Origin of the sequence: Paenibacillus sp. FSL W7-1332 (assembly GCF_037969785.1) — a bacterium.
Classification (GTDB): domain Bacteria; phylum Bacillota; class Bacilli; order Paenibacillales; family Paenibacillaceae; genus Paenibacillus_AQ.
Genome location: NZ_CP150209.1, coordinates 5,794,736 through 5,852,406 on the forward strand (window position 1 = coordinate 5,794,736; position 57,671 = coordinate 5,852,406).

The 57,671-nt window shown below is 50.5% G+C and carries 57 protein-coding genes (1 of these 57 cut by a window edge); 24 read left to right on the forward strand and 33 right to left on the reverse strand.

The features are described 5' to 3' along the window. The 4 genes from accD to MKX98_RS26180 form a co-directional block, all read right to left on the reverse strand. Nucleotides 1–43 carry the 5' portion of an acetyl-CoA carboxylase, carboxyltransferase subunit beta gene (gene accD, locus MKX98_RS26165; RefSeq protein ID WP_071218063.1) on the reverse strand. It extends 851 nt beyond the left edge of the window, so the window shows 43 of its 894 coding nt (coding positions 1–43); its start codon is at nucleotides 41–43; its stop codon lies off the left edge, out of view. A gap of 92 nt (nucleotides 44–135) precedes the next feature. Then, nucleotides 136–324 carry a hypothetical protein gene (locus MKX98_RS26170; RefSeq protein WP_006212044.1) on the reverse strand — a complete coding sequence of 63 codons (189 nt, stop codon included), beginning with the start codon at nucleotides 322–324 and terminating at the stop codon, nucleotides 136–138. A gap of 156 nt (nucleotides 325–480) precedes the next feature. Next, a complete protein-coding gene (locus MKX98_RS26175) occupies nucleotides 481–975 on the reverse strand; it encodes a phosphatidylglycerophosphatase A (protein WP_194544198.1) in 495 nt (164 codons plus the stop codon). A gap of 146 nt (nucleotides 976–1,121) precedes the next feature. Next, entirely contained in the window at nucleotides 1,122–4,847 is a 3,726-nt protein-coding gene (locus tag MKX98_RS26180; protein WP_339219323.1) for a DNA polymerase III subunit alpha, read from the reverse strand. A gap of 178 nt (nucleotides 4,848–5,025) precedes the next feature. Between MKX98_RS26180 and MKX98_RS26185 the strand changes: the two genes are divergently transcribed. The 3 genes from MKX98_RS26185 (at nucleotide 5,026) to MKX98_RS26195 (ending at nucleotide 6,308) form a co-directional block, all read left to right on the forward strand. Next, nucleotides 5,026–5,352 carry a YtrH family sporulation protein gene (locus tag MKX98_RS26185; RefSeq protein WP_119846808.1) on the forward strand — a complete coding sequence of 109 codons (327 nt, stop codon included), beginning with the start codon at nucleotides 5,026–5,028 and terminating at the stop codon, nucleotides 5,350–5,352. 3 nt (nucleotides 5,353–5,355) lie between these two features. After that, nucleotides 5,356–5,859: a hypothetical protein gene (locus tag MKX98_RS26190; RefSeq protein WP_339219324.1), complete on the forward strand. Its 504-nt coding sequence runs from the start codon at nucleotides 5,356–5,358 to the stop codon at nucleotides 5,857–5,859. Between the two features lie 137 nt (nucleotides 5,860–5,996). Beyond that, nucleotides 5,997–6,308, forward strand: coding sequence for a YtpI family protein (locus MKX98_RS26195; RefSeq protein WP_194544200.1), 312 nt, complete (start codon nucleotides 5,997–5,999; stop codon nucleotides 6,306–6,308). Nucleotides 6,309–6,390: 82 nt separating this feature from the next. Here MKX98_RS26195 and MKX98_RS26200 read toward each other — a convergent pair whose 3' ends face one another. The 4 genes from MKX98_RS26200 to MKX98_RS26215 all read right to left on the reverse strand — a co-directional run bounded on the left by MKX98_RS26200 (nucleotide 6,391) and on the right by MKX98_RS26215 (nucleotide 9,917). Continuing rightward, nucleotides 6,391–7,725, reverse strand: coding sequence for a DRTGG domain-containing protein (locus tag MKX98_RS26200; RefSeq protein WP_339219326.1), 1,335 nt, complete (start codon nucleotides 7,723–7,725; stop codon nucleotides 6,391–6,393). A gap of 178 nt (nucleotides 7,726–7,903) precedes the next feature. Next, a complete protein-coding gene (locus MKX98_RS26205; protein ID WP_076324342.1) occupies nucleotides 7,904–8,191 on the reverse strand; it encodes a hypothetical protein in 288 nt (95 codons plus the stop codon). Nucleotides 8,192–8,329: 138 nt separating this feature from the next. Then, entirely contained in the window at nucleotides 8,330–8,677 is a 348-nt protein-coding gene (locus MKX98_RS26210) for a YlbF family regulator (RefSeq protein ID WP_071218055.1), read from the reverse strand. 73 nt (nucleotides 8,678–8,750) lie between these two features. Further along, a complete protein-coding gene (locus tag MKX98_RS26215) occupies nucleotides 8,751–9,917 on the reverse strand; it encodes a DUF445 family protein (RefSeq protein WP_339219329.1) in 1,167 nt (388 codons plus the stop codon). Nucleotides 9,918–10,054: 137 nt separating this feature from the next. Between MKX98_RS26215 and MKX98_RS26220 the strand changes: the two genes are divergently transcribed. The 6 genes from MKX98_RS26220 to MKX98_RS26245 are packed head-to-tail and all read left to right on the forward strand — an operon-like array spanning nucleotide 10,055 to nucleotide 16,763. Further along, a complete protein-coding gene (locus MKX98_RS26220) occupies nucleotides 10,055–11,449 on the forward strand; it encodes a YheC/YheD family protein (RefSeq protein ID WP_194544203.1) in 1,395 nt (464 codons plus the stop codon). Between the two features lie 14 nt (nucleotides 11,450–11,463). Further along, nucleotides 11,464–12,600 carry a YheC/YheD family protein gene (locus tag MKX98_RS26225; RefSeq protein ID WP_339219331.1) on the forward strand — a complete coding sequence of 379 codons (1,137 nt, stop codon included), beginning with the start codon at nucleotides 11,464–11,466 and terminating at the stop codon, nucleotides 12,598–12,600. Beyond that, complete coding sequence (locus MKX98_RS26230; protein ID WP_071218051.1) at nucleotides 12,597–13,970, forward strand: YheC/YheD family protein; 1,374 nt, start codon at nucleotides 12,597–12,599, stop codon at nucleotides 13,968–13,970. The genes MKX98_RS26225 and MKX98_RS26230 overlap by 4 nt, the downstream gene beginning before the upstream one ends. Continuing rightward, a complete protein-coding gene (locus MKX98_RS26235; RefSeq protein ID WP_194544205.1) occupies nucleotides 13,967–15,073 on the forward strand; it encodes a YheC/YheD family protein in 1,107 nt (368 codons plus the stop codon). Before MKX98_RS26230 ends, MKX98_RS26235 begins: the two co-directional genes overlap by 4 nt. 53 nt (nucleotides 15,074–15,126) lie before the next feature. Further along, nucleotides 15,127–15,666 (forward strand): GNAT family N-acetyltransferase, encoded by a 540-nt coding sequence (locus tag MKX98_RS26240; protein WP_220684120.1) that lies wholly within the window; start codon nucleotides 15,127–15,129, stop codon nucleotides 15,664–15,666. Next, nucleotides 15,648–16,763, forward strand: a complete 1,116-nt coding sequence (locus MKX98_RS26245; RefSeq protein ID WP_194544207.1) for a YheC/YheD family protein — start codon at nucleotides 15,648–15,650, stop codon at nucleotides 16,761–16,763. The genes MKX98_RS26240 and MKX98_RS26245 overlap by 19 nt, the downstream gene beginning before the upstream one ends. 107 nt (nucleotides 16,764–16,870) lie before the next feature. On the opposite strand, the gene MKX98_RS26250 is transcribed toward MKX98_RS26245, so the two are convergent. Then, nucleotides 16,871–17,557, reverse strand: a complete 687-nt coding sequence (locus MKX98_RS26250) for an HAD family hydrolase (RefSeq protein WP_339219335.1) — start codon at nucleotides 17,555–17,557, stop codon at nucleotides 16,871–16,873. 188 nt (nucleotides 17,558–17,745) lie between these two features. Here MKX98_RS26250 and MKX98_RS26255 point away from each other — a divergent pair, with 188 nt between their 5' ends. After that, on the forward strand, nucleotides 17,746–18,024 hold the full coding sequence (locus MKX98_RS26255) for a hypothetical protein (RefSeq protein ID WP_220684119.1): 279 nt from the start codon (nucleotides 17,746–17,748) through the stop codon (nucleotides 18,022–18,024). Between the two features lie 15 nt (nucleotides 18,025–18,039). On the opposite strand, the gene MKX98_RS26260 is transcribed toward MKX98_RS26255, so the two are convergent. Then, nucleotides 18,040–18,246 (reverse strand): DUF5957 family protein, encoded by a 207-nt coding sequence (locus MKX98_RS26260; protein ID WP_220684118.1) that lies wholly within the window; start codon nucleotides 18,244–18,246, stop codon nucleotides 18,040–18,042. A gap of 7 nt (nucleotides 18,247–18,253) precedes the next feature. Then, nucleotides 18,254–18,646, reverse strand: coding sequence for a DUF6220 domain-containing protein (locus MKX98_RS26265; RefSeq protein WP_194544210.1), 393 nt, complete (start codon nucleotides 18,644–18,646; stop codon nucleotides 18,254–18,256). A gap of 182 nt (nucleotides 18,647–18,828) precedes the next feature. Here MKX98_RS26265 and MKX98_RS26270 point away from each other — a divergent pair, with 182 nt between their 5' ends. Both MKX98_RS26270 and MKX98_RS26275 read left to right on the forward strand, forming a co-directional pair. Beyond that, nucleotides 18,829–19,515, forward strand: coding sequence for a response regulator transcription factor (locus tag MKX98_RS26270; protein WP_216530503.1), 687 nt, complete (start codon nucleotides 18,829–18,831; stop codon nucleotides 19,513–19,515). Continuing rightward, nucleotides 19,512–20,906 (forward strand): ATP-binding protein, encoded by a 1,395-nt coding sequence (locus tag MKX98_RS26275; RefSeq protein ID WP_220684117.1) that lies wholly within the window; start codon nucleotides 19,512–19,514, stop codon nucleotides 20,904–20,906. The genes MKX98_RS26270 and MKX98_RS26275 overlap by 4 nt, the downstream gene beginning before the upstream one ends. Before the next feature lie 79 nt (nucleotides 20,907–20,985). On the opposite strand, the gene MKX98_RS26280 is transcribed toward MKX98_RS26275, so the two are convergent. The 10 genes from MKX98_RS26280 to MKX98_RS26325 all read right to left on the reverse strand — a co-directional run bounded on the left by MKX98_RS26280 (nucleotide 20,986) and on the right by MKX98_RS26325 (nucleotide 31,814). Further along, nucleotides 20,986–21,555: a manganese catalase family protein gene (locus MKX98_RS26280; RefSeq protein WP_071218042.1), complete on the reverse strand. Its 570-nt coding sequence runs from the start codon at nucleotides 21,553–21,555 to the stop codon at nucleotides 20,986–20,988. Between the two features lie 96 nt (nucleotides 21,556–21,651). Further along, the gene (locus MKX98_RS26285) at nucleotides 21,652–21,927 is read right to left on the reverse strand and encodes a spore coat protein CotJB (protein WP_071218041.1); all 276 of its coding nucleotides are present in this window, start codon (nucleotides 21,925–21,927) and stop codon (nucleotides 21,652–21,654) included. A 6-nt stretch (nucleotides 21,928–21,933) separates the two neighbouring features. Next, nucleotides 21,934–22,155, reverse strand: coding sequence for a spore coat associated protein CotJA (locus tag MKX98_RS26290; protein ID WP_074961779.1), 222 nt, complete (start codon nucleotides 22,153–22,155; stop codon nucleotides 21,934–21,936). A 150-nt stretch (nucleotides 22,156–22,305) separates the two neighbouring features. Further along, nucleotides 22,306–23,337, reverse strand: a complete 1,032-nt coding sequence (gene ytvI / locus MKX98_RS26295; protein ID WP_071218040.1) for a sporulation integral membrane protein YtvI — start codon at nucleotides 23,335–23,337, stop codon at nucleotides 22,306–22,308. A gap of 34 nt (nucleotides 23,338–23,371) precedes the next feature. Further along, nucleotides 23,372–24,697, reverse strand: coding sequence for a hemolysin family protein (locus tag MKX98_RS26300; RefSeq protein ID WP_194544213.1), 1,326 nt, complete (start codon nucleotides 24,695–24,697; stop codon nucleotides 23,372–23,374). Between the two features lie 25 nt (nucleotides 24,698–24,722). Next, entirely contained in the window at nucleotides 24,723–25,862 is a 1,140-nt protein-coding gene (gene yfkAB, locus MKX98_RS26305) for a radical SAM/CxCxxxxC motif protein YfkAB (RefSeq protein ID WP_339219342.1), read from the reverse strand. A gap of 139 nt (nucleotides 25,863–26,001) precedes the next feature. After that, nucleotides 26,002–28,263 carry an MMPL family transporter gene (locus tag MKX98_RS26310; protein WP_194544214.1) on the reverse strand — a complete coding sequence of 754 codons (2,262 nt, stop codon included), beginning with the start codon at nucleotides 28,261–28,263 and terminating at the stop codon, nucleotides 26,002–26,004. Nucleotides 28,264–28,292: 29 nt separating this feature from the next. Next, a complete protein-coding gene (locus tag MKX98_RS26315; RefSeq protein ID WP_194544215.1) occupies nucleotides 28,293–29,378 on the reverse strand; it encodes an HD-GYP domain-containing protein in 1,086 nt (361 codons plus the stop codon). 108 nt (nucleotides 29,379–29,486) lie between these two features. Continuing rightward, complete coding sequence (locus MKX98_RS26320; RefSeq protein WP_071218035.1) at nucleotides 29,487–30,311, reverse strand: undecaprenyl-diphosphate phosphatase; 825 nt, start codon at nucleotides 30,309–30,311, stop codon at nucleotides 29,487–29,489. A gap of 69 nt (nucleotides 30,312–30,380) precedes the next feature. Then, on the reverse strand, nucleotides 30,381–31,814 hold the full coding sequence (locus tag MKX98_RS26325) for a bifunctional UDP-sugar hydrolase/5'-nucleotidase (protein ID WP_339219343.1): 1,434 nt from the start codon (nucleotides 31,812–31,814) through the stop codon (nucleotides 30,381–30,383). A gap of 113 nt (nucleotides 31,815–31,927) precedes the next feature. On the opposite strand from MKX98_RS26325, the gene moaD reads away from it, so the two are divergent. Continuing rightward, a complete protein-coding gene (gene moaD / locus MKX98_RS26330; RefSeq protein ID WP_194544217.1) occupies nucleotides 31,928–32,665 on the forward strand; it encodes a molybdopterin converting factor subunit 1 in 738 nt (245 codons plus the stop codon). A gap of 87 nt (nucleotides 32,666–32,752) precedes the next feature. Next, nucleotides 32,753–33,799: an HD-GYP domain-containing protein gene (locus MKX98_RS26335; RefSeq protein WP_194544218.1), complete on the forward strand. Its 1,047-nt coding sequence runs from the start codon at nucleotides 32,753–32,755 to the stop codon at nucleotides 33,797–33,799. 254 nt (nucleotides 33,800–34,053) lie between these two features. Here MKX98_RS26335 and sufB read toward each other — a convergent pair whose 3' ends face one another. The 6 genes from sufB to MKX98_RS26365 form a co-directional block, all read right to left on the reverse strand. Then, nucleotides 34,054–35,451 carry a Fe-S cluster assembly protein SufB gene (sufB, locus tag MKX98_RS26340; protein ID WP_071218031.1) on the reverse strand — a complete coding sequence of 466 codons (1,398 nt, stop codon included), beginning with the start codon at nucleotides 35,449–35,451 and terminating at the stop codon, nucleotides 34,054–34,056. A 33-nt stretch (nucleotides 35,452–35,484) separates the two neighbouring features. Continuing rightward, nucleotides 35,485–35,904: a Fe-S cluster assembly sulfur transfer protein SufU gene (gene sufU / locus MKX98_RS26345; protein ID WP_071218030.1), complete on the reverse strand. Its 420-nt coding sequence runs from the start codon at nucleotides 35,902–35,904 to the stop codon at nucleotides 35,485–35,487. Further along, a complete protein-coding gene (locus MKX98_RS26350) occupies nucleotides 35,894–37,114 on the reverse strand; it encodes a cysteine desulfurase (protein WP_339219346.1) in 1,221 nt (406 codons plus the stop codon). Before MKX98_RS26350 ends, sufU begins: the two co-directional genes overlap by 11 nt. After that, the gene (gene sufD, locus MKX98_RS26355) at nucleotides 37,111–38,415 is read right to left on the reverse strand and encodes a Fe-S cluster assembly protein SufD (RefSeq protein WP_194544220.1); all 1,305 of its coding nucleotides are present in this window, start codon (nucleotides 38,413–38,415) and stop codon (nucleotides 37,111–37,113) included. The genes MKX98_RS26350 and sufD overlap by 4 nt, the downstream gene beginning before the upstream one ends. Nucleotides 38,416–38,437: 22 nt before the next feature. Beyond that, a complete protein-coding gene (sufC, locus tag MKX98_RS26360) occupies nucleotides 38,438–39,220 on the reverse strand; it encodes a Fe-S cluster assembly ATPase SufC (RefSeq protein ID WP_339219348.1) in 783 nt (260 codons plus the stop codon). A gap of 444 nt (nucleotides 39,221–39,664) precedes the next feature. Next, on the reverse strand, nucleotides 39,665–40,141 hold the full coding sequence (locus tag MKX98_RS26365) for a Dps family protein (RefSeq protein WP_071218026.1): 477 nt from the start codon (nucleotides 40,139–40,141) through the stop codon (nucleotides 39,665–39,667). 297 nt (nucleotides 40,142–40,438) lie between these two features. On the opposite strand from MKX98_RS26365, the gene mtnK reads away from it, so the two are divergent. Together mtnK and mtnA are read left to right on the forward strand one after the other, a co-directional pair. Then, the gene (gene mtnK / locus MKX98_RS26370) at nucleotides 40,439–41,662 is read left to right on the forward strand and encodes an S-methyl-5-thioribose kinase (protein WP_339219351.1); all 1,224 of its coding nucleotides are present in this window, start codon (nucleotides 40,439–40,441) and stop codon (nucleotides 41,660–41,662) included. Next, on the forward strand, nucleotides 41,659–42,738 hold the full coding sequence (gene mtnA / locus MKX98_RS26375) for an S-methyl-5-thioribose-1-phosphate isomerase (RefSeq protein ID WP_339219353.1): 1,080 nt from the start codon (nucleotides 41,659–41,661) through the stop codon (nucleotides 42,736–42,738). The genes mtnK and mtnA overlap by 4 nt, the downstream gene beginning before the upstream one ends. 173 nt (nucleotides 42,739–42,911) lie before the next feature. Here the strand turns inward: mtnA and MKX98_RS26380 are convergent, their stop codons facing one another. Continuing rightward, nucleotides 42,912–43,214, reverse strand: a complete 303-nt coding sequence (locus tag MKX98_RS26380) for a DUF1805 domain-containing protein (protein ID WP_113057527.1) — start codon at nucleotides 43,212–43,214, stop codon at nucleotides 42,912–42,914. Between the two features lie 233 nt (nucleotides 43,215–43,447). On the opposite strand from MKX98_RS26380, the gene MKX98_RS26385 reads away from it, so the two are divergent. After that, on the forward strand, nucleotides 43,448–43,987 hold the full coding sequence (locus MKX98_RS26385; protein WP_233355058.1) for a hypothetical protein: 540 nt from the start codon (nucleotides 43,448–43,450) through the stop codon (nucleotides 43,985–43,987). Between the two features lie 85 nt (nucleotides 43,988–44,072). On the opposite strand, the gene MKX98_RS26390 is transcribed toward MKX98_RS26385, so the two are convergent. Further along, nucleotides 44,073–44,453 carry a DUF423 domain-containing protein gene (locus tag MKX98_RS26390; protein ID WP_339219354.1) on the reverse strand — a complete coding sequence of 127 codons (381 nt, stop codon included), beginning with the start codon at nucleotides 44,451–44,453 and terminating at the stop codon, nucleotides 44,073–44,075. A 211-nt stretch (nucleotides 44,454–44,664) separates the two neighbouring features. Between MKX98_RS26390 and MKX98_RS26395 the strand changes: the two genes are divergently transcribed. From MKX98_RS26395 to MKX98_RS26415, 5 genes are all read left to right on the forward strand, one after another. Then, entirely contained in the window at nucleotides 44,665–45,087 is a 423-nt protein-coding gene (locus MKX98_RS26395; RefSeq protein WP_233355059.1) for a hypothetical protein, read from the forward strand. Nucleotides 45,088–45,254: 167 nt separating this feature from the next. Beyond that, nucleotides 45,255–46,415, forward strand: coding sequence for a sporulation protein YhbH (yhbH, locus tag MKX98_RS26400; RefSeq protein WP_113057531.1), 1,161 nt, complete (start codon nucleotides 45,255–45,257; stop codon nucleotides 46,413–46,415). Between the two features lie 345 nt (nucleotides 46,416–46,760). After that, nucleotides 46,761–46,889 (forward strand): hypothetical protein, encoded by a 129-nt coding sequence (locus tag MKX98_RS26405; RefSeq protein WP_259445169.1) that lies wholly within the window; start codon nucleotides 46,761–46,763, stop codon nucleotides 46,887–46,889. Continuing rightward, complete coding sequence (locus tag MKX98_RS26410; RefSeq protein WP_339219356.1) at nucleotides 46,873–49,086, forward strand: acyltransferase family protein; 2,214 nt, start codon at nucleotides 46,873–46,875, stop codon at nucleotides 49,084–49,086. The genes MKX98_RS26405 and MKX98_RS26410 overlap by 17 nt, the downstream gene beginning before the upstream one ends. A gap of 169 nt (nucleotides 49,087–49,255) precedes the next feature. After that, a complete protein-coding gene (locus tag MKX98_RS26415) occupies nucleotides 49,256–50,101 on the forward strand; it encodes a sulfurtransferase (protein ID WP_339219357.1) in 846 nt (281 codons plus the stop codon). Nucleotides 50,102–50,324: 223 nt separating this feature from the next. On the opposite strand, the gene MKX98_RS26420 is transcribed toward MKX98_RS26415, so the two are convergent. Further along, nucleotides 50,325–52,316 (reverse strand): serine hydrolase, encoded by a 1,992-nt coding sequence (locus tag MKX98_RS26420; protein WP_339219358.1) that lies wholly within the window; start codon nucleotides 52,314–52,316, stop codon nucleotides 50,325–50,327. A 420-nt stretch (nucleotides 52,317–52,736) separates the two neighbouring features. Next, entirely contained in the window at nucleotides 52,737–53,918 is a 1,182-nt protein-coding gene (locus tag MKX98_RS26425; RefSeq protein ID WP_339219359.1) for a multidrug effflux MFS transporter, read from the reverse strand. A 342-nt stretch (nucleotides 53,919–54,260) separates the two neighbouring features. Here MKX98_RS26425 and MKX98_RS26430 point away from each other — a divergent pair, with 342 nt between their 5' ends. Next, nucleotides 54,261–54,599, forward strand: a complete 339-nt coding sequence (locus MKX98_RS26430; protein WP_071217945.1) for a VOC family protein — start codon at nucleotides 54,261–54,263, stop codon at nucleotides 54,597–54,599. 175 nt (nucleotides 54,600–54,774) lie between these two features. Here the strand turns inward: MKX98_RS26430 and MKX98_RS26435 are convergent, their stop codons facing one another. Together MKX98_RS26435 and MKX98_RS26440 are read right to left on the reverse strand one after the other, a co-directional pair. Then, complete coding sequence (locus tag MKX98_RS26435) at nucleotides 54,775–55,311, reverse strand: SMI1/KNR4 family protein (protein ID WP_194544233.1); 537 nt, start codon at nucleotides 55,309–55,311, stop codon at nucleotides 54,775–54,777. Nucleotides 55,312–55,445: 134 nt separating this feature from the next. Beyond that, nucleotides 55,446–56,210, reverse strand: coding sequence for an SDR family oxidoreductase (locus tag MKX98_RS26440; protein WP_339219364.1), 765 nt, complete (start codon nucleotides 56,208–56,210; stop codon nucleotides 55,446–55,448). 321 nt (nucleotides 56,211–56,531) lie between these two features. On the opposite strand from MKX98_RS26440, the gene MKX98_RS26445 reads away from it, so the two are divergent. After that, complete coding sequence (locus tag MKX98_RS26445) at nucleotides 56,532–57,368, forward strand: YitT family protein (protein WP_339219366.1); 837 nt, start codon at nucleotides 56,532–56,534, stop codon at nucleotides 57,366–57,368. The last annotated feature ends 303 nt before the right edge of the window (nucleotides 57,369–57,671 follow it).

Consider the following 57,671-nt stretch of genomic DNA (forward strand, 5'->3'; position numbering starts at 1 on the left):
TCGTTGCGTATTTCCTTTTTTTCTGAAACAAGTCTTTAAACACAACTACACCTCTCCAGCCGTAAATTTGAATGGCCGCCGCAATAGCACATCGCCGATCCGTACGCTAAGCTTCGCTATGTAACCCAGATGAAACTAGGGGTGCAATATCGAATTCAACACTTCCTGTACTTCCTCAAGCTCTCCGGAGGGTACCAAAATCTCAAACTGCTGTTTGGAAAGATTCACAGGACGGCTTTGAACCAAAAAACCTTCTTCCGTTAGCCTGGTCTTGATCATTTCCGCCACCTTTGCAGTTGGCGCAATATAGATTACCGTCCACATGCCTTTCAGATCCCCCTAATCTCGTCCCACAGGCATATCCTGAGCCGATATAATGGATAATGATAACATACTTCAGTTTTTACCTCAACAAAGAGAGCAGGGGGCTGAAAGCCAAATCTATACCCTCAGGCAGCCATTCGACACCGCTCGCGCAAATCAGTCAGAACCCGCGGTATAATGCGCCGCATCAGGATTGTTATGCGCGATGCGCGAGGAAGCGGCAGCGGCGATGCCTGCAACGAGATCATCCAGAAACACATGGATCCCGTCCGACTTTTCATTTAATATCTCGATTACACCCATTTTTTCCTTGTCCAGGTAACCGAAACTGGTCAGTCCTATCATGCCATAAATGCTCGTGACGCCAAGCGCCATGGTCTCATCCACTCCGTAAAGCGGTTCGTCTTGCTCCATAATCGATTGCAGCGGCTCCGGCAGCAGCTTCTTCTCGGCCAACTCATCCAGCGCAATGCCTGTATACAGCGTATACTGCACTTCGCGCTTGCCGAGAACGGCCCGGACGCTTTCTTCACACTGCTCGATGGTTAACTTCGGATGATAACGCTGTTGAAGCTTCAACACAATATCCGCGATGGAGCTTACGCTGACTCCTCTGCGGCTGAGCATGCTCTCTGCCAAGTCCATTGACATCACAAATCCCCCCCGCGTCTTTGGCCGCGCTCTTTCAATCCTTCTCTATCATGAAAGAGCCTTCTTCATGCGAGTACTCGGCCAACATTACCTGTAGTGTCCTAATTGTATGCGGGAGGGATGCGAAACGTTCTTAAATTTTCATGTTACTTCACTTTAACGGTGTCCTTGCCCAGCATGCTTTCCATTTCGGCAAAAAGCTCTGTGGAAGGCTTGATTCGATAGGCTTCGCTAAGCGCAAGCACCTTCTGGCTTCGCTCATAAAACAGCACCGTTTGCACATGCCCCGGATGCTGCTGCAGGAGCTCTTTCAGCTTCACCAGCAGCTCCGATTGCTCCGCATCGGCCGTTATTTTCACAAACACACGCTGCTCAGCCTTATGATTCGATACGACGGTACGAGATTCCTTCTCGGGCGATAGGCTGCCACCCGACGCCTCGTTTCGGATAGAGGTCGAATCCTGTCCACTCCGGGCGGCAAGCCGCTCCGGAGTCTGGACTGCCGATGGATTACCGGCCGAAACCGGCTGGATGCCGGCGCCCGATTTACCACTACGGCCGTTATTCTCTCCGCCGGATCTTCCTCTGCCGCCCGCTGCTCCCCGAACCTTGCTCCGGTGAACCAGTTGACTCAAGGTTTGCGGCTCAAGCGGCGCGATTTCTTCGGCCAGCAGCTTAAAGCCTTCGTCCTGCAGCTGAACCTTCGCGCGGATCGCCAGCAGCGCGCCTTTTTCAATCAAATGCGCGCTTCGCTTCCACACTTCAGGAAAGAGAACGACCTCACAGCGCTCAATTTGATCCTCGCACTCCATGAAGGCCATCGCCTTTCCCTGTTTCGTCGTAATAGTCTTCAGTGTAACCACCATACCGGCAACCGTAGCCATCGATTCATCTTCCGCTTCATGGAGATCCATTAACCGATCAGCTCCGGACTCCGCCAGCGCATCTTCGAAGCCGTCCAGCGGATGGCCGGACAAATACATGCCCAGCAGCTCGCGTTCGAATTCGAGCTGCTGACTTGTGGTATATGGCGGGATGTCCGGATATTCGATGTCCCAATTCGTGGTTTCCACGAAGTCGAAGAGCTGAATCTGGAGATCATCCCGTTCCTTTCTCCACTTCACGGCCGCTTCGACCGTTTCGTCCAGCATGGCAACCAGCTGGGAACGGTGTCCCTGCAAGGAATCAAAAGCCCCTGCCTGGATAAGCGACTCGATCACGCGCTTGTTGCATACGCGGAGGTCTACCCGGCGGCAAAAATCGAGCAGGCTTTCAAACGGCTTTTCACGCCTGATCTCGACGATATTCTCCACTGCCTGCGTGCCTACGTTCTTGATCGCGGCTAGCCCGAATCGGATTCCGCCTCCGGCCGGACGTTGGCCTTCATCATCACCGCCCTCGGCAGCAGAACCGCTCATGACCGGGGTAAAATACGTTCCGCTTTCGTTGACGTCCGGCGGCATGACCTCGATGTCGAGGCGCCGTGCCTCCAGCACGTATTCGGCCACCTTCCGGTGGCTGCCCATAACGGCCGTCAGCATGGAAGCCATGAACGGAACCGGATAGTGCGCCTTAAGATAAGCCGTCTGGAAGGCCAGCACGCCGTAAGCGGCGGCATGCGCACGGGGAAATCCGTAGTTCGCGAACCGGACGATCATATCGTACACGCGGTTGGCCTCATCCTCGCTATAACCGAGCTTGAGACTGCCTGAAACGAAATGGCTCCGCTCCCGGTCCAGCACTTCGCGCTTCTTCTTCGACACCGCTCTTCGCAGCAAATCCGCTTCCCCGAGCGAGAAGCCGGCCATCGTCGAAGCGATCTGCATGATCTGCTCCTGATAGACGATAATGCCGTACGTATCGCCTAATATCGGGATCAGGTCCGAATGGGGATACTCCGGCTCAATCCGGCCGTGCTTGGCTTGAATGAACTTCGGAATAAACTCCATGGGACCCGGACGGTACAAGGCATTCACGGATACGATATCCTCAAACACCGAAGGTTTCAGATCCTTCAGCACCCGCCGGATGCCCGCGGATTCAAGCTGAAATACGCCCGTGGTATCGCCGCGTCCCAGCATCTCATACGTCAGATGATCGTCATCCGGCACTTGTTCGAAATCGAGTGTTCTGCCGGTCAATTCTTGAATCCATCTCAGGGTACGCTCTATGATGGACAACGTCCGCAGACCCAAAAAATCCATCTTGAGCAGGCCCACGCTCTCCAGATTCTCCATGGAATACTGCGTCAGCGCCGTCTTCTCGCTCCCTTCCTGCAGCGGAACCGCATCCGTCAGCGGATCGCGGGAAATGACAATGCCTGCTGCATGCGTCGAAGCATGACGGGGCATGCCCTCAACCTTCATCGCCATATCGATCAGCTCGCGCACCTTCGGCTTCGTCTCGTACTGCTCCTTCAGCTGCGGGCTTTGCTCCATCGCTCCCGCGATGCTGATGCCCAGATGGTTAGGGATCAGCTTGGCCGCCTTGTCCACATCCCCGAACGGCACATTCAGCGCACGTCCAACATCTCGGACGGCCGCCCTTGCCGCCATCGTACCGAACGTAATAATCTGGGCGACATGCTCTTTCCCGTATTTATCCACCACATAATCAATGACCTCTTCCCGCCGCTCGTCACTGAAGTCGATATCAATATCCGGCATCGTTATCCGCTCCGGATTCAGGAAGCGTTCAAATAACAATTTATATTTCATCGGGTCCACATTCGTAATCTGAAGGGTGTAGGCCACCAGGCTGCCCGCCGATGAACCCCGGCCCGGTCCAACCGCGATGCCTTGCCGGTGGGCATAGGCGATAAAGTCCCATACGATCAGGAAATAATCGCTGAAGCCCATGTTCTCGATGACGCCGAGCTCATAGTTCAGTCGCTGCTCCAGCTCGCTGCGCTCTGCTTCATCCTGCCACCGCTCCGTATTCCCGTAACGTTCTTGCAGACCGTTCAAGCAGAGCTCCCGCAGGTATTCGGCTGCATTCTTCCCTTCCGGGAGCGAGCTGTATTTCGGCAAAATCGACTTGCCGAATTCCAGCTCCAGGTTGCATTGGTCCGCAATCTTAGCCGTATTCAATATAGCTTCAGGCACATGGGGGTATAATCGCTCCATGTCGCTGCCGCTCTTCAAATAGAGCTGATTCGTCTGGATCTGCAGCCTGTCTTCATCTTCGACCGTCTTTCCCGTGCCGATGCAGATTAGGACGTCCTGTACCTCGGCATCGCTCTCGGTCAGATAATGCACATCGTTGGTCGCTACCAGCGGAATGCCCGTCTCGCGGCTAAGCTGAATCAGCTGGGGATTCACGCGCTTCTGCTCCGGAATTCCGTGATCCTGCAGCTCCAGATAGTAGTCTTCTCCAAAAATCGCCTGATAACGAAGCGCGGCAGCTTTCGCTTCCGCTTCGCGTCCATGAAGCAGATGCTGGGGAACCTCGCCGCCCAAGCAAGCGCTGAGACATATGATGCCTTCATGATGGGCGGCCAGCGCCTCCATATCGATTCGGGGTCTGTAATGGTACCCCTCCAAATGCCCGATCGAGCACAGCTTCATCAAATTGCGATAGCCGGTCTCATTCTTGGCAAGCAGAATCAAATGATAGATCGGCTGATCCTTGCGGCTTCCCCGCTCCTTGCGGGAGCCTGCCGTGATATAGGCCTCGCAGCCGATAATCGGTTTGATGCCTTGGGCCAGGCAGGCTTTATAGAACGGAATGACACCATACATCACGCCATGATCCGTCAGGGCCAGCGATTTCATGCCAAGCGCCGCCGCTTCCCGCACCAGGTCACCGATACGTGCCGCTCCATCGAGCAAACTGTATTCACTATGCACGTGCAAATGCACGAAAGAGCTCATCGTAACGCCTTCCTTTCGCCGGTACATGTATATTTGAAATCCATCCAGAAATATCTGAAAAAGTCTTTATACCATTTTATCATAATCCCGCTAGGCCCGCCCATAGAATGAAACTAGGGAGTACGTGGACAGGCGTTTGCCATAACATCCACCGAGAGTAGAAAGGAGACATGAGGGCATGAGCGTTTTTTTATCGAGAGCAATTCTGGACTTTTTTATAGCCTTCGGCATCGTGCTGGGGGGAGCCATGGTGGGAGGCGTGGGCGCCGTGCTGTCCCTGCAGCCCCCCACCCAGACGATGCTTGAGGTTGCGGATCGGATTAAGATATGGGCGCTTGCCGCTGCCATCGGGGGCACCATTGATCCGATGCGGGTCATTGAAAGCAACGTGGCCGTCGGCAATTTATCCCCTGCCATCAAGCAGGTTTTATATCTGGGTTTTGCATTTCTCGGAGCACATATGGGCAGCGAGCTGGTCAAATGGGTGTGCTCCAGCCGGAGCTGATCGATGCGCGTACCTCCAGCCCACCGCTTCCGCCCCTTCTATCAGGTCGCATCCATCTTCGTGCTGGGAATGGTTGTCGGCAGCATCGTCTACAACTCGGTCTATCATGCAGCCTACAATAAACTATGGGAAACGAATCAAGACCAGCAGATCAAAATTGCACAATATGAAGAAGACATCGATTCGTTAAAAAAATACAATAAACAATCCACGGTCATCAAAGAAATCAAGATCCGCAGCGAGCAAAACGACAGGGAGCCACTGGATCCCGTCATCATCAAAGAACTCGTCAGGCTCGTTGGCGACGATCTGGCAGCCCTTCGCGGCCGCAACGTGTTTGATATCGACGCGGACAGCAAGCTGACGCGCTCACTCCTCAGCGACAAAATCTATACGGTCCGCGAGAAAGATTACAAGGTCCAAATCAAGACCATGCTCGTCATGGAGGGCGTGCTGCAAATCTGGGTTAGCGTTGTTCATGTGGATGCAAAGTCAACCGGATCATGATACAATACATACTATTGTAAATGATCGAATCTAACATGCTTTTAGAGTTTGTTCAAAAAGTCATCTTTTGATCACGAAGCAGCACATGAACACCACATTGCGAGCATGTTACCGAATATGAAGGAGCCTTCCATTCCATGATAACCGTCATCCACTATATCCTGTATATTATCCTCGTCCTGTCCGTCGTAGCTGCCGCGCTCTATAGCATTCGCGCACGCCGAGTAGCGGATCCCGCGGACCGCGGCATCTATATGTCCATGATGAACCTCTGTATGGGCATTATGCTGGTTTCCCTTTCGCTGGTCTGCATGTTTCTGTTCAGCGGCTCCACGCCGGCTGTCATTGTAGAAGCCGTGTTCTTGGTGCTTGGCGCATTTAATATATTTGCCGGCATAAGAAGCCGCACCTATTACAGCAGACTGAAAAATTCGCGGACGGCCAGCTAAGTCAAATTGAACGGAACAGGGGCATCCCGCAAGGTCCATGAAGACCTGCGGGATGCCCCTTTATTTTGTCCGGAGTTTAACGTTAGCCGTGATCGATCGCCTGCATCGTCATGACCGCTTTTGCAATCAGGTTTGTCTGATGCTGGATCTCGATCTCCATCTTGCAGGTACGGCGGCTGATCTCCAGCAATTTTGGCATAATGACGATCGGATCCTCGATCTGCACGGGCCGGATGAAATACGTCGACAGATGGTCCAGCACATGATCCCAGCCGCTAATATCCTTGGCCGCTTTAACCGCAGCTTGGCTCATGACGGTCGTGAGCACCCCTTGCGAAATCGTTCCAAGTTCTGAAGCCATTTGGGGCGTGATAAAACCGTGAAAGAACAAACGCCCTTCCTCATCCCGATCCTCTGCAATCCCATTCCAGATCAGCTGATCAAACGTCTCGCCAAGCTGAGGCTGGTTTCGCGCATCCCGCAGTGCTCCTAACACTTCTTTACGAGTAACCGTTGCAAGCAGCTTGCGGTTCCGATCCACAATCGGAAGAAAATCGATCCCTTCCCACATCATAATCTGCGCCGCAGATGCGAGCGACGTTTTCATGCTTGCCGTTACCGGATTGCGGGTCATCGCTTTCTCGATCGGCTGAGTTTCGACGAGCCCTTCCACATCCCGAACCCCGACGATGCCGATGACCCGGTTCCATTCGTCTGTTACCGGATACCGGATTTGCCCGGTCGCCTGTGAAATCCGTTTGAATTCCTGAACGGTGACGGAGTTTTTCAACTGGTGATTCTTCGGCTTATCATGAGCGATATCCTCCACCAGCATAATTTTCTTCTTGATTAATCGGTCAAAAATGGCGCGGTTAATCATGGAGGCGACGGTAAATGTGTCATGCCTGGACGATATAATGGGCAGATGCAGTTGGTCTGCCAGCTGTTTCACTTCCCGGCTGGTTCCGAAACCGCCCGTAATCAACACGCCCGCCCCCTGCTCGAGTGCCAGGGAATGGGCATCTTCGCGGTTACCGACAATCATGAGGCTTCCGGCATCGATATATCGAATCATCGCCTCCACCTTCATGGCGCCAATCACGTATTTATGCAAGCTTTTATTAAGCCCTTCCGCACCGCCGAGCACATGCCCTTCCACAATTTCAACGACATCGGCAAACGTAAGCTGCTCGGATATGTTACGCGGCTTCCGTTCCACACGAACCGTGCCGATCCTTTCCTTCGTGACCACGATGCCCAGGCTTTCCGCTTCCTTTACCGCCCGATAAGCGGTTCCCTCGCTGACGCCCATCTCTTTGGCCAACCGTCGTACCGAGATTTTGCTTCCAACCTTCAAACTTTCAATATGTTGAACCAATTGCTCGTGTTTGGTAATCGTATCATCTCGAACGTCCAACTGTTACACCCCCAGAACACTATCTGTACCATACTGTATCTATTATATCACGTCCTATGAAGCTCCCATACCCGTCAGACACAAAAAAACCTCCCCTGAAGGTTAACGGATGGGCGATCCAACCGTACCCCTTAAAGGGAGGTTTTTGTTCGTCACAGCTCTCGCTGTGATCCAACGCTTAATTGGCTTCTTGGCTCTTCTGTTCCTCCGGCCATTTCAATTCCCATTGACGCAATTTCTCCTTGCGGATCTCATCGAGCGCTTTCTGTTTCGCTTCATCTACACCGATAAGGTAATAGAGATGCGAACCGATCACAAGCAGGGCAAATCCTGCCCAGACTGCACCGAACAGCGAAACCCATGAGAACCCGCCAGAGAAAGAAATGCTGGGAAGGGCGTATATCAACATGCCGAGTGCAACCAATAAGTAAGCGGTGTGTTTAAACTTGTTCTTCTTTTTTTTCATTGTAAACGCAGCTCCTCTACTCTCTGAAATCTATATTTCTACTCTATGAGGAGCTTGCGCAATTTATGAGACAAGTTTTTAAAAATGTACCGAATTTGTGTTGAAGTTTATTGTCCGCAGCCTTAAAAAAGGGAACGTCTAGGGTTGGGCTGGACCATACAGATGCTGAAGACTATCCGATATAATCTTGTTCACGTCTTCGATGATGACACTCAGACGGCGCTCAGCGTCGAACAAGCGGCGGATGTTCAGGTTCAGGCTCAGCACCTCAAACTGCTTCTCCATCTTCTCCATTTCGTCCTGTGCCGGCATATCGCCGGACATCATGCGCTGTTGAAGTTCCATCTGGCGCTGTCGGAAGTCATCCAGCATGCGTCTGCTCTCCGGATCTGCATCCACGAGTTTCATAGCAGAGGTAATTTCTTCTACCTCCTTGCTTTCCTTCATCGCTTTTGCCAAATCATGTGCCTTGTCATAAATGTTCATTCGTAATTCCTCCAATATATTCGGCTTAAACGCCGTATTTGAATTCGCCTCTTGCCTTAATCCATCAAAATTGTTATCTCCACAGTATGGTCAGCATGGATTGGAACAATCCGATCACTCCGCCCAGCAGCACCCCAAGCCAGGTGATGGCCCTGAATTCGCGGCCGGACACACTCAGGATGATCTCTTCCAGCCGCTCAATCGGGAACTTCTCCACCTGCTCCTGAACGAGCTGCGGTAAGTTTACAGCCTTCATGGCCGCCGGGATGCTTCGCTCAAGGAAGCCCAGTCCCTTATCGAGCAGTCCAGGCAGAGCTGCTTCGATGGCAGGCATTCGCGGTCCAATCAGCTCGCCTACGCGAAGAGACTCGATTTGCTTCATCCACTTGGACCAAGGAAGCTTGTCATCCAATGTGCGGGAGATCCAAGCGAGGCCCGGCTCACCAGCGGCATGTTCGATGAAATTCCCCAGCGGCATCTCACCGTAATACGACAGCTTTCCTGAGATAATATCCGTGATGGTCTTGCGGATCTTCTCACCCTCCAACTGCTGAATCAGCATGGGCGTCAGCTTCTGGACCAGTTTATCCTCATCCACAAAGATCGAAGCCATCGTCCCCAGAAATCCGCCTGCCTTATCGATGAGTGAAGAAGCCACATCCGATAGCATAAGCTGCCCCTTCGCGGACAACAGCGTGCTCCTCAGCTCCTTCAGCACAATATCGGCGGCAGCCCCGCTCCAGCCCTGGATCGTTTCCTCGGACCAACCGGGAACAAGCTCCTTCAGCGGCTTTGCCTCCAATCCGTATCCGTGCCATACTGCTGCGGCACCCCGGGCTGTGAGCTGGCGGGCCGATTGTTCGGCACGGACCTTCAATTGCTCCCACTGTTCGGAACTCCATACCTTATGCGCCAAGTCTCCGAAGCTCAGCTCCGACTGGCTCCATTCCTCCAGCTTCCGATAGAGGCTATCCTCTATCTTACCCCGAAACACCGGCTTTCGAATAAGCTCCTGCAAGCCCTCGCTTGTCACCAGGTAATCCGAGACCACACGTCCCAACGACTCGGCTATTTCGTCCTTGCGCTTTGGAATGAGCCCTGGCGTGAAGGGTACGCGGCGGCCCAGGATGATTTTTTCTTCACGGGGATGAAACAGCATTTTTATTGCAAAGTGGTTCGTGATGCCGCCAACAAAAGCAGCAACGCACACGTTCACCAAAATAAACAGCCAGTTCTGCATTTTCAGCACTCCTTTTTCCCGAGCAGTACAATCACCAAGGGATATATGTCCTCATATGATGCATTACATGCAATGATCAGATGAAGTCTTTTGTCTGTTCACTTAAGTATCCAGTTGTTGTCGGAAGGAGATCCATCATGCGCAAATCCAAGATCAAATCCAACACCAAATCCAAGATATCGACTCAATTAATCCGCTCAGCCCAGCTTTCGGATAACGATATCAAGCTTGGTGACCGGCTCATCAGACAGCTCCGTATCCCGACAGATTCGAAGGTACAGCTTGCCTTTGGCTCCTTCAAGCAGGAAGTCCGCGTTATCTCAGGAGGAAAATCGAATTCGCTGGCCCTAAGCCCTTCGGTATTCAGCCATTCGGGACTTCTTCCTCGTACCGTCATGAATGTCAAATATTATCCAACGGAAAGAACGCTGAAGCTCGGTCCGCTTATCGGGATCATGGTCAGCCGATATCAACCGGATGAACCTGATAAACCTTTCGGATCAATCTCAGCTTTCTGCCTGGAAATGGTCAACGCGGCCAAAAAACAGGGCGCATATGTATATTTTTTCACACCTGACATGATCGGTTCGAACCCGTCGACACTTGAAGCCATTGCTTATGACGCGGGATGGAAAAAGCTCAGCGTTCCAGCTCCGGACGTCATTAATAACCGGCTGTCTACCCGCAAACTGGAGAATAGTCCTAGCGTACAGCATTTTATGAGAGAAGTAAAATCGCGATTCGGCACCCAAATCTTTAACGAGAAATTTCTCGATAAATCGGATGTCTTCGAGGCACTCGGGCCTGATGTGAAACTGCAGAAATATTTGCCCGAATCCTATTTGCTCAGCGGTTATCCGACGCTCAAAAAAATGTGCGCCACTTATCGGACGGTCTTCCTGAAACCGGTGCGGGGTAGTCTGGGGAAAGGGATCATCCGGATATCCCGCCAAGAGAACGGCAAATATCAAACGATGACCACCTCTCTTGAAGGAAGCAAGAAGAATACCTACTCCTCACTTCCAAAGCTGTTCAGCAGCTTATCTGGGAAAATAAAAAAAACGCGTTATCAAATTCAGCAAGGGCTGGATTTGATCCGCATCAACCGGCGAAACGTTGATTTTCGCGCGCTTGTTCATAAAGACAAAAACGGCAAGTGGGCAGTGACTTCGGTCGTGGCCCGTATTGCCGGCGGAAACCATTTTGTTTCCAATCTTGCCAGAGGCGGTACGCTATCTTCCGTCAAGGACGCACTTGCCATGAGCAGTATTCCGTTAAGCTCCAAACAAACGGCCCCCGCCCGAATGAATCAAGCGGCGCTCGATATTGCTCATGGACTGGAGGCTGCCATTCCCTATCATTTCGGGGAGCTCGGCATTGACTTGGCAATTGATACGGCTGGCCGCATTTGGCTCCTGGAGGTCAACTCCAAGCCGTCCAAAGGTGAAAATGCACCGCTGAATGCCGACTCCAAAGTAAGACCGTCAGCCGTCCGGCTCGTTCAGTACTGTCAATACTTGACGGGGTTCTAAAAAAGGAGAACATTATGTCGTCAAACAAGATAGGCACCCTGGGTGTCATGGTATGCCGCAAACCGGGCTTCCCTCCCTTCGCAGAGAAGGAATTCCTCCGTGAACTTAGCTCGAAGGCCAAGGGACTCGGCATGCAGGTATTTGTTTTTTGTCCGGATGATGCCTCTCCTGCTTCTGGTGTTGTAAGCTCCATAGACAGGATACAAGGATATCAATTCAATCCTGGAAAAGGCTGGAGTTTCGGCACCTTTCCTCCTCCAGACGTCATCTATGACCGATGTCTGCACCGAAACGGTGAGGAAACGGCTGCCGCCGGTGCGTATCTGAACCGAATGCTGCAGCAGGGCGTAAGACTGTGGGCACGCGGTCTGCCCGGCAAGCAGAAAGTGCATCAACTATTAAAGCGCTCCTCCGCCTTAAGGCCATATCTGCCGGCAACCTTAAGTTATACCGGAGCGGAATCACTGAGCAGGGCACTGCTGGCTTTTGGCAGCGGACTTTTCATGAAGCCTAGCGGAGGCTCTCAGGGTCGTCATACTTTGTACCTCGCTTTGACAGATCAACAGCGTGTCAGACTGCAAGGAAGGGACCGGAGCAATCGCATGTTCCAGCAGACTATTCCCGCACAAGAGATGAACGAATGGGTGAGTCGATTTACCGGTCGACGCCGGTTTATCATTCAACCCTATCTGGAGCTTCATAACCGCAACGGAGATCCGTTTGATATTCGGTCATTGGTTCAAAAGAATGACCGCGGCAGATGGTCCATCACAGGAATCGCTGCACGGCAAGGCGTAAGCCAAGGACTGACCTCGAACCTTCACGGGGGAGGCACCGCATTTCCGGCCCTTCCCTATCTAACGGCCGATTTCGGAGAAGAAAAGGCCATGAAGATCATTCAGACCATCCGAGATCTGTCCGCTCAGCTTCCATCTCTGCTCGAAGAAGGATTCGGCCGACTTGGCGAGCTGGGAATCGATTTTGGCGTGGATACAAAGGGACGGGTCTGGATCCTGGAGGTTAACTCCAAACCGGGCCGCCGCGCATTTACACTAACGGGAGATGGTCACGCAGCCCGGCTGTCCGTCGAACATCCGATTCAATACGCCCGTTATTTATTGCTTCGACAACTTAGGAGGGTAAATACATGAGTTTGAATTTCGGAAATATTCATTTCTCGCAGCAGCCCGAAAAAGTCGTCTTTTTATCCGGTTCGCTTCTAAAGAGCCTGGGGCTATCAAGCAGGAAATCGATTAAGCTACGCATCGGGACCAACACGGTGTCCGCTGCTGTAAAACCGATCGATCGATCGGGGAAACACATCTATTTAAGCAACGGTGTCCGCAACGGTATCCACGTTCCCAGACAGGGCCCTGTCTATATCCATTCCCCCCGTGAAGGAGAAATCGAGCTGGGGCCCGTGGTTGGGGTTCTCTCCGACGGACCGCATAATCCATCCAGCCCCTTTGGAGCCCGAACCTCGTATATTCGTCAGCTTCTTCGTGAGGGCAACAAAAAAATGTTCGTTTATGCCTTTGCCCCCCGGGATATCAACTGGCAGCGCGAAACGGTGCATGCCTATATGCTCGGTTCCGGCGGCGGTTTTGTCCGCAAAACCGTTCCGCTCCCTAATGTCGTCTATAATCGCCTGCCTAGCCGAAAAACCGACTTCTCCCCTTTTACCAATCAACTGAGAGATCGGTTTCTGAAGCGCAACATTAAATTTTTCAACTGGGCCTTCTTCAATAAATCCGATGTGTACTCCCAGCTGGACGGCGACGTGCAGGCAGGCAAATATTTGCCGGAAACGCATAACAATCCTAGTCCCGAGCGGATTAAGGATATGATGGAGCGCCATAACTTTGTATATTATAAGCCCTCAGCCGGAAGCTTAGGCCTCGGGATTTACCGGTTAACCTATCTTCCCAAAAAAGGATACTTTGCGCGATATCACGGAAACGGGGGTAACACCCTTCTCAAGTTCCCAAGCTTTAACAGTCTGATGCGTATGCTACAGGCCAAGCATGGCTCCAAGCTGCGTAACTATGTTATCCAGCAAGGAATCCGCCTCATTGAAATCGATGGCTGCCCTATCGACTTCAGATTTCATATGCATAAGAACAGCAAAAACCGGTGGTCCGTGGTTGGTATCGGCGCCAAAAAAGCCGGTCGGGGCAGCGTCACAACGCATATCAAGAACGGGGGCTCCTTGATGACGCCGGAGCAGGCGCTCAGCCGGGCCTTCGGCTCCAAAGCTCGGGATGTGCTGGAGCGTGCCAAGGACGCCGCCATCGCGATGTCGGAGGCCATCGAGAATCATCATCCGCATCTGTTAGGAGAAATCGGGTTCGATATAGGAATAGATGATAACGAGAGGATATGGATGTTTGAAGCGAATTCGAAGCCGGGCCGATCGATATTCAACCACCCTTCTCTTAAAGGGGAAGGAAAAGCATCGGTGGAGCATATATTTGAACACAGTATGTATCTCAGCGGCTTCCACAGGGGGAATGACTCGTGAATAACCGAGTGGAGAGTGATGGAAGACCGGTTGTAGCCATCCTGACCATGCACGACTCGCATACGATGTTCAGAGGCAACCGGCAAAACTTTCAGGAAATCATCAAAACGGGAAAGGATATGGGCTTTATCGTCTATGTGGTCACCGTACGTGATCTGAAGCTTGATACGGGTACTGTCAAAGGCTATATCCTGAACAGCGACCATTCCTGGGAGCAGAGGCTATGCCCTCTGCCCCAGGTTATATATAACCGGATCCCTTACCGAGAGGATGAAGCCCTTCCCTGGGTCCGACGCAAAATCAAGGAATGCCAAAAACATCCCCATATCGATATCTATAACCCACACTTCTTCAATAAGTGGCGTCTCTTTGCTTGGCTGAACAAATCACGGTTAACCAAAAAGTGGGCACCCTTGACAAAGCGATTGAAGGGTTACCCTACTTTATATGAAATGATCAAGCGGAAGCCCTACCTGTATCTTAAACCAGAGGACGGCAAGGCCGGGCAAGGAATCATGAGGGTGCGGTATCAGAAAAACAAATCGCTCCCCTACCGCATACAGATACAGAACAACAAAAACAGCACCACCTACAAAGCAGCCTCCTTAGAGCGGCTTTGGAACCGTGTTTATCAGGAGACTAAAGGAAGCTCATACCTGATCCAGCAAGGAATCGAGCTGGCCCAGGTCCACGGTCGCGCCTTCGACCTCCGCATACTTGTGCAAAAGAACGAGTACGGCTCCTGGGCAGTTACAGGCATTGGAGCTCGAATGGCAGGCGCCAAAAGCATCACCACACATGTTCCTCGCGGAGGAACGATTGAGGATCCGGAGAAGCTGCTGCCGATCGTGTTCGGTCAGGAACGGTCTGACGCCATCCTTAGCGAAGTTAAAAAAGCAGCCGTGCATATGGCACGGCAGATTGAGAAGAGCTCTGGTCAGATCCATGGCGAAATGTCCATGGACCTCGGAATTGATAGCGAAGGCGTTCTCTGGTTCTTCGAAGCCAATTCAAGACCCATGAAATTTGACGAACCCGCGATCCGGAAAAAGTCACTGGAGCGGATTTTTCAATATTCCGAATACCTGATCAATCAAAGGTAGGCCCTGCATCAGCCAGAGCAACGGTTAAGAAAGACATGAAAGGAGGGGATCGTGTGGAAATCTCATGTCTATCTCTCTCAAGCCCGGAAGAATGGCCGCATGCCAGACAGCAGTGCAGCGAATTCTTCCGGCGGTACAGCAACAAACGTCTAACCCGCGAAGGTTACCAGCGCCTTGCCTTGCTATCCTATGACGAGCTGCTGCAGCCCGGTACCTCGATCATGGCCGCTACGGTTCGAAGCGATGTCGGCCGCATACCTGTGGGGATGTGCTTTGCGGTGGATTATGGGGAAGGTGCCTGCATGGTTGCTGTACACCCTCTATACCGCAACCGGCATATCGGTTCTTCCCTGATCCGCTCACAAATATCCAAATTCGGGCGGCTGCGATGCAAAGTAGCCGCCGATCATTCGGCAAGTTTGCAAATGTGCTTTCATGCAGGGCTACAGGCCATAGCGCTTGAGCAAGGTCCGACGGGCAAACCTACGCTCGTTATGAGCGGAACCCTTCCCCTGCACCCATTCCACAGTTCTTCAGCATCTCGTGCTGACTCTGTTCAAGAAGGTGAACTTCTGTGTCAAAACCCGTCTTAGGTATTATGACGTTATACTTGGATGAACGGAAAACGCTGGAGGAGCGGCATATCTACGAGCATATGATCAGGGAAGGAAAAGCGATGGGCCTTGACGTTTACGTCTTCACCCCCGCTGACGTTAACAGTGCGCAAGGCCTGATCAACGCCATGGAATACGATCCGGATCGCCGGAGATGGGGCCGCAGATGGCGCTCGTTTCCCAATATGATCTTTGATCGCTGCCGCATTCAAAAGAGCCCTCGCTTTCAACAGCTGCTGCGCTTTCGTTCACGCTATCGGCATTTACTGTTTCTGAACAGACCTTTACGCAACAAATGGACGATTCATCAAGTATTATCCACCAAGAAACGCTTCCGTCCCCATCTGCCGGATACTCGGATCGTGACCAGCACAAGCGACATCCACCGGATGCTCAACGTTCATCCTACCGTCTATTTTAAACCGATAAACGGAACGGGCGGACGCGGAATTCTGCGGATTACGAAGGTACCTGGTGTTGCGGGCACGTATGAAATCCGGGGACGCAATTCCAACCGGAGCATCATCAGACCGAAGCGAATGCCTTCAGGCCATTTGGCGCAATATCTGTCGGGCTGGGGCAATAGAGATCGATATCTGGTTCAAGAGGGGATCCAGCTGGAGCTGCCGGATGGAAGAGTGCATGATTACCGGATGCTCGTACAGAAAAATGGATCCGGTCAATGGCAGGTGACCGGCTGCGTGGGACGCGTCGGAGCGCCGAAAAGCGTGACCTCCAACCTGCATGGCGGCGGGCGTGCGACCATGATGGAAGAATTGTTAAGCAAATGGATCGCAGATCCGGCAAAGCGCGCCAGTATCCGCGAGGAAGCCGACTCCCTCGGTGTGGATGTGGCCCAATTTCTTGACGGACAGTATGGAGGCTTGTGCGAGATTGCCCTGGATCTGGCCGTGGATAAAACCGGAAGAGTTCTTCTTCTCGAGGTGAATCCGAAGCCATCAAGGGAAGTCTTCTCTCAAATCGGCGATATGGCTGCATACCGTGAATCGATGGTAAGGCCTTTAGAATATGCACTGTGGGTGTACAGCCAGAAAAAATCCGCGAAAAATGCTTAAGTTAATTCGTAGAAAACCGTAATTAAAGAATCCAAAAAACGCGCAAAGGCTGTTTCCAAGAGGGTTGCTTGCTACCCTTGGAAACAGCCTTTGTGACTCCTATCTATCTATTCGGCTTGATCGTGAAGCCTCAGCAGGTGTGAAAAAGAATGAATAACGACATCTGATCCCTTAAGCTCCTGCTCCCCGCCAAAGCCTGCATAGCGGCAGCCAATGACGGTTTGTCCGTTCTCTTTGCCCGCCTCCACATCCGATGACCGGTCCCCTACCATCCAGGCGTCCCGGATATCGTGTTCATCCAGCAGCAGCCTAACCAAATCCACCTTGGAAGCCGTTCCATGCTCTCCGGCACTGTAGACTCCTTCAAAGAGCGACATGATCCCTCTCGCTTCAGCTATGCCTTTCACATAATGCTCCAGGCCGTTGCTGGCAACAAACAATCGGACGCCCCGACGATGAAGCTCCTCCAGCGTCTCCTTCACCTCAGGATACAATACGGCTGCTTCATTGCTTAAGCCTTCGAGCTCAAGCTGCAGCAGCAGCTCGTCTGCACGTCGATGGGCTGCCGGCGTTCCATTCGGTATGACAATCTTCCAAATGTCTTCGAGCAGCATTCCCAGACATCCAAGCATGAGCTCCTCATTCGGCGTTTCTCCTTCATAGTGCCCCTCTTCACGCAAAATGTCGAACAATTTGTGATAGGCGGGCAGCAGCAGGGTCTCCGTCTGAAACAGCGTTCCATCCATGTCAAATATCATCGCTTCCGGCTTGATCAACGTTGCTGTATTTTCCAATTTGGTCCTTCCCTTCGCTCCATATAATCTGATTCTAGTCTAATCTTTCCTCATCATATAGGAACCATATCACATCTGCAAACCCCAATTCCTCATTACTTTTGATCTTCTGTACATAAAATATGCATAACCGAGGGAGCTTTATCGTTGTTATACATATAACGCGTACTAACGAGAGGAGGATTTACATGCCTGGCACAAGGGAGTCTGAACCTGCACCGCCAATCGGGCAGCTGGAAGTCGAGCTGATCGCAGATCTGAGCCGCTATGAGCCCCATGAACAAGCTGCGATTCTCAAGCGGATGGTGTACCGCCTCAAGAAGGGGCGATATGTCCGCAGCCCGATCATAACTGTTAAGGATATGATCCGGACGCCGCTTGTATGGCTGCTGCTGTCCATGGGAGTGATGATTCCCATTCTATTCTATATCCTGTTCGTTTGGGTATCGCTGGCGGTTGAAGGGTAAAGGCGGAACGAAGCGCTATGGTTTATATTCCGGGCGCCGCCAGATCATTAAAGTAGCGGCGTACCATGCCGAGGTAACAAACGGCAGGTACTTGAGACCCTTCAACCCGCTCTCGTCTCCTCCATATATGATGTGCGACATAACGGCAATCGCTGCATTCAGAACGACCCCGCCCGCAAAACCTCCAATTAAAGCCATAACCGCCGCGGCAAGGCTTCTCATGTTCGTGCTACCCCTTCTGTTCCCGTCGATCGGACGGCAGGACACCACGCGCCGTATCCACCGCAAGCCAGAACAATCCGATGGCGATGACCGGATGCAAGGCCCCGGCGCCAGGCAGGTTGGCGGTGAGGTATTGGCTGAAGACCAATAACAACAGAACCAGCGATTTCCATTTGTACGGGGCGGGCAGTTTGCCTGCAATACCAAATATCAGCATGAGGACCGGCACGATTTCAAAAAAATGGACAAACAGGGTATGGCTTCTCCACATCGATCCATCGTCAAACAGCGCCATGCCGGCAAACAGCGTCTGAATGGCAATACATACAACAAATATCCATGCCAGCCCTAACGATATCCATACGACCAGCGGTGTTTTTCCTACAGCTTGTTGCGTCATGTCGACATCCCTCTCTTAATTCAAATATCTTTACGAAATCATCCTATCACCGAAATGTTGCGATCTTGTGATGATGGCTTGCGGATTCCGTGAAATTTTCCAATTGCGGCTGGAAACCGTATATAATGGGGTGGATTTACGGCTGAACCTAACGAATCAAAATGGAAAGGCAGGATCCTTGCATGGCACATACCTTGCTTCTTGTGGACGATGAACGAAAAGTCATTGAGTTTATGGAGCCGTTCCTCCGGCAGGAGGGATTTCACATCATTACCGCTGCGACAGGCACGGAGGCTTTGGCCAAAGTGAGGGACTTTAAACCGTCGCTGGTCGTATTGGATTGGATGCTGCCGGAATTAAGCGGCATTGAAGTATGCCGGGAGCTCAGAAAATCAAGCCGTGTCGGCATCATTATGGTTACCGCCCGGGTTGAGGAAACCGATAAGCTGATCGGGCTGGAGGTAGGGGCAGACGATTACATGACCAAGCCTTTCTCCCTCCGGGAGCTCGCCGCGCGTATCCGGTCGGTCCTTCGCAGAATAGAAGGCGAAACGGTTACCGAAGAAATGCTGAAGCGCGGCGAGTTGATGATCTCGGAAAACCAATGCCGGGTATGGAAACGCGGCCGGGAGATCCAGCTTACGCCTACCGAATTCAAACTACTCCTGACCCTTGCTTCAAGGCCTGGCGTGGTTTACAGCCGCCTGCAGCTGCTTCAGGCGGCCATGGAGGATGATATCCACAATGATGAACGGACCGCAGACGCCCATATCAGCCGAATCCGCAAAAAAATCGAAGATGACCCGGCCGAGCCCGTTTTTGTCAAAACGGTGTATGGATTCGGTTACCGGTTTGAGCAGCAGCCATGAGCGTGGGCCGCAAAATATTCATCGTCCTCTCATCGTTCATTATCGGTTTCAGCACCGTCTTCGTTCTTCTTACTTATGTCGTCATCCGCGATTCCATGGATGCCATGCTGCAAACCTCGCGCGAAGAAGAGCTGGATCAGCTACAGGAGCGGCTGCTCGGTTACTACGTGAAGAATGGGCATACTTTCCGCGCCGTTCAGGATCAGGCGTGGTTAGCTGACAGTCCCCGTTCAGCCGACCGCCTGGAAAGCATCCTTCTGACATCCGGGGAACAAAAGACCCTCTTGCATGAGGGGGAGGCTGTGGAGAAGCAGATCAAACGCCTCGGTGTAAAGCGGACGTTGCATGTTGAAGGCAAACCGGTCGCGGAGCTGTATTATTATGATACGGATGTGGCAAACCTGACCAAGCTTCGGATCGGCACGCCCACATCGATCATCATTTTGCTGGGAGGAGGCACCGTCCTCTTCGTCCTGCTTTCCCTCGGGGCGGCCTACTGGATATCTCGGAGGCTCACTGCGCCCCTGCGCAAACTCGTCCCGGCTATCGAACGACTCGGTCAAGGCGAGTACGGTGTTCAGGCTCCCGTTACCTCGGAGGATGAATACGGGAGGGTCGCGGTTGCTTTCAACGGCATGTCTTCCAGGCTCGAGCAGTCCGAGATGGTCCGCCGCAATCTGGTGGCTGATGTCGCCCATGAGCTTCGAACACCGCTGACGATCGTAAGAGGCAAGCTGGATCTGCTTCAACAGAGCAGGCAGCCGATCCAACCGGAACTATTGCTTCCCATCCAGGATGAGTTGATTCGCTTAACCCGTCTTGTGGGCGATCTTCATCAACTATCTTTGGCCGAAGCGAAACAGCTGCCGCTGGTTCGGAAACCCACGGACATGCTGGATCTTCTGGGTCAAATACAGGAGCGCATCGAGCCAGATGCCGATGCCAAGAACTTGACCCTGCGTTTGACGAGCGCTACGGAACACACTTCCGTTCCTGTGGATCCAAGCCGAATCACACAGGTATTTCTGAATCTCTTCATCAACGCGGTTCGGTATACACCCCAAGGCGGGCTTGTCCATACCACGATCCGAGAAGAGCCGGCTTCCGGCATGCTTCGGATTGATATTCGGGATACAGGCCCAGGGATTGAGGAGGAGCATCTTCCCTATCTCTTTGACCGCTTCTACCGTACGGACGGAGCACGTGCGCGGCATCAAGGCGGTATGGGACTGGGTCTGGCGATTGCCAAGGAATTTATCGTATCGCATGGCGGCACGATTCAGGCACAGAGCCTGCAGGGCCAAGGAACTACATTTACGGTCCGGCTGCCCTATCATGATCATGACTCGGAGAGCAGCACGGGGTATACGGCCCCCATAAATCCTATCTAACATAAACAGACAGGCCCGGACAGATATCGACCGGCCTGTCATTGTTTATCCATTTGGATGTCGAAACGATACCCTCTCCCTAGAATATTTTTTTCGTTGCCCGATCTTCCTTGATGATCTCGACGGCTTCCCTGAAGCGGATGGAATGGATAATTTCACGTTCCCGCAAAAATTTGAGACTGTCCTGCAAGTCCACATCATCCGTCATGTCGATGAGCCATTGATATGTAGCGCGTGCCTTCTCTTCTGCCGCAATGTCCTCATACAAATCCGCAATCGGATCACCCTTGGCTTGAATATAGGTTGCTGTCCAAGGGACCCCGGCCGCATTCTCATAATACAGCGCATTGTCATGGTTGGCGTAGTGCGCTCCCAACCCGGCAGCCTCCAGCTCTGCCACGCTGGCATCCTTCGTCAATTTATACACCATCGCGGCAATCATTTCGAGGTGTGCAAATTCCTCGGTTCCGATATCGTTGAGCAATCCGATCACTTTATCTGGAATCGTATACCGCTGGTTCAAATAACGCAGTGCAGCAGCCAGTTCGCCGTCAGCGCCTCCATACTGTTCCATCAGAAATCTTGCCATTCTCGGATCACATTTACTGACGCGCACCGGATACTGAAGTTTTTTTTCATATACCCACATGGGCTCTTCCGCCTCCTTGTTCTCGCTTTTCCTCTTCATGAGGGCTGCATGCATGAGGTAAAAAAAAGCCGCAGCCCCCTTGCCATACCGTCATTGTTAAACCTGCCAAGGCCAAGGACCCTCGGCCCATTCAAACGGATACTTGGAATAAGCACGGCCAAAATTTTGCAGCGGCCCATACAGCTCTTGAAATTGCTTCGCTAGCACCGTTCTCTCCTGGGTCAGTTTATTGAACTGCTCGATGCTCTTGAGATCATTCGGATGAGTGTCCAAGAACAGGTTCAGCTCCACCAGGACAAAATCCAATGCCTGAAGCTGCTCCAGCATTTCGTAATACTTCAGATCTCCAACCTGGGGTCTGGCTTCATTCACCGCATATCACTCTCCTTTAAATTTTCGCGAAGTATACGGGCTATACAAGGATGGCCATAACGTTCCGTGCCTTAGCGCCTCAGCAGGGCTAAACTGGGGCAGACCCGGCGGTTGAAACACGACATACTGGTTAACAGGTACCACATACGATCTGTAAAGCTTGGGCGGGCATGGATCAAATGGCGAATGAAATACCGGGTATACGCGCACCTCTGGATTTTCCTTCAAAGGGATTTCCTCCTTATCGTTACGATCCGTCGTTATCAAGGACTCTTCGTATTTAACATATGTCTTCCGCCCAGAAAATGAACTCCAAAATGACAAAAAAACCCTCTCCCCTGGAATATTTCCGGGAAAAGGGTCTTCATGGAGTTGTCCTCAAAATTTGATTTTGATTTGGAACAAGCCCGCTTTACGCATAGCGGAATAGATAATGACGACCAGGGGGCCGATAAAAAATCCGATCACGCCAACCAGTTTAAATCCGATATACATGCTGACCAGGGCAGGCAATGCGCCGATGCCGACAGCATCCCCGATGACCTTCGGCTCCAGCACGCGGCGGATCACCGTAATCAGAATGAACATGAAGATCAAGCCGACTCCTGTAAAAATATCGCCTACCGCGAGCAGGTAGATGGACCATGGTATCAAAACGGAACCTACGCCCAGAATCGGCAGAATATCGACAATGGTGACAAGCAAAGCGATGGCAAGCGGATAGTTAACGCCTAATACCAGCAAGCCGAGCAGCGTAATCACGTACGTAAACAGGCTGAGGATCAGCTGTGCCCGCAAAAAGCCGAAAATTGATTTTTTCAGGCTGATCAGCACTTCGTTCACCTGCGACTGTGATGTCTCATCAAACAGCGACAACACTTTCTCACGCATCGTATCGAGGCTGAAAGCGAACAAGTACACCGCTACGCAGAATACAATGAACGTGACGAACAGGTTCGGCAGCGTTTTGGCAAAGGACAAAAATGTTGAGGATACTGAATTGACAAGCGACCGTATATAGGAAGAAATATTCGACATGAATTCGGTAAGACTGTCGGCAAGACCCGGCGAAATGCCGTTCAGCATGTCTTGCGCTTGTATAATCGTATGCTGAAGGAATTCGTTGGCCCCTTCAAAATATTGCGGAGCCCGGCTCCAATATTCGACCAGCTGGTTAAACACCTGCAGACCGATCAAATAAGCCAGGAGCAGCATCAAAAGGAGGAATAGCGTGCTTGTTACCGTTGCGGCCGCAATGCGGTTCATGCGAAGTCTTTTCATTAAGAGCCGATTTAACGGCTCCAATGCAATAGCAATCACGATGGCCAGCAAGAACGGAGCTCCAACCGTAAACATTCCGTACAGCAACAGGAGACTGAGACCGATAAAGATCAGCTGCTTAATCGACATAATCCACTTCCTAACAAATAGAGTCTTGCTAGTTCTAAATGAAGCTGCTCTCGAGCTTCTGATGAATCATGACGCGAGTTACACGCAACCGTGTAGACTCTTCTACCTCAAAGATCACCCCGTCAAAGGTGGTTTTCTTCCCGACCACCGGGTTCCCTTCAAGCTCTTTGAACAACCAACCGCCGATGGAATCCACGTTATGCTCTTCAATCATCAAACCGGTCAAATCATTCACTTCTTCAATGAGCATCCGCCCATCCACTGAAAAGTACTCATCATACACTTCAATTTCAGGCCGCTCATCTTCAAATTCATCGTACAGGTCCCCAACAATCTCCTCCAAAATCTTCTCGGCTGTGAGAATGCCTGCCGTCCCCCCATATTCGTCCACCACGAGCGCAAGCTGCTCATGTCTTGCCTGCATCTTCCGCAGCACCTCGCTGATTTCCGTTGATTCCGATACGTCCATAATCGGTCTCATCAAGGAAGCCAGATCACGCTGCTTCTCAGGCTCCGCCAGCAAGAGATCGGTAATGTGGACAAATCCGATGATGCGGTCTTTGTTGTCCGTTGCGACCGGGTAGCGGGAGTGCTTCGTCTCATTGACGATCCGAAGATTCTCTTCCAAGGTATAATTGGTGAAAAGAACGTCCATGTCCGTCCTTGGCAGCATAATTTCTCTGGCTCTCAAGTCAGAAAAATCGAACAGGTTGTCCATTAATTTCATCTCGTTCTCGTCAATGACACCGCTCTTTGCGCTCTCGTTCATCAGAATCCGAATCTCTTCCTCGGAGTGGGCCGCTTCGGCCTCGCTTGCCGGCTCGATGCCAACCATCTTCAGAATCCGATTAGCGGAAGCATTCAGGACCCAGATCACCGGCAGAAAAATGCGGTAAAACCAAAGCAGCGGCGCCGACAGGATCAAAGCCGTGCCCTCCGTCCGCTGAATAGCCAACGATTTCGGTGCAAGCTCCCCTAACACAATATGCAGGAAAGTGATAATACAGAAGCCCACCGCCACCGATATTGTGCCGATCAATCGCTCATCCGTAAATCCAATGCTATGCATAATGGGGGCCACCAGCAATTCTGAAATGGCAGGCTCCCCTATCCAGCCAAGACCCAGGGAAGTTAATGTGATTCCAAGCTGGGTTGCGGATAAATAGGCATCCAGCTTCTGGTTTACTTTCAGAGCAATGCCTGCAAGCCGGTTCCCTTCGCTAACGAGCTGGGTCAATCGGGATTGGCGCATTTTTACCAGTGAAAATTCAGCCGCTACAAACACGCCGTTCAACAAAACGAGCAGGAAAACCAAGAGCAAATTCAAAATCAGTTTCCCGACCTCAAATTCCTCCGCCATGATGACACGCCTTCTTTCTAGGGTTCTAGTTTGTCTTTGCTTGCCTTGACTTGAAATCCACACCCCGGTAGTACATATCGGCCACCAACAGGTTCGGCCCACAGCAGCTCACTGCATCGCAGTGACAGTTAACCGTTTGGTTCAGCGGGTGTCCTGTTGTCCATTCGTTAAAAATATCGTCAAGCTTCTGTTCCTTAATATTACCAAAAGCCGGGATATCAGCAAAATCCGTTACATATACGTCGCCCGAGAATAAATTCACATTCACCCGGTTACGGCCATCCGGATCATTCCGGACCGTTACGTTCGGTTCTTGCCGCAGGCGGCGAATGATCTCCTGGTCATCATCATCGGAGCTGCAGGCATAGAAGGGCAGCGTTCCGAACAGCATCCACATGTCCCGATCCCGGACATCCAGCAAATGGTGGATGGCAGCTTTCGTGTCGTCCAAGGACAATACGGGCAGAGCGGAAGCAAAGTTTGAGGCATACATCGGGTGAACCTCGTGCCGCTTGCAGCCCATATCCTTGATCAGCTTGTGGATGCCGCTGAGTTTCGTATGCGTCCGGTAGTTAATCATCGATTCAGCGGATATGTACATCCCTGCTGCACTCAGTTTCTCCGAATTGACCAGCATTGTATCGTACATTTTGTATGCCGTTTCCTTGGAGACGGGACGCGCACTATTCGCAAACCCGACTTCATAGAGGTCGTCCCCGTTCAAATAATTGAATGAGATATGCATAACGTCCAGATAAGGCAGCATTTTCTCATACCGACTTATATCAAGCGTCAGATTGGAGTTAATCTGGGTCCGGATGCCCCTTTCCTTGGCATACTTCAGCAAGGGAACAATCACGTTATCCACCGTCCTGCCAAGAAATGCCGGTTCACCGCCCGTCAGACTGATCGTCTGCAGATGCTCTACCTCGTCCAATCGCTTCAGCATCGTATCGAGGGGCAGCATCGGCGCTTCCTTCATGACAAGCATATCACCGACAGCGCAATGTTCACAGCGCATATTGCAAAGATGCGTCACTGTCATTTCCACACTGGTCAGCACATGACGACCATGCTCGCGCAGTGAAGTTATCGGATCCCACGGATCATAACTCGGCGAAATGGGCCTTACGGCTGATGGAAATGGCTGTGCTGTATTACTCATGGTTCACTCACCTTATTTCTTTGAATTACCGATTCATTCAGTACAACTTACGCAATATGTACTCTACGGTTTTGATAATGTCCATTATATGATTATAGCATACCCGAACAGAAGGCCTCTGCTTGATTCGGCTGGGAAATCATCCACTGTCCCCATGTTGGTCCGCGCTTTCCTTGGAAGTAAGCTTATGGGCCGGAAACATCCATCTTGGACTCCACCAATTCGCTCTGCCCATCATCTTCATAAACGCAGGCACAAGCAGCACCCGAATCACGGTGGCATCCAGCAGAATGGCTGCAGTCAGGCCTAAACCGATCGCTTTCATCACTTCATTATCCGTAAATACAAAGGCACCTACGACGACAGCCAGAATCAGGGCTGCGCTTGTAATCAGCCCGCCCGTACTCTCCAAGCCTTCGGCTGTGCTGAATTCGTTATCTCCCGTCCGTTCGTAATTCTCCATGATTCGCGAGAGCATCATGACTTCATAATCCATCGATATGCCGAACACCACGCAGAATATCAGGATTGGCAAAAGCGCAAAGATGGATCCCGTGGAGGATACACCCAGCCACTGCGCGCCAATCCCCTCTTGAAACACCCATACCACGATACCGAGTCCGGCGCCGAGGCTGAGCATATTCATTATGCTTGCTTTTAAAGGGAGCACGACCGATCGAAACGCCAATAGGAGAATGACGTAGGTAACTACAAATACAAAGACCAGAACGTAGGTGATATTCTGATGGATGGCTTCCATGATGTCCAGTTTATAGGCGGGGCTTCCGGTGACATAGGTCGTCAGCTCGTTCGTATCCATCGTCCGTAACGCTCGGACGAGCTGCATAGTCAATGCATGGGATTCGCCATACTCCGGGATCACGGCGACGGCTGCGAAATTCCCCCTCACAAAACGATGCTGCTCCAGCTGCTGGCGGATATCTTCGCGGGATAAATATTTCGAGGCTTCTTCCACCGAACCTCTGCCGATGCTCAGATAACTCTCTACCTGCTTCACACCCGGCATCATCCTGATTTCGTCCGTATATGCCTTCATTAGCTCGATGCTGCGCGAATCCTCATAAGAGGCCGGAAGTTCGACCGCTACAACGATCGAATTCAATTCACGTTCATCATAAGCCTGTGTGAGCAGGTCGTGTCCATATCGGGATTCATAGGCGGGGGGAAGCACTTCGGCTGCGGGGATGGCGATATTCATGTCCCGAACCGGATAAATCGCCACCAATAGTAAACCGATCGCTGCGATAGAGATGGTCACAGGATGCGCCATGACAAATTTGGAGAGCCTTCTCCACAAACCGGAGGTCTGCCGTGCCCGGAGCGTCCGGTAAGCGGCAGGGAATAGAGGGAGCGCATCGATACGCGGGCCCAATATTCCCAATAATGCGGGAAGAAGCGTATTACCGGCCAGCACTGATAACAGCACCACGGTAATGCCGCCTATGCTGAAGGAACGGAAGATCGGCAGATCTATGAAACTCATCGCCACAAAACCGATCAACACGGCTGCCCCGGAGAACATCACCGCTTTGCCGGCGGTTGCGCAAGTGACAGCCAGGGCAGTGCCCACATCTCCGCTCCGTGTCCGCATCTCTTCTTTGAATCGGCTTACGACCAGCAACGCATAATCGATCCCCACGGCCAGGCCCAGCATCGTTACGACATTCGGTAGGAAATTGCTGATCGAGCCGTCGGCCAAAGCGACGAAATACAGGATTCCCATCGTGACCACCACACTGGCAACACCGGCTAACAATGGCAGGATCGCGGCAGTCAATGTTCCGAATACGACCGCCAGAATGAGCAGAGCTGCGGGAATGCCTATCATCTCGGCATGGATGATATCGCTTTTGACGGCTTGGTTCATATCGGCGAAGATGGCGGTATTCCCTGTTATGTAAGTATCCGCTCCCGTGATGCCCGGAACCGAGTCACGAATCTCTTCAAACTGCTTCAAGGCTTCCGTGGAATCCAGATCCAGCAGCACCGTCACGGATACGATATGATCCTGGCCTGCCTTATGAGCTGCCATATTCATATAAATATCCCTGACATAGGGACGGGCTCGCAAAGGCTCAAGCTCCGTCAATATTCGCCTCTGCGCCGTGCCTGCCGTCAAATTCTCATCGTGCTGGCTCACTACGACAATATCCAGCGAAGCTGCCGACAGTCCTAATCCCTCTTCCAGCTTCTCAATCCCGATCTGGGCCGGACTATCCTTCGGCGTAAACCCGTTGTGCTGCAGAATGGACGGCAGCTTGAATGCAAACGGAAGCAGCCCGCAAAACAAAAGAAGCCAGGTTACAACAATGGCTTTACGGTAGCGGTATATCTGTCGCCCCCATGTATGCAGCAATGTTGTATGGCTGTTACGTCTCACGAGTCTACCTCCTTCAGTGTAAGTTTGATCTATGGTGCTCGCCCGATACCAGCGATCATAATGGCCAGTGTTTCAGACAAATCCAATTCATAAGGTGCGGATAGCGGGGTGCCTTCGGCATCCGTTAATACGCGGACAACGGGTCGATGCGGCACATGTGCGTGAATTTTGGATACCACTCCACTCTCACCCGTATGTAATTTCACGGTGATCCCTGGAGGATATATCGCTACCCGATCCCGAAACATGGCCAGGAATGACTGTTCATACAGTGTTCCCGAGCCTGCATACATCACCTCTACCGCTTCATGCGGCAATAAGGCAGGCTTGTACACCCGCTGCGTGGTCATCGCATCGTAAGAATCCGTAATCGCAATCCATTTGGCGTATTCATGAATCTCAGGTCCCTTCAAGGCTCTGGGATAACCGCTGCCATCCAGGCGTTCATGATGCGACAGGGCGCAATGCGCCGATAACAACGGAATGTTCGGTTCGTCTTTCAATATTTTGAACCCGAACTCGGTATGCTTCTGGACCTCGCGAAATTCTTCTTCGCTCAGCCGTCCTGGATGATTCAGCAGCTTCTGGGATATCCTCGTCTTGCCGATATCGTGAAGCAATGCCCCCAAGCCCAGCACCTTCAGATCCTCCCGATTATAGCCGTAAGACACCCCAAGAACCGTTGAATATAGACAGACGTTAAGCGAATGACGATACAGGTTGTAATCGTTGGTATTCATATCCGTCAGGAGTACCATGCCCTCGTCATGATCCGATATTTCATCCATAATAGACTCCATCATCCCGGAGAACGTTTTGCCTAAATGAAGGAAGCTTCCCTTCAGAGCAGCCTGGCTCTCCAGGGTCTTGAAGCTCGTCCGTATCGACTGGATCGCCTGCAGCCGGGTCTCCTCGGTCAACAACTCCGGAACCACGATATCCTCTGTCATCGGCTCCTCGATATAGACATACCCGATTTCCAACGTGCCCAGACGGCGGATCAGTCCTGTCGTCAGCTCCACGCCTTCGGCAAGCAGAATTAAACCGTCACTATTATATATTCTCTTACCAAGAACCATTCCCGGCCTCAACGCGTTGATAGGTATAAGACGCAAAATCCGTCACTTCCTCTGCTATTCTCAAACTTGTGTGGGATATAGCGTCCAGTCTTCAGTGGATCACGATACGAAGAAGCCGGATCTCCTCCTTGTGTCTACTCCTGCTTAATGCATGATAAACAGCCAAAAAACGGCAGCGAGAACAAAACGGTAGATCGCAAAATGAGTAAGCCTTATCTTCTGTATGAGCTTCATGAAGGCCAAGACGACAAAATAAGCAACAACAAACGAAACGATAAATCCGGCAAGAAATACGCCGATCGTATCTAAAGTAAAATATCGGTAAGAATCCAGCAATTCATATCCGGATGCAGCACACATAATGGGAATTGCAATAATGAACGAGAAATCGGCCGATGCCTTATAGCTCACCCCGCTAAGCATTCCTCCGGAGATGGTGGAGCCCGAGCGGGAAAAGCCCGGCCATAAAACGGAGATGATCTGGTAGACGCCAATCTGAAGGGCCTGCTTGTATGTCAAATCATCCAAATCATGTGATGTCACTTGAACTTTATGCTTATTGTACCATTCTGCAAAAATCATAAAAATACCGCCGGCAACGAGTGCAAACAGCACCGTCTGCGCATGGAACAGGCTCTTGATAAAATCCCTCGCGAAAAATGCAACCAGCAGGGCCGGAGCAATCCCCAAAAATATATGAATCAGATTCAATCTTTTTCGAGGCTCTTTCTTGGTCAACGGTTCACTTCGGCTCCAGCCGAGCAGGTTCAAAATTCGATTCCAGTAAACGATCGCGATCGCCATAATGGCGCCAAGCTGAATGACAACCTCAAACGTCTTCATGATCGGAGTTTGATCGTCGTAACCGAGCACCTTGGCCGTCAAGATCATATGACCTGTGGAAGACACCGGAATGAATTCGGTTAGTCCTTCCACGATCCCCAGTATAATGGATGTGATAAAATCCATCGTCCTTCCCCTCCCTTACCTTTGTCCTCCTCATATGTATGCTCGGCCAAAGGAAGTTAGTCGGGATTGTCAGGATATCCAGCGTGGAATCATGGACTCTTCAAGCGAACCGGGCCTCGATAGCTCACTTCGCAGCAGGTCTCTAATAAACTCCGGCAGCATATATACCGTATCCTTGCCAAGTGACAACGACTCGTATCCGATTTTAAAAGTGAACATATCGAGTGTCCCCACCTTATATTCCCGCTGCGGCTCTAGCGGTTGCCCCTTCATGGAGATATGCGTAATCTTTCGGTAAGGCTCTCCGTTCTTGTCGTAGTGAATTTTTAACCCATCGACTGCCAGGCCGCCTAATATATAACCGCGGAAACCAAAGCCCATTATCTTCTTTCCGCTGAACTCTTGAAGCAAACTCTCCTCAAGCGCCTGATAGATATGTTCTCCGCGCAGCTTCACGATGCAGGGATTAATCGGTGACGGGCACAGGCCATGCAGCATACCGGTGCTGATCTCGCCCTCCGGCAGCGGCCCGAGCAGCTGCCCCGAGTTCACGATGGCAAAATCCGCATCCGTATGCTGCAGCACGGCCTGAGCCAGCAGGTTTGCAAACGGCGACTCCTCCTCATAGTGGATGGGCAGACTACGATCATTAACGGCAACAGCCTCCGTTAATTTCTCCCTTGCCAGCTCATGGTGCCTCATGATCGCCTGCTCTACGATGGGTTCTATTAAGTTTTTATCCACAGGGAGCAAACTTCCCTCTATACAGGTAAAGCGATCTTCAGCATGACTGCGCTGCATGACGAGGCGACCTACATATTGTCCGAACTTGCCTGCACCGCACACGGCTGTCTTTCCGATCATCAGGGGCTCCTCGAGTATATGATGGGTATGACCGCCAAGAATAACATCAATCCCCTCAACATTTTCTGCTAATCTTTTATCAATCGTTAGTCCTAAATGGGATAAAACGATTATGATATCACACTGGCCCTGAAGCGCTCGCACTTGCTCAGCAATAGCCATCACCGGATCTCCGGCTTCCCAGCCTAACAATTGATAAAAACCTGCAAAAGCAGCCGTTGCGCCGGTGAGCCCGATTCGAATGCCTTCTCGTTCCAGGATCACATGCGGCTTCATCCATCGAGGAGGATTACCACTCTTAGTCTCACTAATGTTGCAGCACACAACGGGACACTGCAGTCCGGCGTATACACTCTCCAGAACATCATATGAAATGGTGAGCCCTTCGTTATTGCCAATCGTAATGGCGTCGTATCCTGTCAAATTAATGACATCCACATTGGCTTGGCCCATGGTGCCTTCGGTTTCCACCGATGCTCGGTCCATATGATCACCGATATCCAGTACGATTGCCCCGTCGCCTGCAGCCGCCTTTTCCCGGGAAATAAGTGCCGCCACACTGCTCATCATCTCAAAATGGCTATGTATATCGTTGGTATACAATATCGTCAGCTTCTGTTTGTTGCTTCCTAACCCCATTTGGCGGCCCCCTCCCCAAGTTCGTTATTCGATAAATTCCGGTCTTACAAGCATAACATTTTAGCGAAGAATATGGTATATTGTAGCCCATAAGAATTACGAGGTGATGAAGAATGTCAACAACCATTTCTATATTACTATTTGCAGGATTAGCTGATCGAATCGGCACAGCTTCGCTTACATTCAACGTGCCTGGCCTGCCCCTGACTGCCGGGGAATTAAAGCTGCTGCTTAGTGAGGCTTATCCTGATGCCCAATCTCAGATTTCCACGGCTTTCGTCGCGGTCAATCAAGAGTATGCGCCTTCGGAACAGCTTATTCAGAGCGGCGACGAGGTAGCTCTAATTCCGCCTGTGTCCGGTGGTGACGGCATAACCCCGCAGGACTCCGGATCCAGGTCCTCGGCAGATGGGAAATGCACGATATCCTACGGCCCGCTTTCCGTAGAGACAACCATTGCCAAAGTTCACGATGATAATCATGGAGCAACGCTATCCTTTGTAGGTACAACGCGAGAGATGACCGGCCAGATGCGAACGGTTACGCTGGAGTATGAAGCATACATCCCGATGGCGCTTAAAGAAATGCAGCAAATATGCGCGGACATCTTTCGACAATGGCCCGGTACGCAATGTGCGATTTCCCATCGTATCGGTACGGTCGGAATTGGAGAAACCAGTGTTGTGATCGCTGTCTCCTCCCCGCATCGGAATGCATGTTATGAGGCCAGCCGCTATGCGATCGAACAACTGAAGCGATCCGTTCCAATCTGGAAGAAGGAGATCTGGGACGATGGTTCAGAGTGGAAAGGCCCACAGACCGGACCATGGGACCCAACCGTTAGGCAATAAGTCATGATTACACATTGTAAAACCATAATTTTCTTGCTAAGATAGTTTTGATCTTTTTACTTATATAAGGGCAAGAGGTGCAATGATTTGAGAGTACATGTCACGGACCTGATACCCGGTGATCAAATGCAGCATGATGCTTACAACACAAACGGCGTTCATGTTCTACAAAAAGGGGTTACCCTTCGTTTAGAGGATATATCCAAGCTACTGCAGCACGGTATCGATTACATAGAAATAAAGCCACGCGCACTGTCTGTATCCCTCGACTCTTCGTCTGAAATTTCTGAATCATACAACAAGGTTAAACCCCATTTCAATCTTGCATTTGACGGGTGCTCCACCTTATTTACGGAAGCGTCGCAATCCGGTAAATTCAATGAGTCCGTTGTGGACGATGTTTTCATGCCCTTAGTCGGCTCACTGAACGAGCATACGGATGTTGTCTCCCTGCTATTGCTGTTTAATGGTAAAGACGATTATACCTACAGGCACTCCATTCAAGTTGGAATGTTATCGTACTACATCGCGGATTGGATGGGTTACTCCGACAAGGAAGCTTATGAAATCGGCAAAGCCGGCTATCTCCATGATATCGGCAAAAGCAAGATTCCTAGAGATATATTGGACAAGCCAGGGAAACTGACTCCTCAAGAGTATGAAGAAGTGAAGCTGCACACCATCTATGGTTACGAGATGATCTCTGAATCCATGGATGATAAGGTCACCGCTATGGTTGCGCTCCAGCATCATGAACGGGATGACGCTTCCGGTTATCCACGAGCGCTCCATGCTGACCAGATTCATCCATATTCTCATATTTGCGCTGTAGCCGATGTATATAGCGCGATGACTACGAACCGGGTTTATCAATCCAAGCAGCAGCTGTTAACCGTACTTCGGGAGCTGTATAGTCTTAGTTTCGGGAAACTGAACGGCAAGCCGACGCATGCCTTCATCCAGCAGATGCTGCCGAACTTTATCGGTAAGAAGGTTCTGCTGACGACCGGCGAATCCGGCATGATCGTCATGAACAATCCTTCGGATTACTTCCGTCCGCTCGTGAAGACCGAGGATCGTTTCATCGACCTCTCCAAGGAGTATAATACCGAAATCCAGGAGATACTTCTGTAACTGGCGTTTTTCGTCTAGGTCCCCGAATAGCCAAATAACCGTCGGCGTACAAGCCTGACGGTTTTTTTGGGTGGTTGCGTGACTTTTCTCCCCTCTTACTCTTGATTTCTGGCACAATAAAAGTCGTGACCTGACAAGAGGGCCCACGCAACCCTCAAAGTCACAATGAAATCAACAATTCATAAACCATCCAAACATAAAAAGGGGCAAACCACTCGTTCTGAGTGATTTGCCCCCTTGAATATAAGAAATATTTAGCCGATGGAACCTTCCATCTCAAACTTGATCAATCGATTCATCTCAACCGCATACTCCATCGGGAGCTCCTTGGTGAATGGCTCGATGAAGCCCATAACGATCATTTGCGTAGCTTCAGACTCGCTAAGGCCACGACTCATGAGGTAGAACAATTGTTCCTCAGACACCTTGGATACGGTTGCTTCATGCTCCAGCGTAATGTTGTCATTCTTGATCTCGTTGTAAGGAATCGTATCCGACGTCGATTCATTATCGAGGATGAGTGTATCGCACTGGATGTTGGCTTTCGCGCCTTCTGCATTCCGACCGAAGGAAGCCAGTCCACGGTATGTTACTTTACCGCCATGCTTACTAATGGACTTGGATACGATCGTAGAAGTCGTGTCCGGCGCCAAGTGAATCATTTTGGCTCCTGCATCCTGATGCTGGCCTTTGCCTGCTACAGCGATGGACAGTACCATCCCTTTTGCACCGCGACCCTTCAGGATAACGGCAGGATACTTCATTGTGAGCTTGGAACCGATGTTGCCGTCCACCCATTCCATTGTTGCGTTCTCTTCAGCAACGGCACGCTTGGTCACGAGGTTGTAAATGTTTGGTGCCCAGTTCTGAATGGTTGTATAGCGAACGCGCGCATTCTTTTTACAGATGATCTCTACTACCGCACTATGAAGCGAGTTCGTGCTGTAGATCGGAGCGGTACATCCTTCTACGTAGTGCACAAAGCTGTCCTCGTCCGCAATGATCAGCGTACGTTCGAATTGACCCATGTTCTCGGAGTTGATACGGAAATACGCTTGCAGCGGAATTTCACATTTCACGCCTTTTGGAACATAGATGAAACTTCCGCCAGACCACACGGCACTGTTCAGCGCAGCGAATTTGTTATCCGTTGGGGGCACGACCGTTGCAAAATATTCTTTCAAGATCTCCGGATGCTCTCTAAGAGCCGTATCGGTATCCATAAAGATAACGCCTTGATCCTCAAGATCCTTTTGCATGTTATGGTAAACAACTTCGGATTCGTACTGTGCGGATACACCCGCCAGGAACTTCTGCTCTGCTTCAGGGATACCCAATTTATCAAAGGTTTCCTTGATCTCGGTAGGTACTTCCTCCCAAGTCTTGCCTTGCTTGTCGGAAGGTCTTACATAGTACTGGATATCGTTGAAGTCCAGCTCGTCGAGATCGCCGCCCCAGCGAGGCATTGGCATTTTCTCGAACTGCTCCAGTGCTTTCAAACGGAATTCCAGCATCCATTCCGGCTCGTTCTTGATTTTGGAAATTTCCATAACGACTTCACGCGTCAAACCTTTGCCGGTTTGAAAAATAGCTTTGTGCTCGTCACGGAAACCATATTTATACTCTTCAATTTCTGGTGCTTTTTTAGCCATTTAACTTACCTCCCTATCGATCTATTCATTCGCTTACTTCGCGTCTATTCCTTTTCGGAGTGCGTTCCACGCAAGTGTTGCGCATTTAATGCGTGCAGGAAACTTGTTGACACCGGATAGGGCTTCAATATCCTCGTACTCTTCAAAATCTACGGCCTCGCCTTTCATAAGGGAGGAGAAGCGGTCCGCCAGACTGATCGCTTCATCCAGCGTTCTGCCTTTTACGGCGTCTGTCATCATCGAAGCGGAAGACATGCTGATGGAGCAGCCTTCCCCCGTATATTTGGCATCGGCCACTACGCCGTTCTCTACCTTAAGCTGCAAGGAAATGCGATCTCCGCAAGTCGGATTGTTCAAATCGATGGTTACCGCATCTTCTTCAAACTTGCCGCGATTGCGGGGGTTCTTATAATGATCCATGATGACACGTCTGTACAAATCGTCAAGTTGCATCGCCGAAATACTCCTTTGTCTGGATTAAGGCGCTAACTAATCGATCAACGTCCTCTTCTGTATTATACAGATAAAAGCTCGCGCGTGCCGTAGAGGATACTTTTAACCAACGCATAAGCGGTTGACAGCAATGATGTCCTGCACGGATCGCAACCCCCTGTGCATCAAGCACCGTTGCCACGTCATGCGGGTGAACGTCGCCGAGATTAAAGGTAACAAGGCCCACTTTACGTTCACGAGGACCGTAAATGGTAATCCCGTCGATCTCGGAGATGCGGTTCATGGCATAAGCCGCAAGCTGCGTCTCATGCTGTTCGATGGCGTCCATTCCGATTTCTTCCAGGAAACCGATGGCAGCGCCCAAACCGACAGCCCCTGCGATGATAGGGGTGCCCCCCTCGAACTTCCAAGGGAGCTCCTTCCAGTTTGATTCGTACAATCCAACATCATTGATCATTTCTCCGCCGAATTCGATCGGCTCCATTGATTCCAGCAGCGCCTTCTTGCCGTATAATGCGCCGATACCTGTTGGAGCACACATCTTATGGCCGGACAAAGCGTAAAAATCGCAATCCAGGTCCTGGACGTCCACCTTCATATGCGGTGTGCTTTGCGCACCGTCAACCACAATGACAGCGCCGTGGCGGTGCGCGATTTCCGCAATTTGTTTCACGGGATGCACAACGCCCATGACGTTGGATACGTAAGCGATGGCTACAACCTTGGTCCGTTCGGTAACGAGTGCCTCGACATCTTCGACACGGATCGTGCCGTCAGGCTGTAGAGGAATATATTTCAGCGTAGCGCCAACGGCGATAGCCGCCTGCTGCCACGGTATGAGATTACTGTGATGCTCCATTTCCGTCAGGACGATTTCATCCCCGGGACCGCAAACGGAGCGCGCGTAGGACGATGCTACCAGATTCAGGGCCGTCGTCGTACCACGGGTGAAAATAATCTGTTCCGAACTCTCGGCATTAATGAAACGGGCAACCTTCTCCCTGGCTCCTTCATAAGCATCGGTAGCACGGCTGCCGAGTGTATGAACCCCGCGGTGCACATTGGAGTTCTCCCACTCGTAGTACCGCTTGATAGCATCTATGACCACCTGCGGCTTTTGTGATGTCGCGGCATTGTCGAGATATACCAGCGGATGTCCGTTGATCTCCTGATGAAGAATGGGAAATTGCTCACGGACAGAGGCGATCATTGTCCCAGCTTCCTTTCAACGAGCCCCTGCAGTTGGTCACGAAGTCCCTCAAGCGGAATTTCGCTGACAACCGGAGCCAAGAAGCCGTAAATAATTAAGGATTCCGCCACGGGACGCGAGATACCACGGGACATCAGGTAGTAAATTTGCTCCTGATTCACTTGTCCTACGGATGCTGCGTGACCGGCTGTTACATCATCCTCGTCAATCAACAGAATCGGGTTCGCGTCGCCGCGGGCTTTCGGGCTAAGCATCAGCACGCGTTCGGTCTGTTGTCCGTCCGCCTTCGTTGCACCCTTCTCAATTTTGGTAATGCCGTTGATGATGGCTTGTGCCTCTTCGCGCATGACTGCACGGGTGATCATCTGGGACGCCGAGCTCTTGCCGAAATGCTTCGCTTGCGTGGTGTAGTTGATCTTCTGGGAGCCGGAGCCGACCGCGATGACTTTCGCATCGGATGTCGAACCGTTGCCCTTCAGAATACTCATGGTATCGCTAGCTGTATCGCCATCGTTCATCTCGCCAACAATCCACTCGATCGAAGCGTCATTGTCCAGCACCGCACGACGGAATGTAACATCGGTTGCTTCGCCAGCCAATTGGTGAACGGAAGCATAACGCACCTTCGCTCCGTTTTTAACGAAGACTTCCACCGCTCCGTTATGGGTGACCGGCGCAGCCAGGGAATCCGAAACGTAGTTGTCTACGTAAGTGATCTGACTGTTCGCTTCGGCTACCACCAGCACATGCGGTGCAAATGTCGCTTCGGCATCGTCGGTCAGCATAACGGCTTGAAGCGGAACATCAACCTCCACATTTTTAGGAACATAGAGGAATACCCCGCCGTTCCATACCGCAGCATGCAGAGCAGCCATCGCATGCTCGTCATTCTTAAGCGCTTGGTGCAGATAAGGCTTAACCAAATCCGCGTGTTCTTTAACCGCTGTTTCCAAATCGGTGAAAATGACGCCTTTGGCAGCCAGTTCCGGAGCCAGACTTACATATACGGTTCCCGAATTGCGCTGGATAACCAGACCGCCTTCTCTTGAACCTTCAACAAGTTTAGCTACCTGTTCAGGCAGTTCGTCAAGGGAAGCAAGTTTATTGCTCTCTTTATATTCACCATAGCTTTGGATGTTCCAGCGCTCGATGCGTTGTTTCTCCAGCTTGGGCAGTTCCAACTGGCCAGCCAGTTCCAGGGAAGCCAGACGGCTGTCTGTCAGCCAGGCCGGTTCCTGTTTACTTTCGGACAATGCCTTCAGAGCCTCAGCGTTGACCGGAAGAATGGTTTGTGTAGTCATATCGTTTCCTCCTCCCGTCTATTTACGCGTCTTGACCTACAGTTTCATCAGTAATGCCCAGCTCTTCCTTAATCCAGTCATAACCTTCTGCCTCCAGGCGCTCTGCCAACTCAGGACCACCGGATTTTACGATGCGTCCTTGCATCATCACGTGAACATAATCTGGAGTGATATAGTTAAGCAAACGTTGATAGTGGGTAATAATCAAGAAACCGCGTTCTTCGGATTTCATGGCATTTACACCGTTCGCTACAATTCTCAAAGCATCGATATCCAAACCGGAGTCGATTTCGTCAAGCACGACAAGTTTCGGATCCAGCATCATCATTTGCAGGATTTCGTTACGTTTCTTCTCACCGCCGGAGAAACCTTCGTTCAGATAACGGTGAGCGAACTCAGGATTCATCTCGAGATCTTTCATTTTACCTTCCATTTGGCGAATGAACTTGATCAGGGAAATCTCGTTGCCTTCACCGCGGCGCGCATTGATGGAACTGCGCAGGAAGTCGGAATTCGTAACGCCGGCGATTTCGCTCGGATATTGCATGGCCAGGAACAGACCTGCGCGTGCGCGCTCGTCAACTTCCATCTCCAGCACGTCTTCGCCGTTAAGGAATACCTTACCTTCGGTAACTTCATATTTAGGATGACCCATCAACGCGGAAGCCAAAGTACTTTTGCCTGTACCGTTTGGTCCCATGATGGCATGAACTTCTCCGCCTTTCATCTCAAGGTTGATACCTTTAAGGATCTCCTTGCCTTCGATTGCTGCTTTCAATCCTTCAATGACAAACTTGGTTGACATATTAGATTCCCTCCGTTGAATAGGTAGTGTATTGTTGTCCTATATGATAACAGGATTGGACGCCCTGATTTCATAAAACAAAAAATAATTATTTATTTATAATCATTCTAAACTGATTATCAATGATTCTCAAGCCATTTTATAATAAAATATGACGTATTTCAACCGGACAAGCGTTTTGCAGACAGCATTCGGACAACCGTAACAATTAAAAAACAGGCATGACCGATAGACCGGCCAAGCCTGTTTCGTTCACCCTGTTCCCCTCCATATTTGCGGTTGCTCCTAAAGAATCTATTACGGCATCCGGCACCGGCGTTTATCGCGCGTTGACAGACGGTGCTCAGGTCAACATCTTGAACTATAAGGACCGGCACGATAACCGGCACCCTCAGCTCTTGCAAATACAAGGGAAGAACAGGCAGCATTCTGTTGTATTACGCTTTATCCAAGGAACGAACGCAGCATCCACATGTGCTTCTCAAGATCAGCCTTAAATCCGGTGAACATGTCCGCGGTTGGCGCATCGCCGGCTTCCTCGGCCATTTCGATGCCTTCCGCCAACTCCTCGGATACGGTTGCAAAGTCCTCAATCAAGGCTTGTACCATGCCGCGGGTATCCTCGTTGCCCGAAGCCTCCTGAACAGTCGCAAGTTCCAAATATTCTTTCATCGTAGCAGCCGGTTTTCCTTTAATCGAGAGCAGGCGCTCCGCCACCTCATCCATCTTAAGTGTAACTTCGTCATACAATTCTTCAAATTTAACATGAAGGGAGTAGAATTGCTCTCCGGATACATACCAGTGATAGTTGTGGAGTTTGACATAGAGCACGTTGAAGTTCGCAACCTGTTGATTCAACAATTGCTCCAGACTTGCGTTTTTCGTTTTTCCTGCAGCTTTGCCAGATGTAGTTTTTGCCATGGTTAATCCCTTCCTTTTCTATATGAAATGCACCCTGTACTGCGTCAAAGGAACATTGTGCAGAGCGGTGTATACCCATTGTAACTGGTACCATCTGCTAATGCTATTCCTTCATTAATATATGAGTACATCCTGCACTTGGGCGTCTATTTGTAGTTTACCCTTTGGACTGCGGAGCGAATCAGGTTCGTCTTGCCAAAAAATTATACAAAATTCGCGAAAAAACGTTATACTAGGTAATACCAAGCAAAAAAGTTGGCTTTGATTTTCTTCTATTCTATTTGGGGGTGACCATCCATGTCTGCATATCATCCGCTGAACGCGGAAGAAGCTATACAATTAGCTAAAAGTATACCGGGCCGGTTCCCGGACCATGCCCAGCTCGAATGCCGCGAAATCGGCGACGGCAATCTTAATCTGGTGTTTCATGTCACCGCCAAAAATACGGCTGATAGTATCATTATCAAGCAAGCTGTTCCTTATGCAAAAGTTGTAGGCGAATCCTGGCCGCTGTCTCTCGACCGGGCCCGCATCGAACGACTGGCGCTGGAGACGGAGTACTCCATTTGTCCCGACCTTGTGCCCGAAGTATACGGTTATTCGGATGAGCTCGCCTACACCGTAATGGAAGACCTGAGTGAGTATACCATCATGCGCAAAGGCCTGATTGAGGGTAATGACTATCCGAAGTTCGCAGAGCATATTGGCCGCTTCCTGGCCAGAACGTTGTTCTACACGTCGGATCTCGGGATGAACCAACAGAAGAAGAAGGAACTTGCCGGCCGCTTTGTCAATCCGGATTTATGCAAAATCACCGAAGACTTAATCTTCGAAGATCCATACCGCGAATCCGCCAATAACAATTATGCGCAGAGCATAGCCGATGAAGCGGAAGCCCTTCGCGCCGACCTGCCGCTTCACTTTGAGGTCGCGCTGCTTAGGGAGAAGTTTCTGACTCACGCACAAGCTCTGCTGCACGGGGATCTGCATACAGGCAGCATCTTCGTGACGCCGGAATCCACCAAGGTGATCGACCCGGAATTCGCTTATTTCGGCCCGATGGGATTCGATATCGGTGCGGTCATCGGCAACCTGCTGCTAAACTATGCGTCACAGCCTGGCTGGAGTCGGGACGAGCATACGCTGGCCGCCCGGGAAGCCAGGCTCCTCGAGATGGCAGGCGATGTCTGGACCCACTTCGAGAACAACTTCCGCGCGCTGTGGAATGATGATCTCTTGGACGAGATGTCCCGCACGCCAGGCTATCAGGACCACTATGTATCACAGATTTTGAAGGATACCGCAGGATTCGCGGGCTGCAAAATGATTCGGCGCATCGTTGGATTGTCCCATGTTGCGGACATCGACACCATAGCCGATGATCAATCCAGAGAAGCTGCGCAGCGCAAAGCGCTGGCCATCGGCAAAAATCTCGTGCGGCATCATCGCAGCATCAAGTCCTTTGACGACATTTTAACTTTGATTACGCAAGCAACTAAAGGAAATGAGGTATCGATATGAGCGGTATGACTACCGGCAATGCCAGCACCTATGAGCCGCTAAGCTCCGTTTATTGGGGAGGAGACCATCTGGTCCTGCTGGACCAGCGATTGCTCCCGGAAGAGATTGTCTATCTTCAGCTCTTCACACCGGAGGAAGTCTGGGAAGGCATTCACTCCATGAAAGTCCGCGGCGCGCCGGCTATCGGCATCGCGGCAGCATTCGGCGCAGTCCTTGGCGGCATGCAGGTTGAAGCCGACGATAACGAGGGATGGCTGCAACAAGTCGCAAAAACTTGCGCTTATCTCGCAACGTCCAGACCGACAGCCGTCAATCTGTTCTGGGCGCTGGACCGTATCAAGCTTGCGGCTGAGAAGCTGGCAGTTTCGGATCTCGATACAGCCGGACTGAACGCGGCGCTGCTCGCCGAAGCCGAAGCCATTCGTGCCGAGGATGAGGATGTATGCCGCCGCATCGGTGAAAACGCGCTGCCGTTCTTCCAGGACGGCATGGGCGTGCTCACCCACTGCAACGCGGGCGGATTGGCAACGGCCAAATACGGTACCGCCCTGGCGCCGATGTATCTGGCTCATGAGCAGGGCCTGAACATCAAGGTGTTCGCGGATGAAACAAGACCTGTCCTGCAAGGCGCGCGTTTAACTGCTTTTGAACTCCAGCAGGCGGGGATTGACGTTACACTGCTGGCGGATAACATGGCCGCCATGGTTATGTCCAAAGGCTGGATCCAAGCGGTTATCGTCGGTACGGATCGCGTTGCCGCAAACGGCGATGTCGCCAACAAGATAGGAACGTACGGAGTAGCGGTACTTGCTAAAGCTCACGGCATTCCTTTCTACGTGGCTTGCCCGCTGTCCACGGTTGATCTGAATACGAAGACAGGCGCCGATATTCCGATTGAGGAACGTCCTGCCGAAGAGATCACGGAAGGTTTCGGCAAGCGCACAGCACCGCAAGGCGTAAAAGTGTACAACCCTGCCTTCGACATTACGCCGAATGAATATGTGACAGCCATCATTACGGAAAAAGGCGTCGTGCAAGCTCCTTATCATGAGAGCTTAAAAAGCTTGTTCGAATAATGCTATATCCGCCAAATGTTTATGGCATCATAAAACGGACAACCGGCCCTCCAGCCGAATTGTCCGTTTTTTTACGGTTTGCATTTTAGTGCATCTGAAGTCTAAACCTTGTTATCTCCAAAAAAAGAGCGATCCGCACGGGAATCACTCTTGGAAGAGAAGGCATACATAACTCATAACATGCGCAGGATCGCATCCTTGCCAGCCAAGCCAGGATGAATGCCCCACTTCTCTGCCTCCAGGGTTACCGATTCCAACGGCGCCTCCAGCAGCTGCTCCAATGTGCGAACCCCTACGGCTCTTCCTGCGATAATCTTGCGGTCCGCAAGCTTTTCGTTAAGAAGGCCCACATCGAGTGCACCGCACATAATATAGCCGCGGGAAGTGTATACGGCCAGCAGCGTTGTTTTCGGAAGCTTTACCTCGACGCCCATAACGGTATGTCCTTCAATATCGATCGGCAGTAAAGTCACCAATATCAACAAACCTCCCCTCACGTCGGCTTAGAATTATGTTTATTCTTTTGGAACCGACATGGTGCGAATGTCTCTCATATTATGCATTCCAGCCTACACACATGGTGCGAATGACTCGTAAGTCAATAGAATAAAGATGAACTACAACATGACATTAGGACTATTAATATTCGAAAATTATGGTATATTTGATTCAGTAGAAAACAAGTGAAAGCTGGTGAATGATAAAAGCTATGAACACAATTCCTGTCACCGACGACAACGGCTTTTTATTCAACGTTGATATTCTGGTCAAGAGTTCCTCCAACGCACTGGCTTTGCAATATTTGCTGGAAATGCTGAACGACAAGGCTGAAGTCGTCGATTTTCGGGTTAAGTCCGGAATGGAACTTGGAGAAATTATCAACACCTTGGTTCAAGCCAAGAAAGATTCCGTTATTAGCAAAGCCTCCGGGAAGATGGCTTCTGCCGCTTCTCAGATAGAGAAACCTGCGCCACCTGCGGCTTCCTCTCCGGAAAAAAAGATCGCTGCAAGCGTACCTCCTGTCCAAACTCCACTCACCGGAAGTGATCCCTTTGAATGGATAAAAGTATACAGTAAGGACAATCGCCTTGTTCGCCTGACAACCAACCGCCACGGTAAGCAGACAAGTCTTCCCTGCCGAATTCTCAACTATGATGAAAGCAATTTCCTGGTCAACGTCTATCATGTCGATGAGAAACAGGTGTATACCTTCAAACTCAATGAAATTGATGAGTTCAGCGTCAGCTGAGTCGGTATTAAGTCCACGGTATCCATCAAAAAAAAACGGCTTCGCCGCCCCATAAGAAGGGATCGGTGAAGCCGTTTTTTTAACATCAAGCATTTTTTCGGGACAGCGCCGAAGACATCAGCATCAGCCAGCCCACGATAAAGGATACACCGCCGATCGGCGTAATCGCACCGAGCCACTTCAAGCCCGATAAACTTAACACGTAGAGACTTCCGGAAAATATGACGGTTCCCGCAATGAATAAAGTCCCTGCCCAGAACAGCTTCCGGGATTCGCCCAGAACCTTCGTCACAATCCCCGTAATCAGCACCGCAAGTCCGTGAATCATATGATAATGGACTCCGGTCTCATAAATGGCAAGTTCGTCCGGCGTAATCTTATCCTCCAGCATATGGGCGCCGAATGCCCCGATAGCGACAGATAATGCCATCAGGATCGAACCCCATGCGATGAATCTACGACTCATGCCTTTTCAACCCCTTTTGTCAGCGGACACCCATGTCCTTATGTATTCAAATTAAGTTTAACGGATTCAAGGAAGCTTTTCCACCGGCATGTGAGACGCTTTGGACTTGATTTCAGGGCCATTTTGTGAAAGATTAATAAGGATGTCTTTTTATTGAAGACCACACGAACCCATTAGAGAATGAATTCTTATGTTAGGAGCGATTATGTACATGGATCAACAATCACCTGCCTCCCCATCCGAGGACCAAGGTTCACCTAAGCGACCCAAAACCACCTTTATTCCACCCGAGGATAGAAAAAACTCCCGCTTCGGCATCGCCTCATTCATCTTGTCGATCGTGACGCTGCTCGGGTATATTCTGCTCGGCGCGCTCGGCACCACGATGATTGAGCCATACATGACGGAGAACGGACCGCTCCTTGAGCCGACTCAGGAAACGCTGGAAGCGATGACCACGCTGGCGGCCGTGTTCATCATCGTGATGATCATCAATATCACCGGCTTGGTGCTTGGCGTTGTAGGCTGCTTATCCAAAACACGCAAGCGTGCTGTCGCCGTGATTGCCACCATCGTGAACGGCGTAGTCATCATCACCATCGGAGCTCTTTTCCTATTCGTGTTAAATGCTTAAGCATTGACACTTCAAGACACTTGCCTGATTCATCTTTAGGTTAAGTGTCTTTTTCATGACAAACCCGGATTGATACTCACATATCGCTCTTTCTCCCGAATATAATGAATTACTACAGCCAAAAAGACGGCAACCGTGTCAAGGCAATACTTGGGAGGTGACTGTCCATGCAAAATGAAGACGCCCTGTCGTTTGTCGTATCCCGTGAAGACTGGTCGCTGCACCGCAAGGGCTATCAGGATCAGGTACGTCATCAGCATAAAATCCGTGAAGTCATCAAACGCAACCTGCCCGACCTTATTACCGAGGAAAACATTATTCTGTCCGACGGAAAGCAGATCATTAAAGTTCCGATCCGCAGCCTTGACGAATACCGTTTCATCTATAACTATCAAAAGCAAAAGCATGTCGGCCAGGGCGACGGTGACAGTCAGGTTGGGGACGTTCTTGGACGCGACCCTTCGTCAGCCCAGCCCGGTAAGGGAGAATCGGCCGGCGATCAGGCAGGGCAGGACATCGTGGAAACCGAGGTCAGCCTGGAAGAACTGGAGAATATGCTGTTTGAGGAACTGGAGCTCCCGCTGCTGCAGCCCAAGGATAAAGAGCAGATCGAGACAGAGTCCATCGTCTTCAACGACATCCGCAAAAAAGGCATTATGTCCAACATTGACAAGAAACGCACCATCTTGGAGAATTTGCGCCGCAATGCAAGAGACGGCAAACCCGGCATCCACGGGATCAGTCCGGACGACTTGCGTTACAAGACCTGGGACGACACCGTCATCCCGGAATCCAATGCGGTCATTATCGCCATGATGGATACGTCCGGCTCCATGGGCTCCTTCGAGAAATACTGCGCGCGCAGCTTTTTCTTCTGGATGACCCGCTTCCTTCGCAAGCAGTACGAGAAGGTCGAAATCGTGTTTATCGCCCACCATACCGAGGCGAAAGAAGTGACCGAAGAAGAGTTCTTCACACGGGGTGAAAGCGGCGGAACCATATGTTCATCCGCTTATCAGAAGGCGCTTGATATCATTCATCACCGTTATCCCCCTTCCAAATACAACATTTATCCCTTCCACTTCTCCGACGGCGATAACCTCACGTCCGACAATGAACGCTGCGTCAAACTCATCGGCGAACTGCTGAAGGTCAGCAATATGTTCGGTTATGGTGAGGTCAATCAATACAATCGCAGCAGCACGCTGATGTCGGCTTATAAGAATATCAAGCTGGACCAATTCATGTATCATGTCATTAAAGACAAAGGGGAAGTGTACGAGGCACTCAAAACCTTTTTTCGTAAACGGCAGGGAGCGGCGATCTGACCGATATTCTATATTAATAAAAGGGAAATCATGGATGTGGGATCATCCTAATGTTGGAGGAGGCAGGGACCTCCTCTTTCTTATGGCCTATTGCGATACAGCTAACAATCGGTTACCGAATCATGGATAACGAGGTGTGTAGACTTTTCCTTTCAAATGAAAAATCTGTTTTATTATTGACATCATAATGTAGCCGTAGCTTCACTTTTTTGTCACCTTCTGTTTTTCCTGGAATGATAGTATTAGCTATGACATCGTGTTGCAGGATATTACAGGATTCGATAAGCGTCTCCTTAATTCAAGATATCCTCCTATAAAGGAAAGGGAAGGTTTACCATGTTCCAAATGACACATTCACTATTCAGCACCCAGACGTTTGAGAATATGTCCTACATATTATCGCAGCGGCTGTTCCAGGGCGGCGTAAGCGCAGATCCTTCGAAAGGAGTGATCTCCCGTGCCGGCATCAGATAAGCCACATTCACGCTACATGCCCGGTCTTGATGGGCTGAGGGCCCTCGCCTTGATCGGAGTGATGGGATACCACTGGAATTTCGGTTTTGCAGGCGGTGGTTTTCTCGGAGTCAGTTTATTCTTCGTACTGTCCGGCTATCTCATTACGGATATTCTGGCATCGCAATGGCATCATCATCGCCGGATCGATCTGAAAGATTTCTGGATCCGAAGGTTCCGACGTCTCCTGCCGGCTATGCTGCTCATGCTGTTCATCCTGGTGGTGTGGGTTACGCTATTTGACCGATCTCGGCTGGCTACGCTTCGGAGTGAGGTGCTCGGTGCGGTTACATACATAAGCAACTGGCAGTTTATTTTTCAGCAGCAATCTTATTTCGAATCATTTGGCCCGCCGTCTCCACTGGGGCATTTCTGGTCGCTTGCCGTGGAAGAACAGTTCTACTTGCTGTGGCCCCTAATCATGTTAGCCGTACTCAAGCTATTCCCCCGCAGGGGACAGCTGTTCACTTTCATTGCTGCCGGAGCCGCGATTTCAGCTCTCGCCATGGCAGTGATCTATCAACCGGGAGATGATCCTAGCCGGGTCTACTACGGAACGGATACCCGGGCGTTTGGTTTACTCATCGGAGCAGGGCTTGCTATCGTATGGCCCAGCTGGAAGCTGTCAACCCATGTTTCAAGGGCTGCCCGGCGCAGACTCAACCTAACAGGCGCAGTGGCATTGCTCATCATACTGTTCATGATGTGGCGGGTGGACCGGTACGATTCGTTCCTGTATCAAGGGGGAATGTTCCTCTTCTCTCTGGCCGCCGCTGTCCTCGTTGCGGTGTTGGCGCATCCTGCAGCTTCGATCAGCCGCTTGTTAAGCTGGAAGCCCCTGTTGTGGATTGGCGTTCGATCCTATGGCATTTACTTATGGCATTACCCGGTGATGATCCTGACCTCACCTGCATCCGGCACAGGCAATCTGAGTCTGCCTCAGGTTGCACTGCAAATCGCGGCAAGCGTTCTGCTGGCCGCCCTATCCTGGAAGTATGTTGAAGAACCGATACGTCATGGCGGACTGAAGAAGGTATGGTTTAAAGCCCGCTCCATTCGCCGCCGTCCGGCTTCGATTTCATTAAGAGGCTGGGTCGTGTCGCTAAGCTCGCTCATTCTAATCGGTATTTTTTGCTCAGGGATGATGAGCAGCGTATCTTCTGCGAGAACGGTAGGCGATATCGCTGCCATGCTGAACCTTGATGACCCTGCCCCGGAAGAACCGGATCAGAATCAAGGCGGAGGGTCCGGATCGATGGAGCCACCGCAAGGACAAACGCCGCTTCCTACAGGCACTGACGACGGGAACATCTCCCCTCCGCCTACCGACGCGAAGCAGCCTGGTGTTATTAAGAAGCCGGACCCTGCTAAAGAAACGGATGAAATGCCGCTTCCGAACGAAGCGACACATTCTGGCGATGAAGATACTGGCGGAAACGAAGAGCCGGACCCTCCTGCTGGAAATGACGCTGACAACGAAGACAAGAACACCGACACAGGGAGCGAAGACCCGGATAAGGCTGATTCCGAAAAAACAATCCCGGATCAACCGAATGAAGATAAAGCGGGTAAACCTGGTGAGGAGAAGGCCGATAAGCCGGATCAATCCAAGGACTCGGGAAGCGAAACGACAGGCGGTAAGAGCAATCAAACGCAGCCAACGAATAAGCCTCAAAATCCTCCGGTATCCCAGTCCACCGTCACGGCCATTGGTGATTCGGTCATGCTCGGGGTATCCACTTATCTCGAGAAATCGCTGCCCGGCATTCACATCGATGCAGAGATAGGCCGCCAAATGCGTCAGGCCGATGACCTGATCCCTGCTATGAAGACCCAGAATCGGATAGATGGCGGCGTTATCATCATCGGGCTGGGGACCAACGGCGCTTTCTCGAAAAAGGATCTGGATTCTCTTCTGCGTCCTCTGGACTCAGCTAAGCAAATTCTGCTTATCAACACGCGGGTTCCGCGTGATTGGGAACAGAACGTGAACGGCATGCTGGCAAAAGCGGCTGCCCAGAACCCGAAAGTTACGCTGGTGGATTGGTATTCAGCCAGTAAGGATCATCCGGAATACTTCCGGTCTGACGGTGTCCATCTGGAGCCGGAAGGCGCCGAGGCTTACACCTCCATGCTGCTTCAAGCTATCAAGAAATAAAGCGTTTATCCTGATTCTTGCCATTATTCATTCTCATATCCTCGACCTGATCTCATCCTTCTATGAGACAGGTCGACTTTTTAGTTATATACGTAATCGGAAGCAGCAATATGATATAATTCGGTTACTTAATCTCATTATTTCTTAATAGAAGGCGGTGTCCTGGTATATGAACAATATCGTGTCAATGAAATGGCTGCTGGCGAGACTCTATGAACCGGATCTGGTCATCGTCGACTGCCGTTTTGCCCTCGGGAAGCCGGAAAGCGGCCGAGCCGCTTACGAGGAATCGCATATTCCGCGTGCCGTTTACCTCGACCTGGAGAAGGACCTCTCCTCCCCTATCACCCGACATGGCGGACGCCATCCTCTACCGGACCTGGATCAGCTTGCAAAGCGTCTCGGCCAGTCCGGCATTCAGAAGAGCAGCCGTGTCGTCATCTACGACGACCAAGGCGGAGCCATGGCCAGCCGTTTATGGTGGCTGCTGAAATACACCGGGCATGAACAGGCCTATGTGTTGGATGAAGGCTTTACGGCTTGGAAGAACGCTTCGTATCCGGTAACGGATGAACAGCCGATCGTCATTCCGGTACCCTATGACATCAACCTTAAGCCCGATAAACTGGTCCTCGTAGATGAGGTGCGCGCGGCTTCGCAGCATGGTAACAAAATCCTCATCGATTCACGCGAACCGCGCAGATATGCCGGAGCCGAGGAACCGTTGGACGCCAAAGCCGGACATATTCCGGGTGCGGTGAACTGCTTCTGGAAGGGCGTCCTGGACGACGCCGGACATTGGAAGGATGCAGGCGCGCTTCGCAAGCATTTTTCCGACATTTCGGAGGATGCCGAGATTATCGTATACTGCGGCTCCGGCGTCACCGCTTGTCCGAACGTGCTTGCCCTGGAGGAAGCCGGTTACGGCAATGTGAAGCTGTACGCAGGCAGCTGGAGCGATTGGATCAGCTATGAGGAGAATCCGGTGGCGACTGTGGAGGAATCCAAAGATTGATATCGGAAAAAGCCCACTACCATAGCGTAGCGGGCTTTTCATATTTTGTGTCCTTTTCGCTTTTACATCAGGATCCCTGACAGATGCACAAGAGCCATCGAGCGTATCCGCTTCTCCTCACAAATGGAGGAATGCCAAATGATCCAATGCCGCCAGGGCATCGATATTCGTCAGGTTTCGGACGGAGGACAGCCTCAGCATGCTTATAGTCGAGTCGGGTAAATTAGTGACCAATCGGTAAAGTATAGTAATTAAATGCTTGATCCAATAAGGCACTAGCCTCTTGGCGTTTCAAAAGTTCTTTTGAACGGAAATTCACGGAACCATCAGATTTAACCTTGGTATCCGGGTCCATGATCCCTTGAGATATAAGCGCTTTGATGGCTTCAACTGCCCAGGCATCCGTTGTGCCACTCAGTTTAACCTTCGTTCTAGGCTCTACCTGCTTCAGGTTTTGGATCATCACCGCCGCCATTTGTCTAGTGATCGGAGAATTAGGCTGATAATTAGGCAGTCCGGCTTTCATCTGCTTCTTATTGAGTTCAATCATGTAAGGCTGTTTATGCCACCCATGGGCGCGAAGCAGCACTTCTGAGAATTCGCCTTGAGTCATCGTTCCTTTTGGATCAAAGATATGGGAAGACTTCCCGTTCATGACTTTCAAAGCCTTGAGATTGTTAATATATGATTTATACTTACTATTCGCAGGTACATCAGAGAAAGGTGAATCCACGTTAACTTTTTCTGAAAATGCAACTAAGTCTGGTAGGCCCGTAGAATACATATATGCAATATGGCCAGCTGCGTTTTTCTTAAACGTCACTTTAGTACCTGATTCATCTTCGAACAATAAAGGGTGGATCATTTTCAGCGTATGCTTGCCTGAAGCTGTTTCCGTAACTAATTTCCCGTTCGAATAAGAAACCATAGTCCTTGAGGCCTCCATACGCGTGTTTTTATATAATCCGACATATGCTTTGGCTTGCTGCACACTGATTGCCGAATAGGTTGGCTTTGAAACTTCTGTTTTTCTTGGATAATAGTGATTCATAAACGCTTCATACACGTCAATGCTCACATAGGGGTTATCGTCATTGTTGGACATATAGAAGGCTACATTTTTCTCAGGCAGAATAACAATCAGGGATGAATGCCCTGTAACATTTCCTCCTTTTAGAATCACATGTTGACCATTCATCTTCTCATTGAAATAGCCTTCGAACCCGATTGTTGTAAGAGGAATCGTTTTATCAGCAAAAAACTGGTATGTGTGCATTTGCTCTATGCTTTTTTGGCTCACAATTTCTTTGCCACCATACTTTCCTTTGTTCAGATGCATTAAGAGATACTTCGCCATGTCATCTGCTGTTGAAATGATACCACCTTCAGGTTTTTCTGTAGGCATAGTTCCATCCATGGGGATCTTTTCACCCTTCGGTCCATAGTGAGCAGCCATTCTGCCTAATAGTTCGGGCGTAAACCGTACACTCGTTGAGGTCATGCCTAACGGGGTGAAAATGTTTTTCTCCATATACTTCGAATAGGGCATTCCCGAGACGTTCTCTACCGCATACCCCGCTAGCAAAAACCCCAGATTGTCATAAACGTATGCTTCTCCCGGAGGCCTCACTACCGCTGACATATGTGATTTGACAAAATCCTTTATTGGAAAGTTTTTGTTAACATATTCCGGTGAATAATACGAAGAGATATCGGGTGATTCAAATCCGGTTGCATAGGTAAGCAGATCATACATGGTCAGCTTTTTCCCCGTTTTATTCGGAATCTTCACTCCTCCTAAGTACTTTTGAATATCGCCTCGTAAATCGATGTTCCCCTTATCGACCAACTGCATAGCCGCCAAGGCCGTGAATGTCTTGGTAACAGAGCCGATCTGGAAAACGGTGTCTTTATCAACGGGAATCTTCTTTTCTTTGTCGGCATAACCGTAACCTTTGCTTAGTAACACTTTCCCATCGGCCACGACCGCAAAATTAGAACCGACTGTGTTATACTTCTTCATCACGTCCGCAAAAACGATATCTGCAAATGCTTCTAGCTCCTTGGTATCGCGTGGCCCCTCCAAACTAGAATTTACAGGTGCATTAGTCGTGGTCATTGTTGCGGCAGCTGCCCGGCTGCTAGTTGGGATAATTGCGGTCATTGCCATAGCGGATAATAGCAGAACCGCGAGGGTGCGAGTCTTTTTATTCATACATGGTCTCTCCTCAAAATGTATTTGCCTCATAACAACTGGCTGAACCGAGTATGGCAAAAGGCTTGTCATATCAACAAGTGTCATTTCGTCACCCACAATGCCAAGACACTTCAAAATGTCATATGACAATTAGGCATTAGGATTTAGAACCATAAAAGAATGCTCAACAAGTATAAAGAATTTGGAAAGCGAATTTATTCAGTTTGTCACTTTAATTAAGTAAAGTGTTATAGTTTCAGTTTAAAAATGGCACCAAACCATGGGTAAATATTCCATTTCTGCGGGGCATCTTTTATCGGTAGGTGTACCACGGCCCTCTATTAATCCAGTGGAACAAGAAGAAGCTGCCCCTCCTGCTAGGAAAGGGACAGCTTCTTTTCAATCCTATATAAAACTTGAACAAGATACCGGACTACATCAGCGTATATCCAGCAACTTCTTGCTCACGCAAACCATGACAACCGCAAGCCCAAGAAAATACAAGGGCATTGTGATTAACGAGCCATTGTGAAGAAGACTCATGCCGCTGGTAATCAGGCTGACGATAACGTAATAACCCAATCCGAAGATCGCTCCTGCCGTTCCGAGCACATCTCCATATTGGTTCAACGCCAGACTAAGGCAATTCGGAAGCGCCATTCCGATACCGAGCAGAAGAATAAAAATACACGCTACCATCAACACCCTATGCATTAGGGTGGCGTTAATTCCGCTAACAGCAAGAACGGTAAGGGAAAGGGCCCCCAGCATCGTAATGATCGTGCCAATCACGATCATGCGCTCAGCCTGGAGCCTGGTCAGCAGTTTCTTCGACAGCATCGCACCCAGGATGGATGACATCGCAACGAAGATTCCGAAGAAACCGAACCCGCCGGGACTCATCTGAAAAAATTCAATAAAAATAAACGGGGCCTCCGCATAGTAACTGAACAATATGCCGTTGGTAGCTCCAATGAGAAAACCGAACCCCCATATTCTGCGGTCAGTGACCAGACGCTTGGCCACGGAGAGGGTGTTAATCTTCGATACAGACTTTACCCTGGTCTCAGGCAGAGAAGTCCAGGAATACGCCAAAATGGCGGCGCTCATCAAAACCAGCGTCAAGAACACTGCTCTGAAACCAAGAGATTGATCTACCCATCCGCCAATGAGCGGCCCAATAGCAGGCGTAAACGCAAGCGCAGCCGAAATCTGGGCAAACACCGCATGTCGCTTGGCTCCATCGATGCTCTCACGTAAGATGGTTTGGGTGACAACCGAGCCGGTGCTGGCACCAAAGGCCTGAATGAATCGGCTCACCAATAACCATTCGGCCGAACCGGACAGATAGCAGCCCAAGCTGCCTATTCCATAAACCAGGATGCCCCACAGCATAGCAGGGCGACGTCCGATGGAATCCGAAAGCCTTCCCCAGCAAAACACGCCGAAGGCAAAGCCCAGAAAGTAAATGCTGAGCGTCAGTTGGATTGCATTATTGCTTGCTCCCAATTGATGGGCAATGTCCGGTAATGATGGTGTATATATCGTTTCACTAATTTGCGGGAAACCCACAAGGATAATTAATAACCATATGGATGGATTTGAGATTTTTCTTTGCACAGCTAACGTCCCCCTCATCATTTCAAAAAAAATCTCTAGTTGGCTGGCAAAGAAATTACGGGATCGGGGGTTTGCATTTGGTTAGTCTAGTAAATGAAAGCATGAAAATTCACCTTTTTTTCTGAATAAGGGGGGGTATATCTATCGATTATTATAGCAGAATCACTGTCAAAATACGTTTCCCTATTCTTGCTTGTACGAAGCCTTATCTGAAACATTCAACTTATGTGACGGGTTTTGTCACCCGTTCCGGGCCTAAACCGGCGTAAGCCCTCCACTTGCATTCATGTGCTACGCTTGAATCAAGAATCGCTTATTCTCCTGAAAGGAAGTGTTTACGCTATGATACTGAACCATCTTAACCTCACCGTCACCGATGTAACCGCAGCAAAGGAATTTTTGCAAACCTATTTTGGACTCAAAATTGGAGGCGAGCGTGGCCAGTCGTTTGCAGCACTGTTTGACGATCAGGGGATGGTGCTGACCTTAATGCGGGGTACCGAGGTTAACTATCCCAAGACGTTTCATATCGGCTTTATACAGGAAAGCGAAGCAAAGGTAAATGAGATCCATCAGCGTCTAAGCGATGACGGCTTTGATGTCACAGCGCCTCAAAGAGCGCACGGATGGACCTTCTACGTTAAAGCTCCGGGCGGTTTTACTGTCGAAGTACTGGCCTAATGATCATGGTTACATGTACGTAAACGACTGCTGAGCGCAAAATAGAAGAGCCCGCACATTACGCGCGGGCCCTTCTCCCTGTTCAAGATATGCTAACCCTGCCAATAAGGATAATCCTTCGTATCCACATTCCCCCAATTGGTTTCTGGCCTCCCTGCTTGCATTCCTATCCTTCTCAATACAGCTCCCATTTCTCCGTGCATAACGCCGACAAAGAATCCGCAACCCGTCCGCACTCCTCATACCCCAAGCTGCCAGAATGAGCGAACAGAATCGGATATTCACCGTTTATCGAATCTTCCCTCATATCGAACATATAATGATTTCCGCTTCCATCCATAGCAAACGACACCGCATTCGGCATATACTCCGGCAGCTCGTAAGCCAGATTCATCTCCCTCAGGTCATCCGTGCTAAAGAACTGAAAAAGACGTTCTCCCTGTTGAAACTCTCCACCGTTGGAGTACTTCAACAAGTCCAAATAGCTAGCGGGAAAACTTCGCTGAGGCAGCTTCCAACCTGCAGGATCGAGCGGCGTATATTGGTCGTAAAAGGGAGACCTTTTGTGAAAAGGATTCACTTGTCTTCCCTTGATGTCCTCCATTTCTGCAGCAGACAGCTCCGCATTCCACTCCTTAACAAAACGGGCCATTTGTTCTTCGGTTGCGCCGGAACGTTTGTCATACTGGTGCTCAAAATCGATATTCCACATTCTTGGCCTTCCTCCATCTGGTACTTCCTGCCTTGTAACTTCTTCAAACATTATAGAGGAAATACCGAAAAAAGGAATCATGCCGCCGGAATGAGGCTCTTTCCACGTTCATGGATTTGCGGCTAAGACCGAGGTCACAGATGGGAGCCTCCACTGGCATCGATGCATTGACCGGTGATCCAGCGGCTGTCCGGAGATGCCAGAAACGCAGCTATGTCGGCGATATCCCCAGGCTCACCCCATCTTCCGAAGATCGAATAACCGGCTCCGAATTGGAACGAGGCAGGGTCCTGAAGCATGGCAGCATTCATGTCGGTAGCTACGAATCCGGGCTGGATCGCATTGATCGTAATTCCGCGGGAACCCAGCTGGCTCGACAGAGAGAGGGTCAGCGAATTAATAGCCCCCTTCGTCATCGTATACGCTGGAATATTGGGCAAGGAAATTCGCGTTACTGCAGAAGATAAATTGATAATGCGCCCATCGTCCCGAAGACGTGGCAGAGCCTGCTGAATCATGAAGAATGGCGACTTCACGTTCATTCGCATCACATCATCAAAGCTCTCCTCCGTGGTCTCCTCGATGGTTTCCACTAAGCCGATCCCTGCGTTGTTAACCAGAATATCGAAATACGTATTGCCTGTTCGTGCTTTCAATGTCTCATCCAGCGCCGCGTACAGGGCACTTACACCATCCGAGGAGGCGAGATCCGCCCCTACCAAGAAAGCTTCTCCTCCAGCCCGTGTTATTTCGCTGACGACCTCTTCCGCCGCTTCATGGTTCTTCCCATAATGAACGGCTACCAACGCTCCTTCCTTCGCCAATCGAATCGCGATGGCACGTCCGATGCCTCGGCTCGAGCCCGTAACCATAGCAACTTTCCCATTCAATGTATTCATGTTCTCATCATCCCCTCTTCTTCTTTTCACTTTTAGTTTTAGCACAGACCCCATTTCGAAATGTTGCGCTCCTATTCTCGCCTTCCTCACGATAAACCCCATAAAAAATGCCCCGCCTGAAAGGGGGGGCTACAACGCAGGCATTTCCGTCGTCTCCTGCGCTCAGTGAATTAAAAATCATTTACATTCCATGTAATGATTATTATAATGAGAATATCAAAAGAGCTGCGCAACCTGTGTTTGCATAAAGCGATTAAAGGATGATTTTTTCCTTTAGTCGCTTTTTTTGTGAGCTTGTTGAAAGTCATGGAGGTATATCGTATGAAAAAAAGAGCGTTTGATATGATCATGCTGCTCATCGGGGCATTTATTTTTGCGCTGGCCGTCAATTTATTCGTCATTCCCAACGATTTTGGCGAAGGCGGCGTTACCGGGATATCGATTATTCTGTTTTATGTGCTGAAATGGTCGCCGGCGCTGGTCGGCATGGTGATTAACGGAATTTTGCTGATTGTCGGCTATAAGCTTCTCGATAAAAAAACGACTGTCTATACCATTATCGTGGTTGCCTTTCACTCCCTGTTCCTGCATTTGACGGAGAACTGGCACATCGCTTCGGATGAGCCGGTGATCAATGCCATCTTTGCCGGGCTGTTTGCCGGCGTCGGGATTGGACTCATCGTACGGGTTGGCGGCACTACGGCAGGTACGGTGATATTGGCCCGTCTGGCTAATAAATATTGGGATTGGAATATCAGTTATGCCCTGCTGTTCTTTGACCTGATCGTGGCCGGACTGTCCGTCTTTGTAATCGGGATCGAGAAGGTGATGTTCACCGTGGTCATCCTCTATATTGGCACCAAGGCGATGGAGTTCATTATCGAGGGTTTGAATCCCAAAAAGGCCGTTACCATCATCTCGACTCATCATGACCGCATCGCGATTCGGGTGACGGAGATTATGGACCGCGGGGTGACCGTGCTTCGGGGTTATGGATATTACACCGGGCAGACCAAGGATGTGCTCTACATCGTCATCAGTAAACAGGAAGTTTCCATGCTCAAAAAAATCGTCCGTGCGGAGGATAAAAACGCCTTTGTCACGATTCACGACGTACGCGACGTGTTTGGCGAAGGATTTATCGATATTTCGAAATAAGACCGGACTTATCCTTATATGAATAAGAAGATCGAAACAGCCGTTCGGGCATGTTTCGATCTTTTTTATTATGCCGTCAAGGCACTTATTGCCAAAATAAACATCGCTGCCGAGAACTTTTTCATGGCTTCAATCACTGTAATTACATTCCATTTCTTCCATATGCTCAGACGCTAATTATGCCGAAAAAACTGAAGGCAAAGTTCCTTTTATTTGTATTTTTCCATGACAAATTCGGATCATTTTTTGCATTTTCGCTACACGAAACACGGGGTTATGGCTTATTAACTTACACCAAATGAC

Bases quoted from the DNA above. Each gene is read 5' to 3' on its own strand.
- MKX98_RS26170 (WP_006212044.1), bottom strand. From the start codon at position 324: ATGTGGACGGTAATCTATATTGCGCCAACTGCAAAGGTGGCGGAAATG.
- MKX98_RS26175 (WP_194544198.1), bottom strand. From the start codon at position 975: ATGTCAATGGACTTGGCAGAGAGCATGCTCAGCCGCAGAGGAGTCAGC.
- MKX98_RS26180 (WP_339219323.1), bottom strand. From the start codon at position 4,847: ATGAGCTCTTTCGTGCATTTGCACGTGCATAGTGAATACAGTTTGCTC.
- MKX98_RS26185 (WP_119846808.1), top strand. From the start codon at position 5,026: ATGAGCGTTTTTTTATCGAGAGCAATTCTGGACTTTTTTATAGCCTTC.
- MKX98_RS26190 (WP_339219324.1), top strand. From the start codon at position 5,356: ATGCGCGTACCTCCAGCCCACCGCTTCCGCCCCTTCTATCAGGTCGCA.
- MKX98_RS26195 (WP_194544200.1), top strand. From the start codon at position 5,997: ATGATAACCGTCATCCACTATATCCTGTATATTATCCTCGTCCTGTCC.
- MKX98_RS26205 (WP_076324342.1), bottom strand. From the start codon at position 8,191: ATGAAAAAAAAGAAGAACAAGTTTAAACACACCGCTTACTTATTGGTT.
- MKX98_RS26210 (WP_071218055.1), bottom strand. From the start codon at position 8,677: ATGAACATTTATGACAAGGCACATGATTTGGCAAAAGCGATGAAGGAA.
- MKX98_RS26215 (WP_339219329.1), bottom strand. From the start codon at position 9,917: ATGCAGAACTGGCTGTTTATTTTGGTGAACGTGTGCGTTGCTGCTTTT.
- MKX98_RS26220 (WP_194544203.1), top strand. From the start codon at position 10,055: ATGCGCAAATCCAAGATCAAATCCAACACCAAATCCAAGATATCGACT.
- MKX98_RS26225 (WP_339219331.1), top strand. From the start codon at position 11,464: ATGTCGTCAAACAAGATAGGCACCCTGGGTGTCATGGTATGCCGCAAA.
- MKX98_RS26230 (WP_071218051.1), top strand. From the start codon at position 12,597: ATGAGTTTGAATTTCGGAAATATTCATTTCTCGCAGCAGCCCGAAAAA.
- MKX98_RS26255 (WP_220684119.1), top strand. From the start codon at position 17,746: ATGCCTGGCACAAGGGAGTCTGAACCTGCACCGCCAATCGGGCAGCTG.
- MKX98_RS26260 (WP_220684118.1), bottom strand. From the start codon at position 18,246: ATGAGAAGCCTTGCCGCGGCGGTTATGGCTTTAATTGGAGGTTTTGCG.
- MKX98_RS26265 (WP_194544210.1), bottom strand. From the start codon at position 18,646: ATGACGCAACAAGCTGTAGGAAAAACACCGCTGGTCGTATGGATATCG.
- MKX98_RS26270 (WP_216530503.1), top strand. From the start codon at position 18,829: ATGGCACATACCTTGCTTCTTGTGGACGATGAACGAAAAGTCATTGAG.
- MKX98_RS26275 (WP_220684117.1), top strand. From the start codon at position 19,512: ATGAGCGTGGGCCGCAAAATATTCATCGTCCTCTCATCGTTCATTATC.
- MKX98_RS26280 (WP_071218042.1), bottom strand. From the start codon at position 21,555: ATGTGGGTATATGAAAAAAAACTTCAGTATCCGGTGCGCGTCAGTAAA.
- ytvI (WP_071218040.1), bottom strand. From the start codon at position 23,337: ATGTCGATTAAGCAGCTGATCTTTATCGGTCTCAGTCTCCTGTTGCTG.
- MKX98_RS26300 (WP_194544213.1), bottom strand. From the start codon at position 24,697: ATGGCGGAGGAATTTGAGGTCGGGAAACTGATTTTGAATTTGCTCTTG.
- yfkAB (WP_339219342.1), bottom strand. From the start codon at position 25,862: ATGAGTAATACAGCACAGCCATTTCCATCAGCCGTAAGGCCCATTTCG.
- MKX98_RS26320 (WP_071218035.1), bottom strand. From the start codon at position 30,311: ATGGATTTTATCACATCCATTATACTGGGGATCGTGGAAGGACTAACC.
- MKX98_RS26325 (WP_339219343.1), bottom strand. From the start codon at position 31,814: ATGGGGTTAGGAAGCAACAAACAGAAGCTGACGATATTGTATACCAAC.
- moaD (WP_194544217.1), top strand. From the start codon at position 31,928: ATGTCAACAACCATTTCTATATTACTATTTGCAGGATTAGCTGATCGA.
- sufB (WP_071218031.1), bottom strand. From the start codon at position 35,451: ATGGCTAAAAAAGCACCAGAAATTGAAGAGTATAAATATGGTTTCCGT.
- sufU (WP_071218030.1), bottom strand. From the start codon at position 35,904: ATGCAACTTGACGATTTGTACAGACGTGTCATCATGGATCATTATAAG.
- MKX98_RS26350 (WP_339219346.1), bottom strand. From the start codon at position 37,114: ATGATCGCCTCTGTCCGTGAGCAATTTCCCATTCTTCATCAGGAGATC.
- sufD (WP_194544220.1), bottom strand. From the start codon at position 38,415: ATGACTACACAAACCATTCTTCCGGTCAACGCTGAGGCTCTGAAGGCA.
- sufC (WP_339219348.1), bottom strand. From the start codon at position 39,220: ATGTCAACCAAGTTTGTCATTGAAGGATTGAAAGCAGCAATCGAAGGC.
- MKX98_RS26365 (WP_071218026.1), bottom strand. From the start codon at position 40,141: ATGGCAAAAACTACATCTGGCAAAGCTGCAGGAAAAACGAAAAACGCA.
- mtnK (WP_339219351.1), top strand. From the start codon at position 40,439: ATGTCTGCATATCATCCGCTGAACGCGGAAGAAGCTATACAATTAGCT.
- mtnA (WP_339219353.1), top strand. From the start codon at position 41,659: ATGAGCGGTATGACTACCGGCAATGCCAGCACCTATGAGCCGCTAAGC.
- MKX98_RS26385 (WP_233355058.1), top strand. From the start codon at position 43,448: ATGAACACAATTCCTGTCACCGACGACAACGGCTTTTTATTCAACGTT.
- MKX98_RS26390 (WP_339219354.1), bottom strand. From the start codon at position 44,453: ATGAGTCGTAGATTCATCGCATGGGGTTCGATCCTGATGGCATTATCT.
- MKX98_RS26395 (WP_233355059.1), top strand. From the start codon at position 44,665: ATGGATCAACAATCACCTGCCTCCCCATCCGAGGACCAAGGTTCACCT.
- yhbH (WP_113057531.1), top strand. From the start codon at position 45,255: ATGCAAAATGAAGACGCCCTGTCGTTTGTCGTATCCCGTGAAGACTGG.
- MKX98_RS26405 (WP_259445169.1), top strand. From the start codon at position 46,761: ATGACACATTCACTATTCAGCACCCAGACGTTTGAGAATATGTCCTAC.
- MKX98_RS26415 (WP_339219357.1), top strand. From the start codon at position 49,256: ATGAACAATATCGTGTCAATGAAATGGCTGCTGGCGAGACTCTATGAA.
- MKX98_RS26420 (WP_339219358.1), bottom strand. From the start codon at position 52,316: ATGAATAAAAAGACTCGCACCCTCGCGGTTCTGCTATTATCCGCTATG.
- MKX98_RS26430 (WP_071217945.1), top strand. From the start codon at position 54,261: ATGATACTGAACCATCTTAACCTCACCGTCACCGATGTAACCGCAGCA.
- MKX98_RS26435 (WP_194544233.1), bottom strand. From the start codon at position 55,311: ATGTGGAATATCGATTTTGAGCACCAGTATGACAAACGTTCCGGCGCA.
- MKX98_RS26440 (WP_339219364.1), bottom strand. From the start codon at position 56,210: ATGAATACATTGAATGGGAAAGTTGCTATGGTTACGGGCTCGAGCCGA.
- MKX98_RS26445 (WP_339219366.1), top strand. From the start codon at position 56,532: ATGAAAAAAAGAGCGTTTGATATGATCATGCTGCTCATCGGGGCATTT.